Annotated in this window: 44 protein-coding genes and 1 pseudogene; 24 read left to right on the top strand and 21 right to left on the bottom strand. The window is 72.5% G+C overall.

Translation table 11 applies throughout. The features are described from left to right. Positions 1-283: 283 nt before the first annotated feature. Positions 284-1915 carry a phospho-sugar mutase gene (locus ABZY13_RS29720; RefSeq protein WP_356636166.1) on the top strand — a complete coding sequence of 544 codons (1632 nt, stop codon included), beginning with the start codon at positions 284-286 and terminating at the stop codon, positions 1913-1915. A gap of 269 nt (positions 1916-2184) precedes the next feature. On the opposite strand, the gene ABZY13_RS29715 is transcribed toward ABZY13_RS29720, so the two are convergent. Next, entirely contained in the window at positions 2185-2865 is a 681-nt protein-coding gene (locus ABZY13_RS29715) for a PH domain-containing protein (protein ID WP_356636164.1), read from the bottom strand. Positions 2866-2964: 99 nt separating this feature from the next. Here ABZY13_RS29715 and deoC point away from each other — a divergent pair, with 99 nt between their 5' ends. From deoC to ABZY13_RS29700, 3 genes are read left to right on the top strand one after another with little or no spacing between them, the layout of a single operon-like run. Further along, positions 2965-3924, top strand: coding sequence for a deoxyribose-phosphate aldolase (deoC, locus tag ABZY13_RS29710; RefSeq protein WP_356636162.1), 960 nt, complete (start codon positions 2965-2967; stop codon positions 3922-3924). A 5-nt stretch (positions 3925-3929) separates the two neighbouring features. Beyond that, complete coding sequence (locus ABZY13_RS29705; protein WP_356636160.1) at positions 3930-5393, top strand: aldehyde dehydrogenase family protein; 1464 nt, start codon at positions 3930-3932, stop codon at positions 5391-5393. Further along, on the top strand, positions 5386-6273 hold the full coding sequence (locus ABZY13_RS29700; RefSeq protein ID WP_356636158.1) for an aldehyde dehydrogenase family protein: 888 nt from the start codon (positions 5386-5388) through the stop codon (positions 6271-6273). Before ABZY13_RS29705 ends, ABZY13_RS29700 begins: the two co-directional genes overlap by 8 nt. 77 nt (positions 6274-6350) lie before the next feature. Here ABZY13_RS29700 and ABZY13_RS29695 read toward each other — a convergent pair whose 3' ends face one another. Next, positions 6351-6746, bottom strand: a complete 396-nt coding sequence (locus ABZY13_RS29695; RefSeq protein WP_356636156.1) for a hypothetical protein — start codon at positions 6744-6746, stop codon at positions 6351-6353. Between the two features lie 70 nt (positions 6747-6816). On the opposite strand from ABZY13_RS29695, the gene ABZY13_RS29690 reads away from it, so the two are divergent. Next, complete coding sequence (locus ABZY13_RS29690; protein ID WP_356636154.1) at positions 6817-7539, top strand: uridine kinase; 723 nt, start codon at positions 6817-6819, stop codon at positions 7537-7539. Positions 7540-7891: 352 nt separating this feature from the next. Here the strand turns inward: ABZY13_RS29690 and ABZY13_RS29685 are convergent, their stop codons facing one another. Further along, entirely contained in the window at positions 7892-8635 is a 744-nt protein-coding gene (locus ABZY13_RS29685) for a SigE family RNA polymerase sigma factor (RefSeq protein WP_356636152.1), read from the bottom strand. Positions 8636-8882: 247 nt separating this feature from the next. Between ABZY13_RS29685 and afsQ1 the strand changes: the two genes are divergently transcribed. From afsQ1 to ABZY13_RS29660, 5 genes are all read left to right on the top strand, one after another. Continuing rightward, positions 8883-9560, top strand: a complete 678-nt coding sequence (gene afsQ1 / locus ABZY13_RS29680; RefSeq protein ID WP_356636150.1) for a two-component system response regulator AfsQ1 — start codon at positions 8883-8885, stop codon at positions 9558-9560. Further along, positions 9557-11140, top strand: a complete 1584-nt coding sequence (locus ABZY13_RS29675; protein ID WP_356636148.1) for an ATP-binding protein — start codon at positions 9557-9559, stop codon at positions 11138-11140. Before afsQ1 ends, ABZY13_RS29675 begins: the two co-directional genes overlap by 4 nt. Next, positions 11137-11739: a hypothetical protein gene (locus ABZY13_RS29670; protein ID WP_356636146.1), complete on the top strand. Its 603-nt coding sequence runs from the start codon at positions 11137-11139 to the stop codon at positions 11737-11739. Before ABZY13_RS29675 ends, ABZY13_RS29670 begins: the two co-directional genes overlap by 4 nt. Before the next feature lie 112 nt (positions 11740-11851). Further along, positions 11852-12433, top strand: coding sequence for a VanZ family protein (locus tag ABZY13_RS29665; RefSeq protein WP_356636144.1), 582 nt, complete (start codon positions 11852-11854; stop codon positions 12431-12433). A gap of 69 nt (positions 12434-12502) precedes the next feature. Next, the gene (locus tag ABZY13_RS29660; protein WP_356636142.1) at positions 12503-12703 is read left to right on the top strand and encodes a PspC domain-containing protein; all 201 of its coding nucleotides are present in this window, start codon (positions 12503-12505) and stop codon (positions 12701-12703) included. A gap of 157 nt (positions 12704-12860) precedes the next feature. On the opposite strand, the gene ABZY13_RS29655 is transcribed toward ABZY13_RS29660, so the two are convergent. Then, positions 12861-13229, bottom strand: coding sequence for an ATP-binding protein (locus ABZY13_RS29655; protein ID WP_356636140.1), 369 nt, complete (start codon positions 13227-13229; stop codon positions 12861-12863). A gap of 176 nt (positions 13230-13405) precedes the next feature. Beyond that, on the bottom strand, positions 13406-14563 hold the full coding sequence (locus ABZY13_RS29650) for an adenosine deaminase (RefSeq protein ID WP_356636138.1): 1158 nt from the start codon (positions 14561-14563) through the stop codon (positions 13406-13408). A 113-nt stretch (positions 14564-14676) separates the two neighbouring features. Here ABZY13_RS29650 and ABZY13_RS29645 point away from each other — a divergent pair, with 113 nt between their 5' ends. Further along, a complete protein-coding gene (locus ABZY13_RS29645; RefSeq protein WP_356636136.1) occupies positions 14677-15438 on the top strand; it encodes an alpha/beta hydrolase in 762 nt (253 codons plus the stop codon). Between the two features lie 84 nt (positions 15439-15522). On the opposite strand, the gene ABZY13_RS29640 is transcribed toward ABZY13_RS29645, so the two are convergent. Further along, positions 15523-16476 carry a LysR substrate-binding domain-containing protein gene (locus ABZY13_RS29640; RefSeq protein ID WP_356636134.1) on the bottom strand — a complete coding sequence of 318 codons (954 nt, stop codon included), beginning with the start codon at positions 16474-16476 and terminating at the stop codon, positions 15523-15525. Between the two features lie 63 nt (positions 16477-16539). Between ABZY13_RS29640 and ABZY13_RS29635 the strand changes: the two genes are divergently transcribed. Further along, complete coding sequence (locus ABZY13_RS29635; RefSeq protein ID WP_356636132.1) at positions 16540-17886, top strand: MFS transporter; 1347 nt, start codon at positions 16540-16542, stop codon at positions 17884-17886. A 141-nt stretch (positions 17887-18027) separates the two neighbouring features. Beyond that, a complete protein-coding gene (locus tag ABZY13_RS29630) occupies positions 18028-19032 on the top strand; it encodes a sigma-70 family RNA polymerase sigma factor (protein ID WP_356636130.1) in 1005 nt (334 codons plus the stop codon). On the opposite strand, the gene ABZY13_RS29625 is transcribed toward ABZY13_RS29630, so the two are convergent. Beyond that, positions 18925-19269 carry an STAS domain-containing protein gene (locus tag ABZY13_RS29625; RefSeq protein ID WP_356636128.1) on the bottom strand — a complete coding sequence of 115 codons (345 nt, stop codon included), beginning with the start codon at positions 19267-19269 and terminating at the stop codon, positions 18925-18927. The genes ABZY13_RS29630 and ABZY13_RS29625 overlap by 108 nt on opposite strands. Positions 19270-19558: 289 nt before the next feature. Between ABZY13_RS29625 and ABZY13_RS29620 the strand changes: the two genes are divergently transcribed. Continuing rightward, a complete protein-coding gene (locus ABZY13_RS29620; RefSeq protein WP_356636126.1) occupies positions 19559-20479 on the top strand; it encodes an AEC family transporter in 921 nt (306 codons plus the stop codon). A gap of 11 nt (positions 20480-20490) precedes the next feature. On the opposite strand, the pseudogene ABZY13_RS29615 reads toward ABZY13_RS29620, so the two are convergent. The 13 genes and pseudogenes from ABZY13_RS29615 to ABZY13_RS29555 form a co-directional block, all read right to left on the bottom strand. Next, positions 20491-20574, bottom strand: a pseudogene (locus tag ABZY13_RS29615) (Uma2 family endonuclease); the annotation flags it as partial. Between the two features lie 111 nt (positions 20575-20685). Beyond that, positions 20686-21969, bottom strand: coding sequence for a thymidine phosphorylase (locus ABZY13_RS29610; RefSeq protein WP_356636124.1), 1284 nt, complete (start codon positions 21967-21969; stop codon positions 20686-20688). Positions 21970-22039: 70 nt separating this feature from the next. After that, positions 22040-22441 carry a cytidine deaminase gene (locus tag ABZY13_RS29605; RefSeq protein ID WP_356636122.1) on the bottom strand — a complete coding sequence of 134 codons (402 nt, stop codon included), beginning with the start codon at positions 22439-22441 and terminating at the stop codon, positions 22040-22042. After that, positions 22438-23715: an ABC transporter permease gene (locus tag ABZY13_RS29600; protein ID WP_356636120.1), complete on the bottom strand. Its 1278-nt coding sequence runs from the start codon at positions 23713-23715 to the stop codon at positions 22438-22440. The genes ABZY13_RS29605 and ABZY13_RS29600 overlap by 4 nt, the downstream gene beginning before the upstream one ends. Then, a complete protein-coding gene (locus tag ABZY13_RS29595; protein ID WP_356636118.1) occupies positions 23712-24836 on the bottom strand; it encodes an ABC transporter permease in 1125 nt (374 codons plus the stop codon). Before ABZY13_RS29595 ends, ABZY13_RS29600 begins: the two co-directional genes overlap by 4 nt. Continuing rightward, positions 24836-26440, bottom strand: coding sequence for an ABC transporter ATP-binding protein (locus tag ABZY13_RS29590; protein ID WP_356636170.1), 1605 nt, complete (start codon positions 26438-26440; stop codon positions 24836-24838). The genes ABZY13_RS29595 and ABZY13_RS29590 overlap by 1 nt, the downstream gene beginning before the upstream one ends. A gap of 161 nt (positions 26441-26601) precedes the next feature. Further along, a complete protein-coding gene (locus ABZY13_RS29585) occupies positions 26602-27651 on the bottom strand; it encodes a BMP family ABC transporter substrate-binding protein (RefSeq protein ID WP_356636116.1) in 1050 nt (349 codons plus the stop codon). A 307-nt stretch (positions 27652-27958) separates the two neighbouring features. After that, complete coding sequence (locus ABZY13_RS29580; RefSeq protein WP_356636114.1) at positions 27959-29005, bottom strand: BMP family ABC transporter substrate-binding protein; 1047 nt, start codon at positions 29003-29005, stop codon at positions 27959-27961. A gap of 318 nt (positions 29006-29323) precedes the next feature. Beyond that, positions 29324-30556, bottom strand: a complete 1233-nt coding sequence (locus tag ABZY13_RS29575; protein WP_356636168.1) for a M20 family metallopeptidase — start codon at positions 30554-30556, stop codon at positions 29324-29326. A 443-nt stretch (positions 30557-30999) separates the two neighbouring features. Further along, positions 31000-32064: a hypothetical protein gene (locus ABZY13_RS29570; protein WP_356636112.1), complete on the bottom strand. Its 1065-nt coding sequence runs from the start codon at positions 32062-32064 to the stop codon at positions 31000-31002. A 70-nt stretch (positions 32065-32134) separates the two neighbouring features. Continuing rightward, positions 32135-33073, bottom strand: a complete 939-nt coding sequence (locus tag ABZY13_RS29565) for an N-acetylneuraminate synthase family protein (RefSeq protein WP_356636111.1) — start codon at positions 33071-33073, stop codon at positions 32135-32137. A 14-nt stretch (positions 33074-33087) separates the two neighbouring features. Then, the gene (locus ABZY13_RS29560; protein WP_356636109.1) at positions 33088-34350 is read right to left on the bottom strand and encodes an N-acylneuraminate cytidylyltransferase; all 1263 of its coding nucleotides are present in this window, start codon (positions 34348-34350) and stop codon (positions 33088-33090) included. A gap of 41 nt (positions 34351-34391) precedes the next feature. After that, a complete protein-coding gene (locus tag ABZY13_RS29555) occupies positions 34392-35738 on the bottom strand; it encodes a DUF6716 putative glycosyltransferase (RefSeq protein WP_356636107.1) in 1347 nt (448 codons plus the stop codon). A gap of 197 nt (positions 35739-35935) precedes the next feature. Between ABZY13_RS29555 and ABZY13_RS29550 the strand changes: the two genes are divergently transcribed. The 10 genes from ABZY13_RS29550 (at position 35936) to ABZY13_RS29505 (ending at position 49500) form a co-directional block, all read left to right on the top strand. Next, entirely contained in the window at positions 35936-36922 is a 987-nt protein-coding gene (locus tag ABZY13_RS29550) for a glycosyltransferase family 2 protein (RefSeq protein WP_356636105.1), read from the top strand. Next, positions 36922-38253 carry an alpha-2,8-polysialyltransferase family protein gene (locus tag ABZY13_RS29545; protein ID WP_356636103.1) on the top strand — a complete coding sequence of 444 codons (1332 nt, stop codon included), beginning with the start codon at positions 36922-36924 and terminating at the stop codon, positions 38251-38253. The genes ABZY13_RS29550 and ABZY13_RS29545 overlap by 1 nt, the downstream gene beginning before the upstream one ends. Before the next feature lie 504 nt (positions 38254-38757). Continuing rightward, complete coding sequence (locus ABZY13_RS29540; protein WP_356636101.1) at positions 38758-40023, top strand: hypothetical protein; 1266 nt, start codon at positions 38758-38760, stop codon at positions 40021-40023. Then, positions 40020-42236: a polysaccharide pyruvyl transferase family protein gene (locus tag ABZY13_RS29535; RefSeq protein ID WP_356636099.1), complete on the top strand. Its 2217-nt coding sequence runs from the start codon at positions 40020-40022 to the stop codon at positions 42234-42236. Before ABZY13_RS29540 ends, ABZY13_RS29535 begins: the two co-directional genes overlap by 4 nt. Before the next feature lie 123 nt (positions 42237-42359). Continuing rightward, entirely contained in the window at positions 42360-43325 is a 966-nt protein-coding gene (locus tag ABZY13_RS29530; protein WP_356636097.1) for a glycosyltransferase family 2 protein, read from the top strand. Positions 43326-43328: 3 nt separating this feature from the next. Then, on the top strand, positions 43329-44681 hold the full coding sequence (locus tag ABZY13_RS29525) for a polysialyltransferase family glycosyltransferase (protein ID WP_356636095.1): 1353 nt from the start codon (positions 43329-43331) through the stop codon (positions 44679-44681). A gap of 85 nt (positions 44682-44766) precedes the next feature. After that, positions 44767-45849, top strand: coding sequence for an acyltransferase (locus ABZY13_RS29520; RefSeq protein WP_356636093.1), 1083 nt, complete (start codon positions 44767-44769; stop codon positions 45847-45849). Positions 45850-46108: 259 nt separating this feature from the next. Beyond that, positions 46109-47035 carry a class I SAM-dependent methyltransferase gene (locus tag ABZY13_RS29515; protein ID WP_356636091.1) on the top strand — a complete coding sequence of 309 codons (927 nt, stop codon included), beginning with the start codon at positions 46109-46111 and terminating at the stop codon, positions 47033-47035. Positions 47036-47187: 152 nt separating this feature from the next. Then, complete coding sequence (locus tag ABZY13_RS29510) at positions 47188-48366, top strand: acyltransferase (RefSeq protein WP_356636089.1); 1179 nt, start codon at positions 47188-47190, stop codon at positions 48364-48366. Between the two features lie 195 nt (positions 48367-48561). After that, positions 48562-49500, top strand: coding sequence for a class I SAM-dependent methyltransferase (locus ABZY13_RS29505; protein ID WP_356636087.1), 939 nt, complete (start codon positions 48562-48564; stop codon positions 49498-49500). A gap of 24 nt (positions 49501-49524) precedes the next feature. Here the strand turns inward: ABZY13_RS29505 and leuE are convergent, their stop codons facing one another. Then, positions 49525-50172, bottom strand: a complete 648-nt coding sequence (leuE, locus tag ABZY13_RS29500; protein WP_356636085.1) for a leucine efflux protein LeuE — start codon at positions 50170-50172, stop codon at positions 49525-49527. Positions 50173-50341 lie beyond the last annotated feature (169 nt).

The following is a 50341-nucleotide window of genomic DNA, read 5'->3' as shown; positions in this document are numbered from 1 at the left end:
CAGCGGTTGGCGCGTCAACACGGGTACCTCTTGCAACAGACCGATTCCGCGCCGTTCCGAGGACGGACACCCCCGGCCCGGCCCCGACGAGGCACTCGGCGACAGCGCCACCGCAACCGAGAACCCACCCCGACAGGCCGCCGCAGGCAGGAACCCGCAACCGGGAACCCACCCCGACAGACCACCGCAGCCAGGAACCGCAACCGAGAACCCACCGCAGCCAGGAACCGCAACCCACCCACCACCCACAACCCCCCACCCACCCGAGAGGCTGGACCAAGACGTGCAAGAAGACCTCACCGCACGGGCCCAGGCATGGCTGGCCGAGGACCCCGACCCGGAGACCCGCGAGGAACTGACCCGTCTCATCGAGACGGACGACGAACCGGAGCTGGCGTCCCGCTTCAGCGGCACCCTCCAGTTCGGCACGGCCGGCCTGCGCGGCGAACTGGGCGCGGGCCCGATGCGCATGAACCGCGCCGTGGTGATCCGCGCGGCGGCGGGCCTGGCGTCGTACCTGAAGAAGCACGGCGCCGCCGACGGCCTGGTCGTGATCGGCTACGACGCCCGCCACAAGTCGGCGCAGTTCGCGAGGGACACGGCGTCGGTGATGACGGGCGCGGGCCTGCGGGCGGCGGTCCTGCCCCGCCCGCTCCCGACCCCGGTGCTGGCGTTCGCGATAAGGCACCTGGGCGCGGTTGCGGGCGTGGAGGTGACGGCGAGTCACAACCCGCCGAGGGACAACGGCTACAAGGTCTACCTGGGCGACGGCTCCCAGATCGTCCCCCCGGCGGACACGGAGATCGCGGCAGAGATCGAAGGAACGACAACCCTCACCACGGTCCCCCGCCCCGAGACGGGCTGGGAGACCCTGGACGACACGGTCCTCCAGGCCTACCTGGAGCGCACGGACGCGGTCCTGTCCCCCGGCTCCCCCCGCACCGCGCGCACGGTCTACACGGCGATGCACGGCGTCGGCAGGGACGTCCTCCTCGCGGCGTTCGCCCGCGCCGGCTTCCCGCCCCCCGACCTGGTGGCCGAGCAGGCGGACCCGGACCCGGACTTCCCGACGGTGGCGTTCCCCAACCCGGAGGAGCCGGGCGCGATGGACCTGGCGTTCGCCAGGGCGCGGGAGACGGACCCGGACCTGGTCATCGCCAACGACCCGGACGCGGACCGCTGCGCGGTCGCGGTGAGGGACGGCGGCGACTGGCGCATGCTGCGCGGCGACGAGGTGGGCGCGCTGCTGGCCGCCCACCTGGTGGCGCGGGGCGTGACGGGCACGTTCGCGGAGTCGATCGTCTCCTCCTCCCTCCTCGGCCGTATCGCGGAGAAGGCGCACCTCCGCCACGAGGAGACCCTGACCGGCTTCAAGTGGATCGCGAGGGTGGAGAACCTCCGCTACGGCTACGAGGAGGCCCTCGGCTACTGCGTGGACCCGGAGGGCGTCCGCGACAAGGACGGCATCACGGCGGCGCTCCTGATCACGGAACTGGCGTCGGTCCTCAAGTCGCAGAACCGCACGCTCCTGGACCTGCTGGACGACCTGGCGCTGGAGCACGGCCTGCACGCGACGGACCAGCTGTCGGTCCGGGTGGAGGACCTGTCGGTCATCGCCACGGCGATGCGCACCCTCCGCGAGCACCCGCCGACCCGGCTGGCGGGCCTGCCCGTCACCCTCGCCGAGGACCTGACGCGGGGGGCGGGGACACTGCCGCCCACGGACGGCCTGCGCTACACGCTGGACGGCGCGAGGGTGATCGTCCGCCCGAGCGGCACGGAGCCGAAGCTGAAGTGCTACCTGGAGGCAGTGGTCCCGGTCCCGTCGAGGGAGGCGCTCCCGGAGGCCCGGAAGAGGGCGACCCAGCTCCTGACGGCACTCAAGCAGGACCTGTCGGCGGCAGCGGGCCTCTGACGCCACCCGCGTCCCGCCCCGCAACAGCGGCCCTCACACCCGCACCCCGGCCCGAAGCAGCCGGCCACCCTCGCCCCATCCCCCTGGCGCCGGCCCCCACCCGGCGCCAGGCCCCTGCAGCACCCGAGGGCGCGGGGACCCGCGCACGGCGGAGCGACGCCGGGGCTCGGCACCCCCGGCGAGCCATCACGCCCTCCAGGGGCGCGAGGAACCGCGCACGGCCGAGCACCACCGGAACTCGACGACCCCGGCGCCCCAGCCGCCACCGGTCACCCCATCAACAGCACAACCGCCAGCATCACAGCCCCCACCCCCGCCGGCACCAGCACCTCATAGGCCCACCGCACCCTGACCTCGCCCTGCGCGGTCGCCGCCTTCTCCCGCGCCTCCAGCGTCTGACGAAGGTCATGGATGATCTGGTCGCTCTCCGACCGGACGGGCCCATCGGCCTCCGGCCCGACCGCTCCGACGCCCCCGCCGAACACGTCGAAGCCGCCCCGCCGCCGCCCCGCGTCGCCGGCCAGGCGCCGCTCCTCCCGCCGAGCCGCCCGCTTGCGCGCCCGCAGCGACACCGGAATGGCCCACAGCTGGTACTTCACGCCCGCCTTGTCGACGACCTCGTTGGAGTAACCGGACCGCACCGAGACCACCTCGCCCCACGGCAGCAGGATCACCCGGAAGGGATTGCGCACCTTCAGCCGGTCCTCCCCGGCGAACACCGCGGGCCGCAGGGTGAAGGCGACCACCAGCGGCACCCCGAGCAGCAGCACCGCGACCGACAGCAGCGGCGTCCGCCCCTCCCCCCGCACGATCGCGTCGACGCCCAGCCAGCCGCCGAGGCCGAGCAGCAGGGCGCCGCCGACGAGACCCATGGGCGACCGGTAGATCCGGTCCCGGGTCGTGGGGGCCGGGGGCCGCTGCGCTGGGGAATTGTGGTCGGGGCTCGTCATGCCCCCGATTCTGCCCGACGCCCCCGCCCGCGGAGCGGAGCGCCCCCGGTCCGAGGGCTGTACAGCCGCTACGCGCGTAGATATGCTCGTCTGGTGACCATGCCCACTCATACACCCTCCGCGCACCCCCTCGCGGACGTGGCGGCCAACGAGAGCACGCTGCGCCGCTTCCTCCACGGGCTGCCCGGCGTCGACGCGGTCGGCCTGGAGGCGCGCGCCGCCTCGCTCGGCACCCGTTCCATCAAGACCACCGCGAAGGCGTACGCCATCGACCTCGCCATCTCGATGGTCGACCTGACGACGCTGGAAGGCGCGGACACCCCGGGCAAGGTCCGGGCGCTCGGCGCCAAGGCGGTCCGCCCCGACCCGACGGACCGTACGACGCCCGCGACGGCGGCCGTCTGCGTCTACCCCGACATGGTGCCGTACGCGAAGGAGGCCGTCGCCGGCTCCGACGTCAAGGTCGCCTCCGTCGCCACCGCCTTCCCGGCCGGCCGCGCCCCGCTCGCCGTGAAGCTGGCGGACGTCCGCGAGGCCGTCGCCGCCGGCGCCGACGAGATCGACATGGTCATCGACCGCGGCGCCTTCCTCGCGGGCCGGTACCTGAAGGTGTACGACGAGATCGCCGCCGTGAAGGAGGCCTGCGGCGACTTCGCCCGCTTGAAGGTCATCTTCGAGACGGGCGAGCTGTCGACGTACGACAACATCCGCCGGGCGAGCTGGCTCGGCATGCTCGCCGGGGCGGACTTCATCAAGACGTCCACCGGCAAGGTCGCCGTCAACGCGACCCCGGCGAACACCCTGCTCATGCTGGAGGCGGTGCGCGACTTCCGCGCCCAGACCGGCGTCCAGGTCGGTGTGAAGCCGGCCGGCGGCATCCGGACCACCAAGGACGCGATCAAGTTCCTGGTCCTGGTCAACGAGACGGCGGGCGAGGACTGGCTGGACAACCACTGGTTCCGGTTCGGCGCGTCCAGCCTGCTCAACGACCTGCTGATGCAGCGCCAGAAGCTGGCCACCGGCCGCTACTCCGGCCCCGACTACGTGACGGTGGACTGATCACCATGGCATCCGCATTCGAGTACGCACCCGCCCCGGAGTCCCGCGCGGTCGTCGACATCGCGCCCTCGTACGGGCTGTTCATCGACGGCGAGTTCGTCGAGGCCGCCGACGGCAAGGTCTTCAAGACGGTCTCCCCGGCCACCGAGGAGGTGCTCTCCGAGGTCGCCCAGGCGGGCGCCGAGGACGTGGACCGCGCGGTGAAGGCCGCCCGCAAGGCGTTCGAGAAGTGGTCGGCGCTGCCCGGCTCCGAGCGCGCCAAGTACCTCTTCCGCATCGCCCGGATCATCCAGGAGCGCAGCCGCGAGCTGGCCGTCCTGGAGACCCTGGACAACGGCAAGCCGATCCGGGAGACCCGCGACACCGACCTGCCGCTGGTCGCCGCGCACTTCTTCTACTACGCGGGCTGGGCGGACAAGCTGGAGCACGCAGGGTTCGGCCGGGGGACGACGCATGGGCACAGCGGCGCGGCCCCGCGCCCCCTCGGCGTCGCCGGCCAGGTCATCCCCTGGAACTTCCCGCTGCTGATGCTGGCCTGGAAGATCGCCCCGGCCCTGGCGACCGGCAACACGGTCGTCCTCAAGCCCGCCGAGACGACCCCGCTGTCCGCCCTGTTCTTCGCGGACGTCTGCCGCCAGGCGGGCCTGCCCCGGGGCGTCGTCAACATCCTTCCCGGCTACGGCGACGCGGGCGCCGCGCTGGTCGCCCACCCGGACGTGAACAAGGTCGCCTTCACCGGCTCCACCGCGGTTGGCAAGGAGATCGCGCGGACGGTCGCGGGCACCCGCAAGAAGCTCACCCTGGAGCTGGGCGGCAAGGGCGCCAACATCGTCTTCGACGACGCCCCCATCGACCAGGCCGTCGAGGGCATCGTCAACGGCATCTTCTTCAACCAGGGCCAGGTCTGCTGCGCGGGCTCCCGCCTCCTGGTCCAGGAGTCGGTCCAGGACGAACTGCTGCACTCCCTCAAGCGCCGGCTGTCCACCCTGCGCCTGGGCGACCCGCTGGACAAGAACACGGACATCGGCGCGATCAACTCCGCCGAGCAGCTCTCGCGGATCACGTCACTGGTGGAGCGCGGCGAGGCGGAGGGCGCCGAGCGCTGGTCGCCCGCCTGCGAACTGCCGGAGAACGGCTACTGGTTCGCCCCGACGCTGTTCACGGGCGTCACCCAGGCGCACACGATCGCCCGTGACGAGATCTTCGGCCCGGTCCTGTCGGTCCTCACCTTCCGCACGCCGGACGAGGCCGTGGCCAAGGCCAACAACACCCCGTACGGCCTGTCGGCGGGCATCTGGACGGAGAAGGGCTCGCGCATCCTCGCGGTCGCGAACAAGCTCCGCGCCGGCGTCGTCTGGTCCAACACGTTCAACAAGTTCGACCCGACCTCGCCGTTCGGCGGCTACAAGGAGTCGGGCTTCGGCCGCGAGGGCGGCCGCCACGGCCTGGAGGCGTACCTCGATGTCTGACCGTTTGAGCGTCTTCAAGACCTACAAGCTGTACGTCGGCGGGAAGTTCCCGCGTTCCGAGAGCGGCCGGGTGTACGAGGTGACCGACGCAAAGGGCAAGTGGCTGGCGAACGCGCCCCTCTCCTCCCGCAAGGACGCCCGTGACGCGGTGGTCGCCGCCCGCAAGGCGTTCGGCGGCTGGTCCGGGGCGACGGCGTACAACCGCGGCCAGGTCCTCTACCGCGTCGCGGAGATGCTGGAGGGCCGCCGGGGGCAGTTCGTGCACGAGGTCGCCGACGCGGAGGGCCTGTCGAAGTCGAAGGCCGCCGAGCAGGTGGAGGCGGCCGTCGACCGCTGGGTCTGGTACGCGGGCTGGACCGACAAGATCGCCCAGGTGGTCGGCGGCGGCAACCCGGTCGCGGGTCCGTTCTTCAACCTCTCCTCGCCGGAGCCGACGGGCGTGGTCGCCGTCCTGGCCCCGCAGGAGTCGTCGTTCCTCGGCCTGGTCTCGGTGCTGGCCCCGGTGATCGCGACCGGCAACACGGCGGTCGTGGTGGCGAGCGAGCGGGCCCCGCTCCCGGCGCTGTCCCTCGGCGAGGTTCTCGCCACCTCCGACGTCCCCGGCGGGGTCGTCAACGTCCTGTCCGGGCGTACGGCGGAGATCGCGGCGCCGCTCGCCGCCCACCAGGACGTCAACGCCATCGACCTCGCGGGCGCCGACGAGACGCTGGCGAAGGAACTGGAGATCGCCGCGGCGGACAACCTCAAGCGCGTTCTGCGTCCACAGCCTGTGGACGACTGGGCGGCGACCCCGGGCACCGACCGCATGACGGCGTTCCTGGAGACCAAGACCGTCTGGCACCCGACGGGCTCCCTGGGCGCGTCCGGCTCCGCCTACTGACGGCCGGGTCCACCGGGCGCCGCACCCCGCGGGCCGCGCTTCCCCTCCGTCCGGGGGAGCCGCGGCCCGCGCCGCCGTCACCCCCGGCCCGGCGTCAGCAGCCGCGCCGCCTCCCCCACCACGGGAATCGCCCCCACCGACGGAGCCTGCGCCACCGGCCGGGTCACGTCCTGGGACGACACCGGCCGGAAGTCGGCGACCTGGGTGCCGACGCCGTTGTCCAGCGGGTCCACGCCCGTGCCGGCCAGCGGGTTGGGCTTGAGGCCGACCACCGGGGCGACTGCGTGGCCGAGCGGGCCGGTCTGGGGCTCCGGCCCGCTCTGGGCGTCGAGGTCGCCCAGGGGCGCGGGCTGGGCGTCGGGCGAGGCCGCCGAGGCCGTCGTCGCGCCCGCCCCCAGGGCCACGCCGACGGTCGCGAGGACGACCAGGGCGCGCTGGACGATCGGCTTCTTGGAGAACGGGGTTCGGGCCATCTCTGCCACCTTCTGCTGTGCTTGTCGTACTGCGCCGGGTAACCGGTCAGACACGAAGGGTAATTGAGGTGTGACTCCCGCATCAAAGCCGACCCGCAGGGTCGTTCGAGGGCCGTTCCATGCCGCACACTGGTGTCCCGTGAGTTCCCAACCACCGATGACCGCCCGCGTCGTGCTGCTGTGCGGTCCGTCCGGCTCCGGCAAGTCCCTCCTGTCGGCCCGCTCCGGCCTCCCGGTCCTGCGGCTCGACGACTTCTACAAGGAGGGCGACGACCCGACGCTGCCCCTGGTGGAGGGGAGCCCGGACATCGACTGGGACCACCCCGGTTCGTGGGACGCGGACGAGGCCGTCGCCGCGATCGAACGACTGTGCCGAACGGGTCGTACTCCCGTTCCCGTCTACGACCTCTCCCGCAGCGCCCGCACCGGCGAGGACACCGTCGACATCGGCCGCACCCCGCTGTTCATCGCGGAGGGCATCTTCGCCGCCGAGATCGTCGCCCGCTGCCGGGAACTGGGCGTGCTGGCCGACGCGCTGTGCCTGAGCCGGGGGCCGGTGCGCACCTTCCGCCGCCGCTTCGTGCGGGACCTGCGCGAGGGCCGCAAGTCGGTGCCGTTCCTGCTGCGCCGCGGCTGGCGCCTGATGCGGGCCGAGCGCTCGATCGTCGCCCACCAGACCGCGCTGGGCGCGTACGCCTGCGACCGGGACGAGGCGATGGGCCGGCTGGCCGCCGCCGCGGCGGGCCGCCGCGCGAGCGCGCGCACGCCCGTCCGGTCGCCGGTCCAGTCGTAGCCGGGCAGGCGCGCACGCGACCCGCCCAGGTTCGATCCGGGTGGGTGGTCCGCGCACGTGGGTTCCGCACACATGGTCCGCACACGAAAGCGGGACCGGAAGGACCCCCCGGCCCTCCAGCCCCGCTTCGCGGTGCTCCCCCCGTTTTCCCCCGTTACCCCCGTGTTCCCCCGTTGGGTATCGGGTCCCCCGTATCCCCCGTGGTCCCGTCCCCCGTGCTTCCCCCGTGATCCCCCCGGGACCCCTTGCGTCAGGCACCCCCGAAGAGGTTCCTGTCATGCAGACCCCCGGCCCCGGCCCGTGATACACCCCGGGCCGAAGAAATTTCCGGGAGTCCGCCCCCCACCGACCTTCAGGCGACCAGTTCGCCGAAGGCGTGCTGCTCGTCACGGCCGAAGCTGAGGACCTCGTCCTCGCGCAGCCGGCGGAGCGACCGCCAGATGCTGGACTTCACCGTGCCGACACTGATGTCGAGGATGTCCGCGATCTCCGGGTCGGTGCGGCCCTCGTAGTAGCGCAGGACCAGCATCGTGCGCTGGAGTTCGGGCAGCCGGGCCAGCGCCTGCCACAGGACCGCGCGCAGCTCGGTGCCGCGCATCGCGTCCGTGTCGCCGGCCGTCTCCGGCAGCTCCTCGGTCGGGTACTCGTTGAGCTTGCGCCGCCGCCAGGCGCTGATGTGCAGGTTCGTCATGGTGCGGCGGAGGTATCCGCCGACCGCGGCCTTGTCGCTGATCCGGTCCCAGGCCCGGTACGTCGAGAACAGCGCGCTCTGCAGCAGGTCCTCGGCCTCGAAGCGGTCGCCGGTGAGGTGGTAGGCGGTGGCGTACAGGGAGGCGCGGCGCTCCCGGACGTAGGCGGTGAACTCCGCCTCCGTCAGGGAGCGCCGCTCCCCCTGGTCCTCCCCGTACGCGGCTCCCCCGTGAGCCTCCCCCGCCAGACCGTCAACCACCGTCATGTAGACGGTGTGCTGACGCCCGGTGCCGCGAGCGCACCCCCGCCCGCTCACTGCACCGGACTTCTCCGATCCCCGCTGCGTGTGCACGTCGTGCAGACGCGTGACCACTGCGCTGGTGCTGTTGCCGTGCAGCGTGTTCATCTCGCGCCCCCCGTCGTGGACTTGCCGGTGTCCGGCCTGCTTGTCGTTCCTTGCCCGGGCCCTGCTTCCCGGCCCGTGCACAGAACTCTGCCGCCGCCACTTCATGGCCGTGTCCGCCGACTGTCACAGACCTGTCACAGCGGCCGGGCGCCGGGAAGAGCCGCCGGTTCGTCACGGAGGAGAGCGGTACGGCTACGCAGTCGCCCGAGTGTCGAAACGCGACCCCGCCATGGGCCAGAATGAGCCCGTGCCTTCCCTGTTGCTGATCGAGGACGACGACGCCATCCGCACGGCCCTGGAGCTCTCACTGACGCGCCAGGGACACCGCGTGGCGACCGCTGCCAGCGGAGAGGACGGTCTGCAGTTGCTGCGCGAGCAGCGGCCGGATCTGATCGTGCTGGATGTGATGCTGCCCGGCATCGACGGTTTCGAGGTGTGCCGCCGCATCCGGCGCACCGACCAGCTGCCGATCATCCTGCTGACCGCGCGCAGCGACGACATCGACGTCGTGGTCGGCCTGGAGTCCGGGGCGGACGACTACGTCGTCAAACCGGTGCAGGGCCGGGTGCTGGACGCCCGGATCCGGGCCGTGCTGCGGCGCGGCGAGCGGGAGGCGAACGACGCCGCGACCTTCGGCGGCCTGGTCATCGACCGGGCCGCGATGACGGTGACGAAGAACGGCGAGGACCTCCAGCTGACCCCGACCGAGCTGCGGCTGCTGCTGGAGCTGAGCCGGCGGCCCGGTCAGGCGCTGTCCCGGCAGCAGTTGCTGCGGCTGGTGTGGGAGCACGACTACCTCGGCGACTCGCGGCTGGTGGACGCCTGCGTACAGCGGCTGCGCGCCAAGGTCGAGGACGTTCCGTCGTCCCCGACACTGATCCGCACCGTGCGGGGCGTGGGCTACCGGCTGGATCCGCCTCAGTGACGAACGGGCAAGGGGGACTCCGCGGCTGGGCCGCGGCGCGCAAGGGGTTCTGGTCACGGCTGCGCTTCACCAGCCTGCGGCTGCGTCTGGTCGTCGTGTTCGGCCTGGTGGCGCTGACCGCCGCGGTCTCCGCGTCGGGGATCGCGTACTGGCTCAACCGCGAGGCCGTGCTGACACGCACCCAGGACGCGGTGCTGCGCGACTTCGAGCAGGAGATGCAGAACCGCGCCGGCACGCTGCCCGAGCATCCGGGGCAGGACGAACTCCAGCGCACGGCGAGCCAGATGGCCGACAGCGGCGGGCGCTTCAGCGTGCTGCTCGTGGCCAGGGACGCCGACGGCAGGACGGTGTACGGCAGTTCGGGCGGGCTCGGCGGCTTCGCGCTGACGGACGTGCCCGAGTCGCTGCGCAGGGCGGTGAACAGGGAGCAGTCGCTCACCAAGGGCAACTCCTCGCCGTACCACCTGTACTGGCAGCGCAAGGTCGACGACGGGACCCCCTATCTGGTGGCGGGGACGCGGGTGATCGGAGGCGGGCCGACCGGTTACATGCTCAAGTCGCTGGAGCCGGAGGCCAAGGACCTCAACTCGCTGGCCTGGTCGCTGGGGATCGCCACCGCGCTCGCGCTGATCGGCTCGGCGCTGCTCGCGCAGGCCGCCGCGACGACCGTGCTCAAGCCCGTGCACCGGCTGGGGATAGCGGCGCGGCGGCTCGGGGAGGGACGGCTGGACACCCGGCTGAGGGTGTCGGGCACCGACGAACTGGCCGATCTGTCACGGACGTTCAACCGTGCCGCGGAGGCGCTGGAGAAGCGGGTGGCGGACATGGCCGCGCGCGAGGACGCCTCGCGCCGGTTCGTCGCGGACATGAGCCACGAACTGCGCACGCCGCTCACCGCCATCACCGCCGTCACCGAGGTGCTGGAGGAGGAACTGGACTCCGAGGCGGGCGGCATCGACCCGATGATCGAGCCCGCGGTACGGCTGGTGGTGAGCGAGACCCGGCGGCTGAACGACCTGGTCGAGAACCTGATGGAGGTCACCCGCTTCGACGCGGGCACCGCCCGGCTGGTGCTGGACGACGTCGACGTGGTCGACCAGATCACCGCCTGCATCGACGCGCGCGCCTGGCTGGACGCCGTGGACCTCGACGCCGAGCGCGGCATCCACGCCCGGCTGGACCCGCGCCGGCTCGACGTGATCATGGCCAACCTGATCGGCAACGCGCTCAAGCACGGCGGTTCCCCGGTGCGGGTGTCGGTGCGGGAGGAGGGGCAGGAGGTCGTCATCGCGGTGCGCGACCACGGTCCGGGCATCCCGGAGGACGTCCTGCCGCACGTGTTCGACCGGTTCTACAAGGCGAGCGCCTCCCGGCCGCGCTCCGAGGGCAGCGGGCTCGGCCTGTCCATCGCCCTGGAGAACGCGCACATCCACGGCGGCGCCATCACGGCCGCCAATTCCCCCGAGGGCGGGGCGGTGTTCACGCTGCGGCTGCCGCAGGACGGCTCGGACCTCGCGCGGGCGGACTCCGACGGCGCCGCGGACGAGGGGGAGAACGGCGAGCGGGGGGACGCCCGATGAACGTACGCCGTCTGCTCGCGCTGCCGCTGCTGGCCGGGGTGCTGGCCGGCTGCGGGATCCGGCCGACCGAGGTGCCGACGGACTTCGGGCCGGCGCCCTCGCGGGTGCACTGCTCCCTCACCGGGGCGGACGTCGCCACCCAGTCGTCGCGCGGGATGCCGGTGCAGGTGTTCCTGCTGTGCGGCGCGTCGCTGGTGACCGTCGACCGGGTGCTGCGCGTGCCCGAGGGCGAGGAGGACTCCGAGCGGCGGGTGCTGGTGGCGCAGGGGCTGCTGGACGAGCTGGCGAGGACGCCCTCGGCCGCCGAGAAGCAGGCCGGGTACTCCACAGTGGTGCCCGGCGGCACGACGGTGACCGGGCCGCGCCCCCGGGACCCCGAGGACACCCTGCGGCTGAGCACCGCGCCGGGCGACCTCACCCCGTACGCCCTCGCGCAGGTCGTCTGCACCTTCTCCGACTCGGCCGCGGCCGAGGGCGACGGCTCGGTCATCCTGGGCGGTCCGGGCGACGCCCGGCCGAACCGCTACGAGTGCACGGACGCCGTCCGCTCCCGGCCGGGCAGCGCGGCGCCGCCGTCGTCGGAGGCCCGGGCCGGCTGAGGGGCCGCCGGGGCGGGCGTGACGGTCTGCCGGGGCGGGTGTGGCGCAGGACTCAGGAAGGCAGCGGGCCCGGTCCGGAACCGATCGTGCCGGGCGCCGCGTCTTGGGGGGCGTGCAGCGTGAAGGCTCCGTGGGCGGCAACACCGCGATCCGCATACGGGCGACGGGGGGTGTCCTCCTCGTCGCGCACCTCGCGTTCGTCGCCTGGCTCACGCTGCGTCCGCTGGATGTGCCGTGGGTCGTGCCCGCCAACCTCCGGCCCTTCGCCGGCATCCGAGCGGATCTGGCGCTGGGCTGGCCCGAGGCGGCCCGGCGCATCGGCGCGGGGCTCGCGCTGCTGGCGCCGCTCGGTGTGCTGCTCCCGCTGGCGGGCGGCAAGGTGGCCGTCTCGCCGCTCGGGTCGCTGGCCCGCACGGTCGCCGCGGGAGCGCTGCTCTCGTTGGGCATCGAACTGCTCCAGACGGATGTGCCCGGGCAGGTCCTGGACGTCGACTCGCTGCTGCTGAACACGGCGGGCGTGGCGCTCGCCCATCTCGCGCTGGTGCCGGCCGCGCGACGCCGGCTGCGTCGCCGGGCGGAGGCGCGACGGCCCGCGGAGCCCGAGCGGCAGGACACGGCTCAGGGTCGCACCCCGACGATTCCCAGGGTCGGGATCGCCCCTTGGAGTGATGCTTTGCCCCCTTCGTCTCCGTAACGTGGACGGTGACGAGGCAGCCACCCGGGCGCCTCGGACGGACGCCGTACAGGCACGAAGGAGCCGCACATGTCCCGCCTTGCCCGCCCCACGAACGGCCGGATGATCGGCGGAGTGTGCGCAGCGCTGGCAGGGCGCTTCGGCACCTCCGCGACCACGATGCGGGTGATCTTCCTGCTCTCCTGCCTGCTGCCGGGTCCGCAGGTACTGCTGTACATAGCCCTGTGGATCCTGCTGCCCTCGGAGGGGAAGACGCGCACGGCCTGGTGACCGTCGCACGGGGGATGCGCGGACCGTCGCCGCGGCGGATGCGCGCATCGTCCCGCGAGGCACGCGCGGGCCGTCGTGCCGCGCACGCGCCGATGGGGCGCACCCCTCGTGCCGGCGAGGGGTGCGCCCCATCGGTGTGAGGTGCGGGGTGCGGGCGTCAGAGGGTCATGCCGTTCACCGGCAGGCCCTGCGTGGGCAGACCCTGCACCGGCAGCCCGTTCGTGGGCAGGCCGCCGAGGAGACCGCCGGGCGCGCCGGCGGCCCCGCCGGCGAGCAGCCGCTCGGCGGCCGGCTCGGCGGCGTTCAGCCCGGTGGTGACCGCTCCCTCACCCTTGGCCAGCGCCCGGTCGGCGCCCTGCACCGGCTGGCTCAGGTTCTCGGTCGGCAGCTGGGACACGGCGCCGAGGGCCGGGCCGACGGGGACCGCGGGCAGGGCGGGAGTGGCGTGGGCGGCACCGGCACCGGCGGCGGCGAAGGCGGCGCCGAGAGCGGCGACGCCGAGGGTCTTGGCAGCAGACTGCTTCATGATGAATTGCGTCCTTGACTGACTCGAACGGTATGACGGGGAAAGCGGGACAGCGGGGATGGCGGGGACAATTCCATGAACGTAAACACGCGGACGCCCCTGCCGCAAACACCGAAATGCGGACGCCCTGTGAACACGCACCCCGCTCCCCGTTCCCGGTCAACCGGCGGTCACCGCTACGAGGACACAGAACCCCTGGTGGAGGCGGTCTGCTGGAACAGCCATTCGGATTTCAGCTCGGCATAACCGGGCTTGATGACATCGTTGATCATGGCCAGTCGTTCATCGAAAGGAATGAATGCTGACTTCATAGCATTGACGGAGAACCATTGCATGTCGTCGAGCGTGTAACCGAATGCCTCGACAAGGTGCTCGAATTCCCGGCTCATGCTGGTGCCGGACATCAGCCGGTTGTCGGTGTTGACCGTGGCCCGGAAGTGCAGCCGGCGCAGCAGCCCGATCGGGTGCTCGGCGTAGGAGCCGGCGGCGCCCGTCTGGAGGTTGGAGCTGGGGCACAGCTCCAGCGGGATGCGCTTGTCGCGGACGTAGCTCGCGAGCCGGCCGAGCCGCACGGTGCCGTCCTCGGCGACCTCGATGTCGTCGATGATGCGCACCCCGTGCCCGAGCCGGTCGGCGCCGCACCACTGGAGGGCCTGCCAGATGGACGGCAGCCCGAAGGCCTCGCCGGCGTGGATGGTGAAGTGGTTGTTCTCCCGCTTGAGGTACTCGAAGGCGTCGAGGTGCCGGGTGGGCGGGTAGCCGGCCTCGGCGCCCGCGATGTCGAAGCCGACGACACCGAGGTCCCGGTGGCGGTTGGCGAGTTCGGCGATCTCCAGGGCGCGGGCCGCGTGCCGCATGGCGGTCAGCAGCGCGCCGACGCGGATGCGGTGCCCGGCTTCACGGGCGTTGCGCTCGCCCTGCCGGAAGCCCTCGTTGACGGCTTCGACGACCTCCTCCAGGGTCAGCCCGCCCTCGAGGTGCTGCTCGGGGGCGTAGCGCACCTCGGCGTAGACGACGCCGTCCGCGGCGAGGTCCTCGGCGCACTCGGCGGCGACCCGGACGAGCGCCTCGCGGGTCTGCATGACGCCGACGGTGTGCGAGAAGGTTTCCAGGTACCGCTCCAGGGAGCCGGAGTCGGCGGCCTCGCGGAACCAGACGCCGAGCTTCTCCGGGTCGGTCTCGGGGAGGCGGGGGTAGCCCGCGGCGCGGGCGAGGTCGACGACCGTGGCGGGGCGCAGCCCGCCGTCGAGATGGTCGTGCAGCAGAACCTTGGGCGCCCGGCGGATCTGGTCCGGGCTCGGGGTGTTCCCCGTCCGCTCAGTCTGGCTCGTCATTTCCGCACTCTAACTCCTACGCGCGTAGATCGCCCGCTGTACGAAACGGCCGATACGTAACGGTGACCGTGCGGAAGGGTGGCGTACACCGGTGCTTCTGACACTGTTCTGTCATGGCACAGCAAGCGACGCCGGTCCGCACGGCCCGGCTGGGGAGGGCGCTCGGCCCGGAGCCGACGGCGGTCAGCGGGGTGGTGCTGCTGCTCCCGGCCGGCGACGAGGTCTCCGCCCGCAGGCCCTCCCCGCTGCTCGGGACGTCGCATGTACGGCAGTTGGGCCGCCGGTTGGTACGCGCGGCACGCGACGAGGGACTCGCGGCGCACCTCGTCCACTACCGCTACCGCGGCTGGAACGGCAGCGAGGCGCATCTGGCGCACGACGCCCGCTGGGCCGCCGACGAGGCGGTACGGCGCTACGGCGACGTGCCCGTGTGCCTCGCCGGCTACGACATGGGCGGCCGGGCGGCACTGCGCGCGGGCGGCCACGACGCCGTCAACTCCGTCCTGGCGCTCGCCCCTTGGCTGCCGGAGGACGACATGGCGGCGCCGCCCGAGCCGGTGAAGCAGCTCGCCGGGCGGCAGGTGCTGATCGTGCACGGCACCAACGACGAGCGCACGGACCCGGAGCTGTCGTTCCGGCTGGCGGCCCGCGCGAAGAAGGCGAACCGGAACGTGTGCCGGTTCGAAGTGCACTCGGACCGGCACGGGTTGCACCAGCACCGGGACGAAGTGCTGGCGCTGGCGGAGGACTTCGTGATGGGCGCGCTGTTCGGGCGGGCGTTCTCCCGGCCCGTGGAGGACGCGCTGGCCGCGCCGCCGCCGCTGGGGCTGCGGATGCCGCTCGCTTCCGGGTTCGGGAAGTCGCTGCGCCGGTAGCCCGTCCGCGGTGGGCCCATCCGGCGGCAGCCCGTCCGCGGTGGGCCCGCCCGGCGGCACCCCGTCCGCGGTGGCCCGTCCGCCTCACGTCGCCAGCAGGGCGCCCTTCCTGGACAGCAGGAACCGTTTGAAGGCGGCCACCGGCGGCGTGTCCGGGTGGCCCGCCAGCCAGGCCACGCCGATCTCCCGGGCCGCCCTGGGGGCCGTGACCGTCAGCTCCACCACCCCCGGCCGGGGTACCGCCGGCGGCGGCAGCAGGGCCACGCCCAGGCCCGCGGCCACCAGGCCCCGCAGGGTCTCCGCCTCCTCGCCCTCGAAGGCGACCCGCGGCTTGAATCCGGCCTCCTTGCACAGGTCGTCGGTGATGCGGCGCAGCCCGTAGCCGGGCTCCAGGGTCACGAAGGCCTCGTCGGCGGCCTCGGCCAGGCGCACCCGGCGGCGGCCGGCCAGCCGGTGGTCGGCCGGCACGACCAGGCGCAGCTTCTGCTCGTCGAGGCGGCGGGCGACGAGGTCGGGCGCGTCCGGGACGGGCGAGGTCAGACAGAGGTCGAGGTCGCCCGCGCGCAGCCGCTCCAGCATCGCCTCGCCGTAGTTCTGGACCAGGCTGAAGCGGACCCGCGGATGGTCGGCGCGGAAGGCGTGGATCAGACCGGGCACGGTCTCGGCGCCCATGGTGTGCAGGAACCCGAAGGCGACCTTGCCGGTGGCCGGGTCGGCGTCGGCGCGCACCTCCTCGGCGGCCCGTTCGATCTCGGCGAGGGCGCGTTCGACGGAGGCGAGGAACGTGCGCCCGGCGGTGGTGAGGGCGACGGTCCGGCCGCGGCGGGCGAACAGGTCGACGCCGAGGTCCTGTTCGAGGCGGACCATCGCACGGGACAGCGTCGACTGCGGGACGTTCATCTCCTGCGCGGCGCGGGTGACGTGCTCGGTGCGGGCGACGCCGGCGAAGTGGGCCAGACGCGGGGCGAGCAGCCGGACGATGTCTTCTGTGTCACTGGACGGTGACAGGCTCGCCCGTGACCTCTGCTGATGCACCATGGGAATGATTATGCCGATTCCGTGCATTGGACGGATCAGGCGTGACGTCCGTAGCTTCGAGGCATGTCTCCCGCCAGTACCGGGGCGTCCACCGTGGTGGGCGCCTTTTCCCTCCGTTCCCCTGCCGACGCCACCCGTCCCACGGCGGATCCCTGCCGTGCCACGGCCGCTCCCGCGGGTCCCGCGGCCGGCTCCCCCGCGTCCCGCGCCGATTCCCGGATGGCCCCGGGCGGCCCCGGTTACCGCCGGATGAGCCTCGCCCTCTTCCTCGCGGGCGTGGCCACCTTCGCCCTGCTGTACTCCACCCAGGCGCTGCTGCCGCTGATCTCCGCCGACCTGGCCGTGACGGCGGGCGCGGCGAGCTGGACGGTGGCGGCGGCGACCGGAGGGCTGGCGCTGTTCGTGCTCCCGATGAGCGCGCTCTCGGAACGGTTCGGCCGGCGCACGGTCATGACCTGGTCCCTGGCGGTCGCGGTGGCCGTGGCACTGGTGGTGCCGTTCGCGCCGTCGCTGACGGCGCTGGTGGCCCTGCGGGCGGTGCAGGGGGCGGCGCTGGCGGGGCTGCCCGCGTCGGCGACGGCGTACCTGGCGGAGGAGGTCCGGCCGAAGGTGCTGGTCACCGCGATCGGCCTGTTCGTCGCGGGCAACAGCGTGGGCGGGATGAGCGGCCGGGTCGTCACCGGCTGGGTGGCGCAGGAGTTCGGCTGGCGGGTCGCCCTCGGGGTGCTGGGCGTGATCGCCGTGGGCTGCGCGGTCGCGTTCCGGCTGCTGCTGCCGGCCCCCCGGCACTTCGTGCGCGGCTCGCTGCGGCCCCGGGTGGTGATCGGCACGGTCCGCGACCACCTGGCCAACCCGCTGCTGCGCCGGCTGTTCGCGATCGGCGCGCTGTTCATGACCGTCTTCGGCGGCGTGTACACGGTGATCGGCTACCGGCTGACGCAGGAGCCGTTCGGGCTGCCGCAGGGCGTGGCCGGCTCGGTCTTCCTGGTCTACCTGGTCGGCACGGTGTCCGCGTCGACGGCCGGGCGGCTGGTGGGCCGGCTGGGCCGCCGGGGCTCGCTGTACCTGGCCGGGGGCACGACGACGGTGGGGCTGCTGCTGTCGCTGGGCGACTCGTTGGCGTCGGTGCTGCTGGGGCTGGTGCTCATCACGGCGGGGTTCTTCGCGGGGCACGCGGTGGCCTCCTCGGCGGTCGGCGGAACGGCGTCGCACGGGCGCGCGCAGGCCTCCGCGCTCTACCAGTCGGCGTACTACGTCGGGTCCAGCGCGGGCAGCACGGTCGGCGCGATGGCGTTCCACGCGGGCGGCTGGGCCGGGACGGTGGGCGTCGGGCTGCTGGCGGTCGCCGGGGTCGTGGGCATCACGGTCCTGGGGTCGCGGGCGGCGCGACGGGCGGCGCGCCCGGCCTGACTCACCCGTGGGCATCATCACCGGCAGGTCAGTGACCTGCCGGTTCTCCCACTCCGGGGGCCATTGTCAGTGGGCTGCGGTAGCTTCCGAAGTGCTGACGCAACGGCGCATCACAGGAATGGCCACAGGGGTGGGTGGACGATGAGCAACACCGCGACCACGACGGAACTCGACGAGGCACTGGAGAAGTACCGGGTCGAGCTGACCGGGTACTGCTACCGCATGCTCGGTTCCGCCTTCGAGGCGGAGGACGCGGTCCAGGACACCCTGGTCCGCGCCTGGCGCAGCTACGACAAGTTCGAGGGCCGCTCCAGTCTGCGCTCGTGGCTGTACCGGATCGCGACGAACGTCTGCCTGGACCTGCTGAACGCGGGCAACAAGCGCGCCCGGCCGATGGATCTGACCGAGTCGACCCCGCTCGCGCAGGCGGCCCTGTCGCCGCGCCCGGACCACACCTGGCTGGAGCCGATGCCCGACACCCGCGTCCTGCCGTCCGTCGCCGACCCCGCGGAGGCGGCGGTCGCCAAGGAGTCGGTACGGCTCGCGTTCATGGCGGCGCTCCAGCAGCTGCCGCCCAAGCAGCGGGCGGTGCTGATCCTGCGGGAGGTGCTGGCGTGGAAGGCGAACGAGGTGGCCGAACTGCTCGGCACCTCGGTCGCCTCCGTCAACAGCGCCCTGCAGCGGGCCCGGGCGACGCTCGCGGAGCAGAAGGACAAGGGCGCCGACGCGGTGGTCTCGGGCTCGCTCGACGAGGAGCACCAGAAGCTGCTGGAGCGCTATGTCGCCGCCTTCGAGGGCTACGACATGACGGCGCTGACGGCGCTGCTGCACGAGGACGCCATCATGACGATGCCGCCGTTCGACCTGTGGCTGACCGGCCCGGCGGACATCACCGGCTTCATGACGACGATGGGCGCCTCCTGCGCCGGTTCCCGGCTGGTGCCCGTGCAGGTCAACGGCCTGCCCGGGTTCGCGCACTACAAGCCGGACCCGGAGTCGGACGGCTTCGTCCCGTGGGCGATCCAGGCGCTGGAGATCTCAGACGGCCGGATCACCGGGTTCCACAACTTCCTCGACACGCAGCGCTGGTTCCCGCTGTTCGGCCTGCCCCTCCGTCTCGAAGCTGAGGCCGACCAGGTCGAGTAGCGCGCGCAGCGCCGGGTCGGGGCCGCGCAGCCGGATCCGCCCGCCGGCCTGCCGTGCGGTCAGCTGGAGCCGCGCCAGCAGGTCCACGGCGGCCAGGCCCGGCGGCCCGAGCCCGCCGACGTCGCAGACCACGACCGGCGCCCCGGTGGCGCCGAGCAGGGACCGCACCTCGTCGCAGAGCCCCGTCACCTCGTCCCGGGTGACGGGGCCGGCGAGCACGATCTCGGCAGGGGTCATGGCGTCCACGGTGCGGTAGACCGTGCCGGACGGCGGAACTCATCGGCGTCGGGCGGCCCAGGAAGCCAGAGCGGTCACGAGGATCAGGGGGCCAGAGGGCTAGAGGATCAGAGGACCAGAGGACCAGAAGGCCAGAGGATCAGGGGGCCAGGGGGGGGCCGGGGGGGCCGGGGGGGCCGTCGAGGATCACATTGACCCGCGGCCCTCCCGGCCCGGAGGGTGGGTGCATGCCCCACCGATCTTGGCCGCCCGCACCGTCCGACGCCGCCCGAGCCGACGCGGAGACGCCGTGCAGGGGGTGCTGAGCGGGTACGCGGTGATCGCCGTCGTGATCGCCGTGGGCTACGCCATCGGGCGGCGCGGCCACCTCGGGGAGCAGGGCAGCGAGGTCCTGACCCGGCTGGCGTTCCATGTGGCGTCGCCGTGCCTGCTCTTCACGACGCTGGCGGGCGCCGACCTGTCGGTGGTCTTCTCGAGCCGGCTGCTGGTCACCGCGCTGAGCATGGCGGCGGTGGCGTCCGTCTTCGTCGCCGTGGGCGTCGTACGGCACTGGGGCGTGGGCCGCACCACGATCGGCGCCCTGTGCGCCGGTTACGTCAACTCCGGCAACCTCGGCATCCCGATAGCCGTGTACGTCCTGGGCGACGCCTCGCTCGTCGCCCCGGTGCTGCTGTTCCAGCTCGTCGGGATCACCCCGATCGCCCTCACCGTCCTCGACCTGACGTCGGACGGCCCGCGACGCCCGCTGTGGCAGCGGCTGCTGACCCCGCTGCGCAACCCGATAGCGGTGGGCTCGCTCACCGGCGTGGCGGCGTCCGCGACGGGCCTGGAGATGCCGGGCCCCCTGATGGACCCGCTGACCCTGATCGGCAACATGTCGGTCCCCGCGGTGCTGCTGGCCTTCGGCATCACCCTGCGCGGCAGCAGCCTCCCGCTGCGCGGCGCGGAACGGGCCCCGGTCCTGCTCGCCGTGGCCCTCAAGTCCTTCGCCCAGCCCCTGGTGGCCTGGGCCCTGGCATCGGCGGTCTTCGGCCTGCGCGGCGCGGCCCTGCTCGACGTGGTGGTGACGTCGGCCCTCCCGGCGGCGCAGAACCTGTTCACGTACGCGAGCAGCTACCGCGTCGGCGAGGTCCTGGCCCGCGAGGCGATCCTGCTGTCGACGGTGCTGGCGGTGCCGGTGCTGGTCGTGGTGGCGGCGGTGCTGGGGTGAGGTCGGCCGACGGGGAATTCGCCGGTGTCGATGACGAGGTCGAAGGGGGCCGGGAGGACGAGGGGTTCGCCGAACGCGACGGTGCTCAGGGGGCGGGACGTCGCGGGAGCAGGTGACACGGTTCGGTGCGTCGCCGGTTCCCGGCATGCCGAACGGGACCGACGGAGGTCCGCCGGTCCCGTTCACCCGTACGAGGAAACCGCAGGTCAGGCGATACGTTCCAGCACCACCGGGGACGGCGTCCACGCCGTCCCCTCGGGCGCCACGTCGTAGGAGCCCTCGACCGCCTCCAGGGCGTACGCGAACCGCTCGGGCGTGTCCGTGTGCAGGGTCAGCAGGGGCTGGCCCGCGCGGACCGTGTCGCCGGGCTTGGCGTGCAGTTCGACGCCCGCGGCGGCCTGCACCGGGTCCTCCTTGCGGGCGCGGCCGGCGCCGAGGCGCCAGGCGGCGATGCCGATGCCGTAGGCGTCCAGGCGGGTGAGGACGCCGGAGGCGCCGGCCGTGACGACGTGCTGCTCGCGCGACGTCGGCAGCGGGGCGTCCGGGTCGCCGCCCTGGGCCGCGATCATCCGGCGCCACACGTCCATCGCGGAGCCGTCGGCCAGGGCCTTCGCCGGGTCGGCGTCCTTGATCCCGGCCGCGTCGAGCATCTCGCGGGCGAGCGCGAGGGTCAGTTCCACGACGTCGGCGGGGCCGCCGCCCGCGAGGACCTCCACCGACTCGCGGACCTCCAGGGCGTTGCCCGCGGTGAGGCCGAGCGGGGTCGACATGTCGGTCAGGAGCGCGACCGTCCTGACGCCGTGGTCCGTGCCCAGGCCGACCATGGTGGAGGCCAGCTCACGGGCGTCCTCGATGGTCTTCATGAACGCGCCGGTGCCGACCTTCACGTCCAGGACCAGGGAGCCCGTACCCTCCGCGATCTTCTTGGACATGATGGAGGAGGCGATCAGGGGGATGGCCTCGACCGTGCCGGTGACGTCGCGCAGGGCGTAGAGCTTCTTGTCGGCGGGGGCGAGGCCGTCGCCCGCCGCGCAGATCACGGCGCCGACGCCGTCGAGGACGCTCAGCATCTCCTCGTTGGAGAGCAGGGCCCGCCACCCGGGGATGGACTCCAGCTTGTCCAGCGTGCCGCCGGTGTGGCCGAGGCCCCGGCCCGAGAGCTGGGGGACGGCCGCGCCGCAGGCGGCGACGAGGGGGGCGAGCGGCAGGGTGATCTTGTCGCCGACGCCTCCGGTGGAGTGCTTGTCGGCGGTCGGGCGGGACAGCGCCGAGAAGTCCATGCGCTCGCCCGAGGCGATCATCGCGGCCGTCCAGCGGGCGATCTCCCGCCGGTTCATGCCGTTGAGCAGGATCGCCATGGCGAGCGACGACATCTGCTCGTCGGCGACCTCGCCGCGGGTGTACGCGTCGATCACCCAGTCGATCTGCTCGTCGCCGAGTTCGCCGCGGTCCCGCTTGGTGCGGATGACGGAGATGGCGTCCATGGCCATGACTTTCCTTCCGACGTTCTGGAGAAAGTGCGCGGCCCCTCCGAGGCGGTTCGGAGGGGCCGCACGGGAGTTACCCGGCGAGATGGTCCGGGCCGAAGGCCTGGGGCAGCATCCGCGAGAGCGGCAGGATTCCCGCCGGGGTCTCCAGCAGCAGGTCCGGTCCGCCGAACTCGTACAGCAGCTGCCGGCACCGGCCGCACGGGACGAGGATCTCGCCGCGGCCGTCCACGCAGGTGAAGTGCGTCAGCCGGCCGCCCCCGGTGCGCTGCAGCTCGGAGACCAGCCCGCACTCGGCGCACAGCCCGAGGCCGTAGGAGGCGTTCTCGACGTTGCAGCCGGAGACGGTGCGGCCGTCGTCGACCAGGGCCGCGACCCCGACCGGGTATCCGGAGTACGGCGCGTAGGCGTGGGACATCGCCTCGCGCGCCAGCGCGCGCAGCGCCTCCCAGTCGACGCCGGCCGCCGCCGTCACTTGCCCTGCCCCTTCCGGTACGGCAGTCCGTCCGCCTTGGGCATCCGCAGCCGCTGCGCCGACAGGGCCAGCACGACCAGCGTGATGACGTACGGCGTGGCGGAGACGACCTGGTTGGGGACCTCGTTGGTGCCGGCGTACCAGGCGAAGACCAGGGCGCCGACGACCAGGGTGATCACCGCGTGGACGAACTTCTTGCGCACCGCCAGCCAGATGGCGCCGATGACCAGCAGGAGCGCGCCGAGCAGCAGCAGGGCGTGGACGTTCTCGGAGCCGCCGCGCAGGTTGAGGCTGTCGGTGTAGCCGAACAGGCCGGCGCCCAGGGCGAGGCCGCCCGGCATCCAGTTGCCGAAGATCATCGCCGCGAGGCCGATGAAGCCGCGGCCGCTGACCTGGCCCTCCAGATAGAACGGGTTGGCCACGATGGACAGGAAGACGCCGCCGAGGCCGGCCAGACCACCGGAGATGATCACGGCCAGGTACTTGTACTTGTAGACGTTGACGCCGAGCGACTCGGCCGCGACCGGGTTCTCGCCGCAGGAGCGCAGCCGCAGACCGAACGCGGTGCGCCACAGGATCCACCAGGAGGCGGGGACCAGCGCGACGGCGATCAGGGTCAGCCAGGACACGTTGGTGACCAGGCCGCCGAGCAGGCCGGCGATGTCCGAGACGAAGAACCAGCCCTTGGCGTTGAGGTCCCGCAGCCCGTCGGAGAGCCCGGGCACGGTGAAGTGGCCGAGGGACTCCACCGCCGGGGACTGCTTGGCGGAGCCGCCCTGGTGGCCCTCGAAGGCGAGGGGCGCGAGGTAGCGGGTGGCGCCGAGGGCGAGGATGTTGATCGCCACGCCGGAGACGATGTGGTTGACGTTGAAGGTGACGGTGACGAAGGCGTGCAGCAGGCCGCCGATCGCGCCGCCGAGGATGCCGACGAGGACGCCGGTCCACGGGCCCCACTGGAATCCGGCCCAGGCGCCGAACCAGGTGCCGAGGATCATCATGCCCTCGAGGCCGATGTTGACGACGCCCGCCCGCTCGGCCCACAGGCCGCCGAGGCCGGCGAGGCCGATGGGCACCGCGAGCTGGAGGGCCGTGGACATCTGGCTGACGTTGGTGATGCCGTCCGCGCCGGTGATGATGCGCACCAGCGAGGTCAGCGCCAGGGCGCCGGCGATCACCAGGAGCAGCACCGGCAGCGACATCCGGCGGCCGGTCGGGGCCGCGGGCTGCAGCGTGGGCTGGTTGACGTCGAGCGCCGAGGTCTGCGAGGCGGTCATCGGCCAGCCACCTCCTTCTTGGTGTTGTCGGTGGCGCCGAGGACGTTCCCGGCGGCCAGCTCGGCGCCCACCCGGCGCTGCTGGCGGCGCAGGCCCCACTCGCGGACGGCCTCGTAGGAGACGACCACGGACAGGACGATCAGGCCCTGCATGATGACCGCGATCTCCTTGTCGTAGTCGTGGAAGTCCAGCTCGGGCGAGGCCTTGTCGAGCCAGGCCCACAGCAGGGCGGCGAAGGCGATGCCGGTGGGGTTGTTCCGGCCGAGCAGGGCGATGCCGATGCCGAGGAAGCCGATGCCGGTGGGGAAGTTGAGGTTGTAGGTGTGGCTGGCGCCGAGCAGGATCGGCAGGCCCGCGAGTCCGGCGACGCCGCCGGAGATCAGCATGGCGGTGAGCACCATGCGCTTGGGGTCGACGCCGCTGGCGGTGGCGGCGGTCTCGGAGGCGCCGGAGGCGCGCAGGTCGAAGCCGAAGCGGGTGCGGTTGAGGACGACCCAGTAGCCGACGCCGAGCAGGGCGGCGAGGACGACCAGGCCGTAGATCTCGCCGGCCGCGCCCATGTCGATGCCGGGCACCCAGCCGGACTCGTGCATCTCGCCGGTGGTGTTGTTGTTGCCGACCTTGACGCCGAAGACGTCCGGCAGCCACAGGTAGGCGATCACCGAGGTGGCGATGGCGTTGAGCATGATCGTGGCGACGACCTCGCTGACGCCGCGGGTGATCTTCAGGACGCCCGCGACGCCGGACCAGAAGGCGCCGGTGAGGACGGCGGTCAGCAGCAGCAGGGGGATCTGCACGACCGCGGGCAGGTCCATGCGGGCGCCGACGATCGCGGCCATCATGGCGGCGAGCTGGTACTGGCCGTCGACGCCGATGTTGAACAGGTTCATCCGGAAGCCGATGGCCACCGCGAGCGCCGCGATGTAGTACATCGACGCCTGGTTGACGATGCGCACCTGGACGTCGGAGAAGCCGGCCTGCTCGAACATGATCGTGAACGGCTCGACCGGGTTCTTGCCCGAGGCGAGCAGCACGATCGCGCTGAGCAGGAAGGCCACGGCGAGCGCGATGACCGGCCCGGCCAGGGCGAGGAGTACGCGCTCCTTGTCGAACTTCTTCATCAGCGGGCCTCGTCTTCCGCGTCCGCGCCGCCGGACGGCGGTTCTTCGTGTTCGAGGTGGCCGGTGGCGGCGCCGGTCATGGCGGTGCCCAGCTCCTCGGGGGTGATGGACGCCGGGTCGGCGTCGGCGACCAGCCTGCCGTTGTAGATCACGCGCAGCGTGTCGGACAGGCCGATCAGCTCGTCCAGGTCGGCGGAGATCAGCAGCACGGCCAGGCCCTCGCGGCGGGCCTCCCGGATGTGGTCCCAGATGGCCGCCTGGGCGCCGACGTCCACACCGCGGGTGGGGTGGGCGGCGATCAGGAAGCGCGGCTTGTGGCTCATCTCCCGGCCGACGATCAGCTTCTGCTGGTTGCCGCCGGAGAGCGAGGCGGCGGTGACGTCGATCCCGGGGGTGCGGACGTCGTACGTCTCGACGATCCGGCGGGTGTCCTCCTGGGCGGCCTTCGGGTCCAGCCAGATGCCCTTGGCGTTGGGCTTCTCGGTGACATGGCCGAGGATGCGGTTCTCCCAGAGGGGGGCCTCCAGCAGCAGGCCGTGGCGGTGGCGGTCCTCGGGGATGTAGCCGATGCCCTGCTCACGGCGCTTGCGGGTGGCCCAGGCGGTGATCTCCTCGCCGGCCAGCCGGATGGTGCCGGAGTCGGCGTGGCGCAGGCCGATGAGGGCGTCGACCAGCTCGGTCTGGCCGTTGCCCTCGACGCCGGCGATGCCCAGGACCTCGCCCGCGTGGATGGTGAAGCTGATGTCGTCCAGCAGGGCCTTGCCGCCGGGGGCCGCCAGGCGCAGCTTGTCGACGGTGATGACGGGGCGGTCGGTGACCGTCGACTCCGCCGTCTCCGGCGTCGGCAGCTCGCTGCCCACCATCATCTCGGCCAGCCTGCGCGGCGTCGTCTCGGCGGGGACGGCCGTGCCGACGGTCGTGCCGCGCCGGATGACGGTGATGTCGTCGGCGACGGAGAGGACCTCGCCCAGCTTGTGGGAGATGAAGATGACCGACAGGCCCTCGGACTTCAGCTCGCGCAGGTTGTCGAAGAGCGCGTCGACCTCCTGCGGCACCAGGACGGCCGTCGGCTCGTCGAGGATCAGGATGCGGGCGCCGCGGTAGAGGACCTTGAGGATCTCCACGCGCTGGCGGGCGGCGACGCCGAGCTCCTCGACCAGCAGGTCGGGGCGGACGTCGAGGCCGTAGCGGTCGGAGATCTCCTCGATCCTCCGGCGGGCCTTGGCGCCGATGCCGTACAGCTTCTCGCTGCCGAGCACCACGTTCTCGAGCACCGTGAGGTTGTCGGCGAGCATGAAGTGCTGGTGGACCATGCCGATGCCGCGGGCGATGGCGTCGGCCGGGGAGGAGAAGGCGACCTGCTCGCCGTCGACGGCGATGGTGCCCTCGTCCGGCTTCTGCATGCCGTAGAGGATCTTCATCAGCGTCGACTTGCCGGCGCCGTTCTCGCCGACGAGGGCGTGGACGGTGCCCTTGCGGACGCTGAGGTGGATGTCGTGGTTGGCCACGACGCCCGGGAAACGCTTGGTGATCCCGGCGAGTTCGACGGCGGTCTGCTGACCGTTGACCGCCGCTCCGGCCGGAGGGCTGCTGGACGCGTTGATGGCGCACTCTCCTGGGGACGGGGGTCGTCTACGCGCGTAGCGCCCCTACGGCATTCAAAGGGGCCGGCGCACCCCCGACGACGGGGTACGGGGAGCGGCCTCCCCGTACCCCGCCCGGCGACGCAACCCCGCGGTTACACGCTGCTCGAGGTACTGCTCGGTCAGCTGCTCCTGACCTTGATCTCGCCGCTGGTGATCTTCTCCTTGGCCGTCTCGATGGCTTCCTGGAGCTCGGCATCGTCCGCGAACTCGGGGTGGGAGTCCGAGAGGCCGACCTCGCCCGACTTCAGATCGCCCCTGACGATACCGGTCTCGGGCTTGCCGTCCTCGACCGACTTCGCCAGGTTGTAGACCGCCTTGGCGACGTCCTTCATCGCCGAGGTGAGGATGGAGTCCTTGTACTTGGCGAGGGCTTCCTGCCGGTACTGGTCGGAGTCGACGCCGATCGCCCACACCTTGTTGGCGGCGGCCGCCTCGATCACGCCCTGACCGGACAGACCGGCCGCCGCGTACACGACGTCGGCCTTCTTCTCGATCTGGCCCTCGGCGGCGGTCCTGCCCTTGTCCGGGCTGGAGAAGCCGCCCTCCTCCGCCGTCTGGGTGAGGTACTGCGAGAGCACCTTCACCTTCGGGTCGGTGTCCTTGACGCCCTGCTCGAAGCCCGCCTGGAACTTGTGGATCAGCGGGATGTCCACGCCGCCCACGAAGCCCACGACGTTCGTCTCGGTGCTCTTGGCGGCGGCGACGCCGGCCAGGTACGAGGCCTGCTCCTCGGAGAAGACCAGGTCCGCGACGTTGTCCGCCTCGACCGTGGAGTCGTCCACGATGCCGAAGGTGGTGTCCGGGAACTCGGCCGCGGCCTCCTTGACGGCCGGCGCGTAGGCGTAGCCGACGCCGATCACCGGGTTGTGGCCCTGGCGGGCCAGCGACATCAGGCGCTGCGCCTTGTCGGCGTCCGTCTCGCCCTCGGTGGGCTCGACGTCGGCGGTCTCGTAGCCGAACTCCTTCTTCGCCCGCTCCAGGCCCGCGTACGCGGCGTCGTTGAAGGACTGGTCGCCCTTGCCGCCGACGTCGTACGCGATGGCGAGGCCCTTGTCGCCCTTCGACTCCGAGGACGTCCCCTCGGTGGAGGTGCCGCCGCAGGCGGAGAGGGTGAGGGCGAGGGATGCGGTCGCTGCGCCTGCGACCGCGAGGCGGGAAACCCGGCGCATGTGTGGTGCTCCTGTCGTACGGGATCGCCAAGCGCGGGACGGATTGCGCCGACGCTGGCTTCGCCGCAGATTAACGCGCGTAGACCTCCCCGGAAAACCCTTCTGTCCACCTTGTTATGCGCCCGTGGCCAACGCCACTCCGAGCCGTGGCCGGGGGGTTGCCGGGTGCGAACGAGAGGTGGCGGTGGGTGATTTCCGAGGGGTTCCCTTTGCGTGCCCGCCCGCCAAGCGGAACGGGCGGGCGCCGGTGTGGCGCCCGCCCGTTCCGGCGGTTGTGCACAGGACCCGAGGGGTCCTTGGCGAGGGACTACTCCGTCTTCACCGTGATGGAGCCGTCGATGATGCCTTCCTTCGCCTTGTTCACGGCGTCCTGGAGGCCTTCGATCTCGGCGAACTTCGGGTTGCTCTCGGCGAGGCCGACGCCGTTCACCTTCAGGTCGAAGGTCTGGGTGCCGGTCAGCGGCTTGTCGTCCTGGACGGACTTGGCCAGGGCGTACACCGCGCCGCCGACGTCCTTGAGGGCGGAGGTGAGGATGTAGTCCTTGTACGCCGCGAGGGCTTCCTGCTGGTACTGGTCGGAGTCGACGCCGATCGCCCAGACCTTGGCCTTGGCGGCGGCCTCGATGACGCCCTGACCGGACAGGCCGGCCGCCTGGTAGACGACGTCGGCCTTCTTCTCGATCTGGCCCTCGGCGGCGGCCTTGCCCTTGTCGGGGCTGGAGAAGCCGCCCTCCTCCGCGGTCTGGGTCAGGTACTGAGAGACGACCTTGACCTTGCCGCCGCTGGTGTCCTGGACGCCCTGCTGGTAACCGGCCTCGAACTTGTGGATCAGCGGAATGTCCACGCCGCCCACGAAGCCGACGGTGTTGGTCTTGGTGGCCTTGGCGGCGGCGACGCCGGCCAGGTACGAGGCCTGCTCCTCGGCGAAGACCAGGGAGGCGACGTTCTCGCCCTCGACCACGGAGTCGACGATGCCGAAGGTGGTGTCCGGGTAGTCCTTGGCCACGGCCTCCATCGCGGGGCCGTAGGCGAAGCCGACGCCGATGACCGGGTTGTAGCCCTGCTTGGCGAGGGAGGCCAGACGCTGTTCCTTGTCGGCGTCGGTCTCGCCCTCGGTGGGCTCGATGTCGGCGGTCTTGTAGCCGAACTCGTCCGCGGCCTTCTTCAGGCCGGCGTAGGCGGCGTCGTTGAAGGACTGGTCGCCCTTGCCGCCGATGTCGTACGCGATGGCGAGGCCGAGGTCTTCCTTGCCCTCGCCGCCGCCCTCACTGCTGGTGCCGCCACAGGCGGTCGCCGCCAGCGCCAGCGACGCGACCCCCACCGCGACGCGGGTCAGTTTGGATATCCGACGCATCTGAAGTTTCCCCATTCTCAGCAGCCCCGCAGTGGGTGCTCGGTTCGGCGCACATTAACGCGCGTAGACACTCCTGGGAACGGGGTTCTGCGTGGCCGTTATCCATTCGTGCCGATGGCCGGTTACGGGCTCGTGAACCACCGTCTCGAAAGGTGTGCATGGGACACGCATCCCCTGCGTCCCTCACTCTGCGTACATCTGCGAACCACGCTCCCCCGGCTGCTCGCGCGGCGCAACCGGGCCGTGGCGGAAGGGGTACCCGGCCCGGCGCGTCCCTACCGCCCCGCTCCTTTCGCGACCGCCCCGCTCTCGTCGCGCCTATCGCGCGTCCAGCAGCGCGGCGGCCGTGAACAGCTCCACACCGACCCGGATGGCGGACTCGTCCACGTCGAAGTCACCCTGGTGCAGGTCGCGCGGGGTCAGCTCGCCGGGCGCGCGGACGCCGAGGCGGGCCATCGCGCCGGGCACCTGCTGGAGGTACCAGGAGAAGTCCTCGCCGCCGAGGCTCTGCTCGGTGCCCTCGACCGACTCGGGGCCGCGGCGGGCGGTCATGGCCTCGCGCAGCAGTTCGGTGGTGCGGGACTCGTTGACGACGGGCGGGACGCCGCGGACGTAGGTGATCTCCGACTTGGCGCGGTGCAGGCCGGCCACCTCGTCGACCGCCGCGTGGACGACGTCGGGGGCCTGGCGCCAGGCGTCGATGTCCAGGCAGCGGACCGTGCCGGACAGCTCGGCGTGCTGCGGGATGACGTTGGGGGCGTGCCCGGACTCGATGCGGCCCCAGGTCAGCGCCAGTCCGCTGCGGGTGTCGACGCGGCGGGCGATCAGCGCGGGCACGTCGGTGACCACGCGGGCGACGGCGGTGACGAGGTCGGTGGTGAGGTGGGGGCGGGCGGTGTGGCCGCCGGGGCCGTCCAGGGCGATCTCGACGCGGTCGCAGGCCGAGGTGATGGGGCCCTCGCGCAGGCCGACGCGGCCGGCGTCGACGCGGGGGTCGCAGTGCACGGCGACGATGCGGCCCACGCCGCGCAGGGCGCCGTCCTCGATGGCGGCGACGGCGCCGCCGGGCAGGACCTCCTCGGCGGGCTGGAAGATCAGCCGGACCGGGCGGGGCAGCAGCCCCCGCCGGTGCAGGTCGGCGAGGACGAGGCCGGTGCCGAGGACGACGGTGGTGTGGACGTCGTGGCCGCAGGCGTGCGCGCGGTCGGGCACGGTGGAGCGGTACGGGCAGTCCGTCTTGGCGTCCGGAATGGGCAGGGCGTCGATGTCGGCGCGCAGGGCGAGCATGCCGGGGCCGTCGGTCCATTCGGCGTCCGCCTCGAGACCGACGTCACAGATCAGTCCGGTGCCGCCGGCCAGCACGCGCGGCTTGAGGCCCGCCTTCTCCAGGCGGCCCTTGATCGCGGCGGTGGTGCGGAACTCCTGGTTGCCGAGTTCGGGGTGCATGTGCAGGTCGCGGCGGAAGGCGACCAGCTCCGCGTACAGCGCGTCGGGCAGCTCGCCCGGCAGCACGGTTTCCACGACTCGGTCGGCGTCGGACTCCAGTGACATCAGTTGCTTCACCCTCTGAAGGGTAGGACGCCCGGCCGGCCAACTGTCCCGAGATCAACGAACTTCAGCCCGTCGGGCGAAGAAAACCTGGCCGGCGGACGCGTAGGCGTCGGTCGGAGTGGGTAAAATCGGGCGGCTTCCGCGCGGAGCCGCGGTCGGGATCGACCCACTCCTCCACGCATACCACGCCCCACCCCTCCCACGCGCATCCGTTCGGCCGACGGATGCGTCACACACGGCTCGGCTCACCGGTGGCGTGCGGGCGTCGCGTGTGCCGTGTCACGTCGCGCACGACACGGCACGTGTCCGGCACGCGGGTCGCAGGACGCGCGTCACAGCGCCCGGGTCGCACCGAGCGCAGGGCCGTGCGTCACGCCCTGCGGCCGGCCGTGCGTCACGCCCCGCGTCCCGCCGCCGCGGCCGTCGTCCCGGGAGCCCCCGCGTCAGACCGCCCGCACCGCCGAGAGCCGGTGCACGTCGCGCGCCGTGTCCGTCACCCCGTTCAGGAACCCCTGCGCCCGGGGCGACGCCGTGTGGGTGAGCCACTGGGGGTCGATGTCGCAGACGGCGACCCGCACGTCCGTGCCGGCCAGCGCCAGCGGCAGGGTGTGGACCACCGTGGAGGGAAAGCTCAGAATCGTCCGTCCGACCGGGCCGCGGCGGGCGATCAGCTCCAGCGGGAGGTCGGGGCGGACGACCTCCAGGCCGGTCTCCAGCGCCAGCCGGTGCAGCTTCTCGGTGCTCTCCCGGCGATGCGCGAAGTAGCGGCGCGCGCCGTGCGTCCTGGCGAGGGCGCCCACCGCCTCGATGTAGCGGTCCACGTCCACCACCCCCGTCTCCACCAGCGACGTGCCGACCATGTCGGCGCCCCTGGTGATCCGCGGCGGCCCGAAGCGGGCGCGGGTCCAGGAGAAGTCGTTCGCGGTGACCGTCACCCCGTCCGGCGCCTCCTCGATGGGCATGGAGGAGAAGATGCCGACCCGGCGGGCGGCGCCCGGGGTCAGCCGGCGCCGGGCCGCGGAGGACACCGGCGCGAACAGCAGGTCGCGCGGGCCCTGCCGGCGCCCCTTGCGGTGCCAGCGCACGAGTCGCTCGCCGCGGGCCAGCTGGGTGACGAACTCCATGGTGGCCGTGCCGTCGTCCACGACGACCAGCTCGCGGGCGCGCGTGATGGTCAGCAGCAGTTGCACGTAGCGGGAGAACGGATCGCCCATGACGATCCGTTCCGCCCGCCGCAGCAGCCCCACGAGGCCCCCGATCGTCCGGAAGGGAGCCGACGCGCCGCCGCGCGCCTCCTCCCAGCGGACGTCGCAGCCCTCCCGCCGCGCCAGCTCCGCCATCCGGCGCAGCTGCCCGCGGGTCATCGGGTCGACGGGCGAGAGGACCACCAGCGTGAGCCCCGCACCGGGCGCGTGGACATGCGCCCACTCCAGCACGTTCAGCAGCTGTACCGGACTCTCGACGAAGGCGAGAGACGTGGGGCCGGCATTCCCGGCGCGGGGGCTCATCGGCGTACGACCGTCCCGTGGTAGGGCGTTGTGGGGTTGTGGTGGTGCGTCAGACCCGGATCGGACCGGATCAGACCTGGACGGGCTCGCCCGCGGCCGCGGCGATCTCGGCCTCGGCGACGACGCCCTGGACGCGGCGCAGCTTCTTCATCGGGCCCAGCTCGGACTCGTAGACCTTCTTGACGCCGTCGCCGAGGGAGGACTCGATGATGCGGATGTCGCGGACGAGGCGCGCGAGGCCCTGCGGCTCCACGGAGGCGGCCTGGTCGGAGCCCCACATCGCGCGGTCGAGGGTGATGTGGCGCTCGACGAAGGTGGCGCCGAGGGCGACGGCGGCGAGCGTGGTCTGCAGGCCGGTCTCGTGGCCGGAGTAGCCGATCGGGACGTTCGGGTACTCCTTCTCCAGCGTGTTGATCACGCGGAGGTTCAGCTCCTCGGCCTTGGCCGGGTAGGTGGAGGTGGCGTGGCAGAGCAGGATGTTGTCGCTGCCGAGGACCTCGACCGCGTGGCGGATCTGCTTCGGCGTCGACATGCCGGTGGAGAGGATGACCGAACGGCCGGTGGCGCGCAGCGCCTTCAGCAGCTCGTCGTCGGTGAGGGAGGCGGAGGCCACCTTGTGGGCGGGGACGTCGAACTTCTCCAGGAAGGCAACGGCCTCGGTGTCCCACGGCGAGGCGAACCAGTCGATCCCCTTCTCCTTGCAGTACGCGTCGATCTGGCGGTACTCGTCCTCGCCGAACTCCACGCGGTGGCGGTAGTCGATGTAGGTCATCCGGCCCCAGGGGGTGTCGCGCTCGATGTCCCACTGGTCGCGCGGGGTGCAGATCTCGGGCGTGCGCTTCTGGAACTTGACCGCGTCGCAGCCGGCCTCGGCGGCGACGTCGATGAGCTTGAAGGCGTTCTCCAGCTCGCCGTTGTGGTTGATGCCGATCTCGCCGCAGATGTAGACGGGCTTGCCGGGGCCGACCTCGCGGGTACCGAAGGTGCGCAGGCGGGAGTTGGTGCTCATGGCAGGAACTTTCCTTAACTGGTGAGGGGGTCGAGAGAGTCGAGAGAGGGTCCGAGGATCCAGCCGGCGATCTCTCGGATCGCGCCGTCGCCACCGGGGAGGGTGGTGACCGCGCGTGCGGCGCCGCGTACGACGTCGTGGGCGCTGGCGACCGCGACCGGCCAGCCGACGAGCGCGAAGCACGGCAGGTCGTTGACGTCGTTGCCGGCGTAGAGCACGCGCTCCGGCGCGATGCCCTGTTCCTCGCACCACTGCTTCAGCGCGAGGTCCTTGCGGTCGACGCCGTGCAGGACCGGGATCTTGAGCTTCCGGGCCCGGGCGGCGACCACCGGGTTCTGTTCCGTGGACAGGATGAGCAGCTTCAGGCCGCTGCGCCGGAGGGCAGCGATGCCGAGGCCGTCCCCGCGGTGCACGGAGACGAACTCCCGTCCGTCGGCGTCGATCGACACCCGGTCGTCCGTCTGGGTGCCGTCGAAGTCGAGTACGACCGCGTCGATGTCGTCGGCGGTCGGCAGGGCGCCGGGGCGGTCCGCGTCGAACAGCGGCGCGAGGGCCCGGGCGCGGGCGAGGTCGTGCGGGTCGTCGATCTCCAGCACCCGGGCGGGGTCGGTGCGGACGAGTTCGGTACGGCCGAAGAAGCGGTGCTGGTGGGTGCGGAAGCCGGCCGCGTCCATCGCGTAGGCGGCGCCGGTCTCCAGCAGGTCCTGGGGGCGGTCCTGGCGGCGGGGGCGGAACGACTTGTCGTGGTTGATGCCGTAGCCGCCGGAGTGTCCGGCCGCCTCGCCCTCGGCGGCCTCGCCGTCGGCGTCGCGCCAGATGAAGCCGTGGAAGGGGGCGACGGTGACGGCCGTGTCGGCGCCGTTCTCGGCGACCGCGGCGGCGACGCCGTCGACGTCCTCGCGGACCAGGAACGGGCTGGTGCACTGGACGAGCAGGACCACGTCGACCGGGGAGCCGTGCAGCGCCTCGTGGGCGTCCATGGCGTGCAGCACGGCGGCCTCGGAGGTGGCGGTGTCCCCGGCGATGGCGGCGGGGCGCAGCACGACCTCGGCGCCGGCCGCGCGGGCGGCGGCGGCGATCGCCTGGTCGTCGGTGGAGACGACGACGTCGGTGACCAGCCGGGAGGCCAGGCACTCGCGGACCGCGCGGGCGACCAGCGGCACGCCGCCGACGGGCGCGAGGTTCTTCGCGGGCACGCCCTTGGAGCCGCCGCGCGCGGGGATCACCGCGAGCACGCGGCGCACCGTCGCGCCGTGGCCCGCTTCCGGGTGGGACATGGTCTGGACTCCTTGACGTGCGTGTTCGGGGAGTGTGCGGCTCACAGCTCCCCCATCCGCCGGATGACGGGCGCGACCCGCTGGACGCCGTGCCGGTAGGCGCCGCGTGCGGCGCGGCGCACTATCTGCCGGACGGGGCCGGGCTCCCTGTCGTGGGCGGGGGCGCCCGGCAGCGGGGTGCCGTCGGGGCCGAGGTGGTGGCGGGCGAGGATGCCGGGCAGATAGCCGGGGGCGGTCGCCGGGGTGTAGTACGGCGTCAGCGGCGGCAGTCCGCCTGGCTGGCCGAGCAGCTTGGCGATCCGCTCGCGGGCGGCGTCGAAGGCCGTCTCGTAGGTACCGTCGGCGGCGACGCCCTGCCGGGCGACCCAGTCGGCGTCGGGCACGGGGCGGTGGCCCTCGTCGAGCCGGTCCCAGGAGGCGAGGCAGCCGGAGCCGACGAAGTGGTGGTTGCCGAGCACCTCGCGCACGCCGAGGTCGGTGAGGACGACGGTGGGGATGCTGCGGTGCAGGGACTCGAGGGCGGCGGTGGAGCTGACGGTGACCAGCAGGTCGGTGCGGTCCAGGACCTCGCCCATGTTGCCGTACACCAGGTGGAAGTTGGACGGCAGGTCGTGACGCTGCGCCAGCTTCTGGTACGGCAGTTCCTCGATGTGGGTGGTGTGCTCGCCGGGCTTGGACCGGAGCTTGAGCAGCACCTCGCGCTCGGGGTGCAGACGCGCGTGCTGCACCAGGCGGTTGAGCAGGTAGGTCCGGTCCCTGCGGGTGTCCGGGACGGAGGGCTGGGCGGCGAAGACGACCGTGTAGGGGTCGTGCTCGCCGGTGTACTTCGCGCCGCCCAGGAACGGCAGTGCCACCTCGGTGACCGCGGAGGAGTCGGCGCCCACTCCGTCGTACACCGCGCGGAAGCGTTCGGCGTCCTGGCGGGAGTTGGCGAGGACCAGGTCGGCGCCGTGGCGCAGCAGCAGTCCGTCGGCGAGCTTCTCGTAGACCACGCCGACGTAACCGGTGACGACGACGGGCCGGTGCGGCCGGTCCTCCCACACCCGCTTCAGGCCGTGCAGCATCGCCTGCACGCCGCCCCCGACGAGGGAGAGCACCAGCACGTCGTAATCCTCCTGCGCCATGGTGCGCAGGAATTCGACGGCGGTGACCTCCTTCAGGGAATCGGCGCGCACGCCCACCTCGGCCAGCTGCCGGGGCGTCGGCGTGGCCCGGCCGCGCAGCAGAAAGCCGTCCAGCACGGGGGCGACTTGCGTCGCGCCGTCCGCTGCGGCTTCCATGGTCGGGCCCGGAACGATGCGTTCCGCGGTCAGCGCACCCCATTTCCACCGGGTGTCCGAATCCGCGAGTACGGCGATCCGCGTGGGCTTCGTTGTACTTGATGGCACACCCAAGACGCTAGTCCCGATTCCTAGTTACAGCCCAACCCCGTCTCAACGAAAAGTTAACAGAAGCCCACCGAGAGCCGAACCGGCTCGCGCGAGCCCAGGAAGTACACGGGATGCACCGTACCGACACACCCAGTTCACCCTCCGTACCCCGAATGGAAAGTTCCGCATCCGGGCCCCCTTCTAGGCTTTCGCAGGTGCCAAAGCTTTCCGTGATCGTGCCGTTCTACAACGTCCAGCAATACGCCCCGGACACCCTGAGAAGCCTGCGCGCGAATGCCCGGCCGGACTTCGAGTTCGTGCTGGTCGACGACCGCTCGAAGGACGAGACGCCGGCCATTCTCGAACGCGGGGCCGAGGAACTCTCCGACGTCGCACAGGTGCGCTATATCCGGCGAGAGGAAAACGGAGGACTCGCCACCGCCCGCAACACGGGCCTGGACGCGGCCCGGGGCGAATACCTGACCTTCCTCGACGGCGACGACTGGCTCGCGCCGGGCTATCTCGAACAGCTGGTGACCGCGCTGGAGGAACTGGGCTGCGACTTCGTGCGCACGGACCATGTGCGGGCCACCGCGCGGGCGCGCAGCGTGCACCGCGCCCCGGTCGGCCTGCGCGGCGAGGTGCTCAGCCCCCGTGAGGCGATCCTGCCCTTCGACCGGACCACGTCCGTGGACTACCCCTACGCCTGGGCGGGCGCCTATCACCGCCGGCTGCTGGACAAGGGGCTGCTGCACTTCACCGACGGACTGCGCACGGCCGAGGACCGGCCGTGGATCTGGAAGCTGCACCGCGAGGCCGAGTCGTTCGCCGTGCTGAGCCTGCTCGGCGTGTTCTACCGCCGCGGCGTGGCCGGCTCCCTCACCCAGATCGGCGACGTGCGCCAGCTGGACTTCATCCGCGCCTTCGACCAGGTCGTCGACGAGACGGCCGCCGACCCGGAGGCGGAGCGGCTGCTGCCGAAGGCGGTGCGCACCTACTGTGCGATCATCGCGCACCACCTGTCGGAGATCGACAAGTTCGAGCCGGCCGTGGCCAAGCAGCTGCGCATCATGAGCGCGGCGGCCATGAAGCGGATGCCGCAGGACGCGCTCGGCGAGGTGCTCGACACGATGGACCTGCGGCGCGCCGCCAAGCTGCGGCGGCTGCGACGAAGGATCACCCCGGCGAAGGCGGCTGCCTGATGTCCCGTACGACCCAGATCTTCTGCGTCTCGACGCTGTTCGGCGCCGCCACCCTGGCCGCCGCGATCGACTCCGAGCGCTTCCCGGACGCGGACCGCCGGATCCTGCTGGTGTGCAACAACGCCGCGAACCCGGAGACCACCCCGTCGGTGGACGTGATGCCGGGCTTCGCCACCCTGCGCGACCGCTTCGACGACGTCGTCTCCTTCAACGAGGCGATCCGCCCCTTCCATCCGGGCGCCTGGTCGCCGCGCTCGGACGACCTCCCGCTGTTCGAGCGCTATCTGCGGCTGCTGTGGAACCTGGGCGACGGCCGGGTGGAGCTGGTGCTGGAGTCCATCCAGGTCAACCCTGCCCTGGCCGTGGCGCAGGTCTTCACCGGCGCGCCCGTCGACGTCTACGCCGACGGGCTGATGAGCTACGGCCCCACCCGCAACAAGCTCGACCCGCTGATCGGCACCCGGGTGCGGCGGCTGCTCCACCTGGACCTGGTGCCGGGACTGACCCCGCTGCTGCTCACCGAGTTCGGCGTGCCGGCCGAGGTGGTGCCGACCGACGCCTTCCTGAAGGTGATGAGCGCGCTGACCGGCACCGCGGAAAACCTGCCCGCGCTGCCCGCCGACGCGGCCCTGCTGCTGGGCCAGTACCTGTCCGCGCTGGGCATCCTCTCCCCCGAGGAGGAGGAGGAGCTGCACGTCAGGATGTTGAGGGGCGCCGCCGCGCGCGGCCACCGCGCGGTCGTCTTCAAGCCGCACCCGACCGCGCCGCCCCGCTACAGCCGCGCCCTGGAGACCGAGGCGGACCGGCTCGGCGTGGAACTGACGGTTCTGGACACCCCGGTGCTCGCCGAGGTGCTGTTCGAGAAGGCGCAGCCGGCGCTCGTGGCCGGCTGCTTCTCCACCGCCCTGTTCACGGCGTCCGCGCTCTACGGCCTCCCGGTCGCCCGCATCGGCACCGAGCGCCTCCTGGACCGGCTCACGCCCTACCAGAACAGCAACCGCGTCCCGGTCACCCTGGCCGACGCGCTGCTGCCCGACCTGGAGCGGCCCGAGGGCGAGGAGCCGCTCGACGGCGAACTGCTCGGCGCGCTGCTGCCCGCGGTCGGCTACACGATGCAGCCGCAGGTCCAGCCGGCCCTGCGCCCGGCGGCGGAGGCGTTCCTGTCCGAGCACCTCGGCCCGCGCACCCGGCGCTACTTCAAGAAGCGCCGGCTCACCGCGCTCGGCCTGCCCGGCGGCATCCCGGAGCGGCTGTCGTTCCTGCCGCACAACTCGACGGCCCGCCGGGTGGCACGGCGGGTGAAGGCGCTGAAGAAGGCGGTACGGCGCTGACGGAGCCGTCCGGCACGGGGCGCCGTGCGGCGGGGCGCCGTGCCGGACGGCCGAGTCGCCGGACGGCCGGGCCGGATGGCCGGGCCGGACGGCCGACAGGCCACCCGGCACCGTCCCGAAGGACCGCGCCGGACGATCGGCCGGACAACTGCGCCGGACGGTCGTAACCGGCCCTGCGCCCGAGTGCCTCGCCCCAGCGACCTCCCGGTGAGGGGATGCGAGGGCTCGTCCGTGGGGCGTGCCCGGGCAGGGTCGGCGGTGAGGGGGCCGTGGGGGCGCGCCGGTGGAGCGTGCACGGAGCCGGCCGGCAGGCGGGCGCGAGGGCTCCGCGGTGAGCCGCGGGCGGCGGGGCGCCGTCCCGCGTCGTCGTCACCGCCCTCACCTTCATCACCCGAACTGACTACCTATTCGCGGGTGACTGTTCACCCACTGTCCACCCGGAAGCCACTCGCGAACCCTCGTCCTGGGGCACATTCGGCCTCCGATCGGAGGACGGTGGAACGCATGACGAACCCCCTGGCGGGATTGTTCAAGGCTCGGCAGAAAGAGGCCGCCAGGCTGGACCTGTTCGCCCGGAGCGTGCGCGTGTGCGGCGAGTACCTCACCGCGCGGGGCGACCGGCCCACATCCCGGCAGACCCGGCTCACCCAGGCCATCGGCGCCTTCGCCACCTCTCTCGACTCCCCCTCGGCCGACCCCTTCGACGCCCTGCTGCAGGTCGGCGAGCGCGCGCTGGAGGCCGGCGGGGACGGCTCGCTGGACCTCGCGCTGAACGTCGCCGAGACGTCCACCCGGATACGGGAGCGCTCCAAGGGCGCGTGGCGGCTGCGGGGGCTGGCCCTCGACGGGCTCGGCCGCGGGGACGAGGCCATGGAGTGCTACGAGCGCTATCTCACCCTGCTCCAGGGCGGCAGCCCCGCCGAGGAGGTCGCCCGCCGGATGGACACGCTGCGGCGCCGCCGGGCGTGCCTGGAGGAGGCCGTCGCGCTCTTCCCCGGCGCCGCCGCGGCGCTGCGCGAGCTGATCGCCGGGCCCGCGTCCACCACGGCGGCCGTCGAGGCGGAGTTCGCCGCCTACGTGCGCGCGCGGGTGGCCGAGCACGGCCCGGGCGACCCGGGGGTGCGGCGGCTGCTGGAGCTGTACGGCTCCTACCGGCGGCTCGTCGAGCGGGCCGGGATGCCCGACCCCCTGCTCGGCGGCGGCACCCCGATCGGCGTCACCGGTCTGCGCGGGCTGCTGGCGGGGCGGTCGGTGGTCGTGGTCTCGGGGGCGCAGGAGATCGCCGCGAGCACCCTGGGCGCCGACATCGACGGCTACGACGTGGTGGTGCGCTGCGACTCCTTCCGCCTGCGTCCGGAGGGCACCGGCGAGCGCACGGACGTGCACGCCGTCACGCTGCGGGGCGACGCCCCGTGGGAGGGGCCGGGCTGGTCCCAGCAGGCCGGGGTCCGGCTGGTGTTCGGCGACCCCGCCGCCGCGTGGCGCCGGGCCGCCCGGCAGCGGCTGGTGCCCGGAGCGCAGCACCACGTCGGCGACGCCTCCCTGCGCCGGCCCCTGACCGATCCGGCGCTGCTGGGCGAGACCGGCTGGGAGCCGGCGACCAGCACCGCCTTCACCGTCCTGCGGCTCCTGGACTTCCTGGATGTCACCCCCCGCCTGGACCTCATCGGCTTCGACCGGCCCGGCCGGCTGCGGCCGAAGGAGGCCGAGTGGGTACGGGAACGCGCGCAGCACGTCGACGACAGCAAGATGAGGATCGCCCTGCGATGACCCACTCCTTGGCGGACGACCGGAGCACCGTCACCGGCAGGCGCCGGATCGCCTTCGCCGTCCACACCGACCGGGACGGCCTGTCCGCCCTCCCCACCCTGCTGCGCAGCCTGGCGCTGACCAACCCGAACGTGTGCGAGGACTTCGTCGTCCTGCACCCGGGGCTGCCCGACGCCGAGTTCGACGCGCTGCGCCGGCTGCACCCGCGCGTGGTCGCGCGCCGGGCGGACGGCCGCGCGGACGTCTTCCGGCTGGAGGGCTACGACACCGTCGTCGCCCTCGGCCCCGACATGGTCGTGCTCGGGGACATCGGCGGTCTGCTGCGCCTGCGGCACGGGGTGGGCGCCGTACGGCAGGTGCTGTGGGACGGCGAGGGCGGGGAGCGGCGCGCGGTGCTGCCGGACGGCCTCCTGGTCGTCCAGCGCGCCGACGTGGACGACGCGACGGCGGACCGCATAGCCGCCGGCGCCGGTCTCGAGGAGGCGCTCGGGGACGTGCTGACCCCGCTCGACGCCCGGTACGACTTCCTGACCCGCCGGCTCCACGACGACACGCCGGTGCCCGGAAACGTCGCGGTGCTGCGGTTCACCGGCCCGTTCGACGAGCCCGGCTACGGCCCGGCCACGGAGGCCCGCCGGCGTTTCGAGCTGAGCGACGAGGAGTTCCGGGCCGCCTACTGCGCCCTGCGCGGCGGCAAGCACCCCGATCTGCTGGCGCACTGCGCGCCGCCCCTGCTCGCGGCGCGCCCCTCCCTGGACCTCGCCCGCACGGTCGCCGACGTCTACCGGCGGCAGGGCCGCTACGACGAGGCCGTCGACGTCCTCGCCCCGGTCGTCGGGGACCGGCTGGACGCGCCGCGCTGCCAGGAGACGCTCGGCCTGTGTCTGATGGCGCTGTCGCGCTACGACGAGGCCGAGGCGCGGCTGCTCCTGGCGGCGGCCTCCCCCGACGTCGCCCCGCGTGCCTTCGCCCAGCTCGCGCGGCTGGCCTGGCTGTGCGGCCGGGAGGAGGACGCGCACGCCTACGCCCGCGAGGGCCTGGACGCCGACCCCACCGACGGCGGCTGCCACAGCTGGTACGTCCGCACCCGCGCCGAGGGCCGTACGGCGCCGAAGGCGGCTCCGCCCGGGGAGCAGCTCGCGCACGTGGCGCTGTTCGCCGAGGGCCAGGAGAACGCGGGCGACAAGGTGCTGCCCGAGGCAGTGCGCATGTGCTTCGACGCCGACACCGGCCCGCGGCGCTGGTACCAGCAGCCGGTGCACCGGCTGGTCGACGAGGCGGCGCTGGAGCAGCTCAACGCCCGGCGGGGCGTGATCGTGGGCGGCGGCGGCCTGTTCCTGCCGGACACCTCCCCGAACGGCAACAGCCACTGGCAGTGGAACATCCCGGACGACGTCCTGACCCGGATCACCACGCCGCTGGCGGTGTTCGCGGTCGGCTACAACGTGTTCGACGGGCAGACCTACCGCCGAGCCCGGTTCGCCGAGAGCCTGCGGGTGCTCGTCGAGCGGTCGGCGTTCTTCGGACTGCGCAACCACGGCTCGATCGAGCGGGTTCGCGAGCTGCTCCCCGAGGAGCTGCGGGACCGGGTGCGCTACCAGCCCTGCCCCACCACGGTCGCCCGCCACCTCGACCCCGGCCGGTTCGAGGGCCTGGAGCGGGACGACAGCGTCCTGGTCAACTGCGCCTACGACCGCGCGGGCCTGCGGTTCGGCCACGACTACGGCCACTTCCTGGCCCAGATGGCGACCGCGCTGCGGCAGTTGCGGGCGCGGGCCGACGTCCGGTACGCGGCCCACATGCCCGCGGACGAGAAGTTCGTGCACGACCTGCGCCGGGAGCACGGCCTGAGCCTGCCCGTGGAGCAGCTCTACGACATGTCGAACAACGGGATCCGCGCCCTGTACGGCCGGTCGCGGCTGGTGATGGGCATGCGCGGGCACGCCGGGATGATCCCCTTCGGCTGCGGCACGCCGATCCTCAGCCTCGTCTCCCACCCGAAGCTCGCCTACTTCCTGTCCGACATCGGGCGCGAGGAGTGGGGACTGTCGGTGCACGACCGGGAGCTGGGCCCGCGGCTGGCGGAGCGCGCCGCCGCGATCCTCGACGACCACGAGGCCGCCGTGGCGGACGTGCACAGCGCGCAGAAGTACCTGTGGGACATCACCCGCGCGAACATCGACGAGCTCCAGCAGACGTTCGGACGAGTGTGATCCATCGGCAATTCACCTGCGCTTTGAACGGAATTCACCTCTCCGCGCCCAGGGTGACACTGTCCCCTCCGTGAGCGTCGTTAACCTGTTCCAATCTCCAACCTTCTAGCGTGAGAGGCCCACGTGCCCAAACTGTCCGTCGTCGTCCCCATGCACAATGTGGGAGCGTTCGCCGAGAGCACACTGCGAAGTCTCGCCAACAACGCGGACCCCGACTTCGAGTTCCTGCTCGTCGACGACTGCTCCACGGACTCCACGCCATGGGCGATCGACCGGTGGGCGGAAGAGCACCCGAACGCGCGGGTGATACGGCACGAGAAGAACATGGGCATAGCCCAGGCCCGCAACAGCGGCATCGACGCCGCCGAGGGCGACTTCATCACCTTCCTGGACGGCGACGACTGGTACGCCCCGGGCCACCTGGCCCAACTGGTGGCCGCGATCGAGGAGTTGGGCTGCGACTTCGCCCGCACCGATCACGTCCAGGCCACCGGCACCGACCGGGTGATACGGCGTCCTCCGGCGCCCGTGCGCAACACGGTGATGGATCCGCGCGACTGCATCGCGCCGGCCGACATGGAGACCATGGTCGACTACCCGTTCGTCTGGGCCGGGATCTACCGCCGGCGCCTCTTCGACGACGGCGGCATGCGTTTCGCGACCGAACTGCGCACGGCCGAGGACCGGTTGTGGATCTGGCGCCTGCACCTGAAGGCGAAGACGTTCGCCTCCGTCGGCCTGCACGGAGTGTTCTACCGGCGGGGCGTGGCCACCTCGCTCACCCAGATCAAGGACTCCCGGCAGCTGGACTTCATCCCGGCGTACGACGCGCTGCTGCAGGACGTGCTGAAGGACCCGGAGTCCGACCGGTTCCTCCTCAAGGCCGTCCGGACGTACTGCGCCATGATCGCCTTCCACATCGGCAAGGCGGGCGAGTACGAGGCCTCGGCGGCCCAGCGGCTGCGGCACGAGGCGCGGGCCGCCCTCCACCGCATGCCCGAGCAGGCGCTGGAGGAGACCCTCAGAACCATCGACAGCACTCGGAGCAGGTTGCTCAGCCGCCTGCGTGACGGGCGGAAGGCTGCCTGATCCATGCCCCACAAGACCCAGATCTTCCAGGTCTCGACCCTCTACGGAGCGGCCACCCTCGCCGCGGCCCTCGACGCGGGCCTGTTCGGGCCGCGCGACGGCGCCCGGCGCGTCCTGCTGGTCTCCAACAACGCCGCCATACCGGAGACCGCCCTGCGCCTGGACGAGATGCACGGCTACGGGCCCATATCCGGCCGCTTCGACTCGGTGGTCAGCTGGAACGAGGCGATCAGCCCCTACCACCCCAGCGCCTGGGGCCCGCGGGGCAACGACACCCCGCTGTGGCAGAAGACGTTCCGGCTGCGCTGGGGCATCGACGAGCGGGACCTGATCGAGCTGGCCGTCGAGTCGATCCAGGTGAACCCGGCCCGCGCGCTGGCGGCGATCTTCTCCGAGGCCGCCATCGACGTCTACGCCGACGGTCTGATGAGCTACGGCCCGACCCGGGAGAAGCTGCCGCTGACCATCGCGCGCCGCATCCGCCGGCTGCTCCACCTCGACCTGATCCCCGGGCTGCGGCCCCTGCTGCTCTCCGAGTACGGCGTCGAGCCCAAGGTCGTCCCGGACGACGCGTTCCGCGGCGTGCTCGACGAGGTCTCCCGCGACGCGGCGGACGACCCGCGCCTCGCGCCGGTGCTCGAGGAGAGGCCGACGGCCGTCCTCCTCGGCCAGTACCTCGCGGCGATCAACATCCTGAGCGCGAAGGAGGAGGAGGACCTCCACGTCCGCATGCTCACCGGGGCCGCGCGCGCCGGCCACCGCTCCGTCGTGTTCAAGCCCCACCCGACGGCGCCCGCGAGCTATTCGGCGGCCCTGAGCAAGGCGGCGGCCGACGCCGGCGTCCGGCTCACCGTCCTGGACGCGCCGCTGCTCGCCGAGACGCTGTACCACCACTGCCGCCCCGAACTCGTCGTCGGCTGCTTCTCCACGGCGATGGTGACCGCCTCCGCCTACTACCGGGTGCCCGTCGCCCGGGTCGGCACCGCACTGGTGATGGGCCGTCTCAAGCCCTACCCGAACAGCAACCGGGTGCCGCTGGCCATCGTCGACCACCTGGTGCCCGACCTGGAGCGGGGGGAGAGCCCGGCTCTCGTCGGCACCGCGCCCGGCACGCTGTCGCCGCTGGTGCGGGCGATCGGCTTCTGCATGCAGCCCAAGACGTACGCCAGGCTGCGGGACTCGACGGCCGCCTGGCTGCGGAGCAACCTGGCGAACAGCCCCGGCTACTACTTCCCCGAGCTGCGGCTCGCCGAACTGGGCCTGCCCGGCACCCGCCCGCGGGCGCGGGCGCGGATCCGGGTCACGCGGGCCAAGCGGGTGGTGCGCCGGGCGGTACGGCGCGGGACCAAGAAGTGAACCGCCGCCGACCGTCGGGTTTCCGGCCATGACGAATCAACCCCCTTTTCAACTCCCGTACACCGAACACCATGAGAGTGACGCGGTGCCGAACGACATAGCCGTCAGCCTGCCGCAGCAGGGCAGCTCCCCCTCCGGACAGAGCCCCGCACCGCGGGAGCACCGCCCCGACATCGACCTGATGCGGCTGATCTGTTCCGCGACGATGATGCTGGGGCACACGGGCGCCCAGTTCATCGTCGCCACGGGCAACGATCCGGACAACGGCTCGGGGTCGTACTGGGTGGGACATCTGGCCGAGGCGGTCAACCCGTTCGCCGTCCCCATGTACTTCGCCATCGCCGGCTGGGCGGTGCTGGTCGGCGCCCCGCCGCGGGACAGCGCCCGGATGTGGCAGCGGATCGTGCGCAACGTCGTCCCGCTCTTCGTGTGGACGGCGATCTACCTGGTCTGGTCCTGGCTGCGGAACCGCAACGACGAGCCCGTCACCGAGCTGGCGGTCGACTCGCTGTTCGCCTCGGTGCAGCCCGCCTACCACCTGTGGTTCCTGTACGCCTACATCCCCGTGATCATGCTGCTGGCCTTCGTGGTGCTGATCAAGGCGGGGAAGCGGCCCTGGAGTCTCGGCGCCGCGCTGTTCGCCGTCGCGGTTCTGCCCAGCGTGCTGACCACCGTCGGCGAGGTGACGGACCGGGAGATGCCCGACTTCGCCTGGGGATTCGGCACGTACTCGGTGGTCTACGCGGTCGGCGGCGCGCTGCTGTTCGCCCTGCCGGCCGGGACCCTGCGCCGGCGCTGGCCGCTGGTCGCGCTGCTGCCGCTCACCATGGCCGGGGTGCTCTGGTACCACACGCAGATCCACTACGTGGCGCCCAACGCCCACCTGTTCGTGGGGACCATGACCATCTGCGTGCTGCTGCTGGTCAGCAGGGTCCGGGTCCCCGAGAGGCTGCGGCCGCTGCTGCGGAAGCTGGCCGGAGCGGCGCTCGGCGCGTACATGGTGCACGTGCTGTTCCTCGAGGAGATCGCCGCCCGGGCGATCTCCGCCGACCTGAGCGCGCCGGTGGCCGGGCTGCTGCTGATCGGACTGCTGGCGCTGGTCATCACCCTGTCGTACGCCACCAGCCTGCTGTGGGGCAGGCTCAACCTGCGGCGGCTGCTCGGCTGACCGGCTCCGGCGCCCCGCACCGCGCACGCGCCCCGCGCAGGCCCTGTCCCCGTCCCGGGCGGGGCCTGCGTGCGTCCGGCGCCCTCCGCCCTCCCGGAACAACAGGACGATTCCGTTCCGTCACACCGAGTTCGCCATTTGTTCGCTCTTCCCTCTACCTTGCGCCCCTTCCCCTCGGGGTAGGCGCCCCTAGCCTGTCCCCATCCCGCGAGCCGCATCACTCTCACTCGACTTCCGATGGATTGAGGTCTCCGGTTACATGAATCGCCGTCCCCTGCTCACCAGTTCGGCTTCCCGGCGTCTGTTGCGCCCGGTCGCCGACATCATCGACCAGCGCATCGAGCGGCGGATCCGCTCGGCGGCCAAGGCGGACAACGCGGAGAGGGAACGACTCCGCGAAGCCGTCGACCTGGTGAAACGCCATCAGCTCACGCTCGACCTCCTGCTCGACAACCGCGGCCGCGGTCTCTCCCGGATCGTGAGCGCCGGCCCGCTGGAGCGCCTGCAGAAGGAAGTGGCGGAACTGGCCGGCGACCGCGAGGCCGCCGTCCGCAACGTCGCCACCGCCTACCGGCTGCTGATCGCTCTGGAGTCGCTCGGCGTCGGCCGGATCGCCGGCGGCACCATGAACATCTGCGGCAAGCTCGGGACGATACCCCTGCTCGACCCGCCGAACGACGAGATACTCGAGATCGGCACGCTCTACGGCATGTTCTCCGCCGGCCTGATCCGGATGCTGGAGCGCGACGGCCGCAGCCCGAGCGTGACGATCGTCGACCCGTTCGCCGGCGTGCAGCTGCAGCCCGGCACGCCCCAGCGCCCCGACCCGTCCGGCGCCCCCGTCGACGAGCACGCCGTGCGCACCAACCTCTCCCTGGCCGGCCCGGCGGGCGTGGCCGCCCGCATCAAGCAGGGCTTCTCCGAGGACCCCGAGACCCGCGCGGCCGTCTCGGACCGCCAGTACGGCGTGATCATCGTCGACGGCGACCACTCCGCCGAGGGCGTGGCCAAGGACCTGGAGTGGGCCGAGCAGATCGCCGCCCCGGGCGCGATCGTGGTCCTCGACGACTTCGGCGACCCGAAGTGGCCCGGCATCAAGGAGGCGCTGGACAAGCACCTCGCGGGCGACACCCGCTTCACCTACCTCGGCAAGGCGTCGCTGTCCGCGTTCCTGCGCGCCGCCTGAGCCGTCCGTCCCCGAATTCGGGGGACGGCGTGAACCTCCTGTGGCGGGTGGTGTCACAGCGCTTCGAAGGACCCTCGTGGGGTTATGACGGTGGGGGCGTCCTCATACCGGGGGCGTCCGGCCAGTAACCGGATCCTGCGAGGTGTTCGAGTGTGATCGAGACGGCCGTCAGCCCCGCCCGGCCCCAGTCCGCCGCCCCTGCGCCCGCCGGGGCGCGGGACGCCGCCGCCCCTCCCCGCGCGAGAGCCGGCGGCGGCAGGCTGCGCCCCCTGGACGGGCTGCGGCTGCTGGCGGCGCTGATGGTGGCCGTCTACCACTACGCCGGACGGGGCGGCGAGGTCACCCGTGCGTGGGGTTCCTCGCCGAAGGATCTGTTCCCGTCGCTGCACGTGTGGGCCGCCTACGGCTGTCTCGGCGTGCAGGTGTTCTTCGTGATCAGCGGGTTCGTCATCTGCATGAGCGGCTGGCGCCGTCCGCTGAGGTCGTTCTTCGCCTCCCGGGCGGCACGGCTGATGCCCGCCTACTGGGTGGCCGTCCTGCTGGTGACGGCCGTGTTCGCGCTGCCCGGCGTGGTGTACGAGGCGGTGTCGCCGAGCGAGGCGCTGCTGAACCTGACGCTGCTTCAGCAGCCGCTGGGAGGCGACCGGGTGCTCGGCGTGTGCTGGACGCTGTGGGTGGAGATCCGCTTCTACGCCCTGTTCGCGCTGTTCGTCGTGGCGCCGGGCGCGAACCGGCGGCGGGTGGTGCTGTTCTGCGCGGTGTGGACGCTCGCCGCGGCGATCGCGACGGCGGCCGAGGAGCCGCTGCTCGACCTCGTCGTGATGCCGGAGCACGCCCCGCTGTTCATCGGCGGCATCGGCATGTACCTGCTGCACCGCGACCGGCGGGACGCCCTGGCCTGGGGGATCGTGGCGGTGAGCTGGCTGACCGGGCAGCACCAGGCGGTGCAGAGCCTGTGGCACGGCCGCGGCGCGGAGCACTTCTCCTACCGTTCGGCGTCCGTGATCGCCCTCGTCGTCACGCTGGGCTTCCTCGCGGTCCTCGCGGTCGCCCTCGGCCGGCTGCGCCGGGCCGACTGGCGGTGGCTGACGACGGCGGGCGCGCTGACGTACCCGTTCTACCTGGTCCACGAGCATCTGGGCTGGGTGGTCATCGACGCCCTCCACCAGGGCCTCGGCGTGCCGCCCGCCCTGACGCTGGCCGCCACCGTCGCGGTGATGCTGATCCTCGCGTGGCTGTTCAACCGGTTCGTGGAGCGGCGGGCGACACCGTGGCTGCGCCGGTCGCTGGCCGCCCCGGCCGGGAAGCCGCGGGTCAGGACGGGGCCCTGACCGCGAGGCCCCCGGCGCAGACGGGCGTCTTCGGGCGGCAGTTCGGCGTTCGTCCACTTGTCGTCATCATCGGGAGTGAACCCTGCGGGGAATCCGCCCGGTGCGCACCCGTGTGCCCGTTCGGGGCGCTTCCATCGGGCAGGCTGAGGGGCGACCGTGACCGAAATCCCCCCATCGAGAAGGTGCTCCCCTTCCATGACCACTGCACACGAGGCGCCGCCGCGGCCCCGCCGGCTGGACGACGTCCGGGGCTGGTTCCCGGTACTCGACCAGGTCCTGTTCGACTGGTTCCTGAACCGGCAGGAGGCCGCCGGAGTCCGCGGCGACCTGCTGGAGATCGGCGTCTTCATGGGCCGCAGCGCGATCTTCACGGGCCGTCATCTGCGCCCGGGCGAGCGTTACACGGTGTGCGACCTGTTCGAGGGCGACGCCCCGGACGACGCCAACCGGGCGGAGTCGACGAAGTCGTACAGCGCCCTCACCCGTGCGGTCTTCGAGGCCAATTACCTCTCCTTCCACGACGAGCTGCCCCGCATCCTCCAGGGCCCCAGCTCCCTGGTGCCCGGCGCGGTGGCCCCCGGCTCCTGCCGCTTCGCGCACATCGACGGCTCCCACCTGTACGAGCACGTCCACGCCGACATCGGCGCCGCCCGGGACGTGCTCCAGCCCGACGGCATCGTCGTCCTGGACGACTTCCGCTCGGAGCACACGCCCGGCGTCTCGGTCGCGGTGTGGGAGGCCGTGCTGACCCGGGGGCTGCGTCCCGTCTGCCTCAGCACGCAGAAGCTGTACGGCACCTGGGGAGACCCCGGCCCCGTGCAGGAGGAACTGCTCGCCATGGCGCGCGGGCGGGACGACTGCCACCTGAGCGTGCAGCAGGCGGCCGGTCACCGCCTGATCCGGCTCAAGTCCAAGAAGGAGATGAGGGCGCCGGACTTCCCGCTGTCCCGGTACGCCGACGACCCGGAGTCGATCCCCGAGCAGGCGGCGTTCCCCGGCCGCCCGGTCTCCGCCCCGGCCGCCGTCCGCCCGGCGGCTCGCCGCCGGAGCCTGGCCCGCCGGGTCGCCGTCGACCTGCTGCCCCCGATCGTCACCCGGACCATCGCCCGTACCAGGCGCCCGGCGTCCCGCTGAGCCGCGCCCCGCCCGCCGCGGGCGCTACGCGCCGGCCAGCGTCAGCTTCGCCGCGAAGCCCAGGAACAGGACGCCCGCCGCCGACGTCGCCCCCGCCGACAGGCGCTGGCGGCGGCGGAAGGCGGCGGCCAGCCGGGTGCCGCCGAATATCAGCGCGCTGAGGTAGAGGCCGCTCGCCAGCTGCGCGAACGTCCCGAGCACCACGAAGGACAGCGCGGGGTGGGCGTAGTGCGGGTCGACGAACTGCACGAAGAAGGCGACGAAGAACAGGATCGCCTTCGGGTTGAGCAGGCTGATCACCAGCGCCCGCCGGAACGGCCGCTCGTCGGCGGCGCCGGTCTCGGCGGGCGTCGCCCCGGCGTCGCCGCGCGCCCGCCACATCGCCACCGCCGCCCGCAGCAGGCCTATCGCCAGCCAGGTCAGATAGCCGGCGCCCGCGAACTTCACGATGCCGAACAGCACGGCGTTCGCCTGGAGCAGCGAGGCCACGCCCGCCGCCGACAGCGTCATCAGCACGGCGTCCCCGCACCACACGCCCGCCGCGCCCGCGTAGCCCGCGCGCACCCCGCGCCGGGCGGCCACGGAGAGCACGTAGAGGGAGTTGGGACCGGGCAGCAGGACGATCAGGACGAGGCCCGCCAGATAGGTGGGGAGGTCGATCACACCGAACATGGAAGGGAGTGTCGCACGAGGGTCCGACACTCCCCTTCCCGCCCGTGGTCAAAAGGCGTCGGAGGGGACGTAGGTGCCCCAGACCTCGCGGAGCGCGTTGCAGACCTCGCCGACGGTGGCCCGTGCGCGCAGGGCGTCCTTCATCGGGTAGAGGACGTTGTCCTCGCCC

It is taken from the genome of Streptomyces sp. NPDC006610, from assembly GCF_040611575.1.
Lineage (GTDB): Bacteria > Actinomycetota > Actinomycetes > Streptomycetales > Streptomycetaceae > Streptomyces.
The sequence above is the reverse complement of the archived record's forward strand: the minus strand, read 5'-3'. Positions and strand labels throughout refer to the sequence as shown.

Excerpts from the sequence above, each read along its gene's own strand:
- ABZY13_RS29715 (WP_356636164.1), bottom strand. The coding sequence starts at position 2,865 with ATGACGAGCCCCGACCACAATTCCCCAGCGCAGCGGCCCCCGGCCCCC.
- deoC (WP_356636162.1), top strand. The coding sequence starts at position 2,965 with ATGCCCACTCATACACCCTCCGCGCACCCCCTCGCGGACGTGGCGGCC.
- ABZY13_RS29705 (WP_356636160.1), top strand. The coding sequence starts at position 3,930 with ATGGCATCCGCATTCGAGTACGCACCCGCCCCGGAGTCCCGCGCGGTC.
- ABZY13_RS29700 (WP_356636158.1), top strand. The coding sequence starts at position 5,386 with ATGTCTGACCGTTTGAGCGTCTTCAAGACCTACAAGCTGTACGTCGGC.
- ABZY13_RS29695 (WP_356636156.1), bottom strand. The coding sequence starts at position 6,746 with ATGGCCCGAACCCCGTTCTCCAAGAAGCCGATCGTCCAGCGCGCCCTG.
- ABZY13_RS29685 (WP_356636152.1), bottom strand. The coding sequence starts at position 8,635 with ATGAACACGCTGCACGGCAACAGCACCAGCGCAGTGGTCACGCGTCTG.
- ABZY13_RS29670 (WP_356636146.1), top strand. The coding sequence starts at position 11,137 with ATGAACGTACGCCGTCTGCTCGCGCTGCCGCTGCTGGCCGGGGTGCTG.
- ABZY13_RS29660 (WP_356636142.1), top strand. The coding sequence starts at position 12,503 with ATGTCCCGCCTTGCCCGCCCCACGAACGGCCGGATGATCGGCGGAGTG.
- ABZY13_RS29655 (WP_356636140.1), bottom strand. The coding sequence starts at position 13,229 with ATGAAGCAGTCTGCTGCCAAGACCCTCGGCGTCGCCGCTCTCGGCGCC.
- ABZY13_RS29650 (WP_356636138.1), bottom strand. The coding sequence starts at position 14,563 with ATGACGAGCCAGACTGAGCGGACGGGGAACACCCCGAGCCCGGACCAG.
- ABZY13_RS29645 (WP_356636136.1), top strand. The coding sequence starts at position 14,677 with ATGGCACAGCAAGCGACGCCGGTCCGCACGGCCCGGCTGGGGAGGGCG.
- ABZY13_RS29640 (WP_356636134.1), bottom strand. The coding sequence starts at position 16,476 with ATGGTGCATCAGCAGAGGTCACGGGCGAGCCTGTCACCGTCCAGTGAC.
- ABZY13_RS29635 (WP_356636132.1), top strand. The coding sequence starts at position 16,540 with ATGTCTCCCGCCAGTACCGGGGCGTCCACCGTGGTGGGCGCCTTTTCC.
- ABZY13_RS29630 (WP_356636130.1), top strand. The coding sequence starts at position 18,028 with ATGAGCAACACCGCGACCACGACGGAACTCGACGAGGCACTGGAGAAG.
- ABZY13_RS29625 (WP_356636128.1), bottom strand. The coding sequence starts at position 19,269 with ATGACCCCTGCCGAGATCGTGCTCGCCGGCCCCGTCACCCGGGACGAG.
- ABZY13_RS29610 (WP_356636124.1), bottom strand. The coding sequence starts at position 21,969 with ATGGCCATGGACGCCATCTCCGTCATCCGCACCAAGCGGGACCGCGGC.
- ABZY13_RS29600 (WP_356636120.1), bottom strand. The coding sequence starts at position 23,715 with ATGACCGCCTCGCAGACCTCGGCGCTCGACGTCAACCAGCCCACGCTG.
- ABZY13_RS29595 (WP_356636118.1), bottom strand. The coding sequence starts at position 24,836 with ATGAAGAAGTTCGACAAGGAGCGCGTACTCCTCGCCCTGGCCGGGCCG.
- ABZY13_RS29585 (WP_356636116.1), bottom strand. The coding sequence starts at position 27,651 with ATGCGCCGGGTTTCCCGCCTCGCGGTCGCAGGCGCAGCGACCGCATCC.
- ABZY13_RS29580 (WP_356636114.1), bottom strand. The coding sequence starts at position 29,005 with ATGCGTCGGATATCCAAACTGACCCGCGTCGCGGTGGGGGTCGCGTCG.
- ABZY13_RS29575 (WP_356636168.1), bottom strand. The coding sequence starts at position 30,556 with ATGTCACTGGAGTCCGACGCCGACCGAGTCGTGGAAACCGTGCTGCCG.
- ABZY13_RS29570 (WP_356636112.1), bottom strand. The coding sequence starts at position 32,064 with ATGAGCCCCCGCGCCGGGAATGCCGGCCCCACGTCTCTCGCCTTCGTC.
- ABZY13_RS29565 (WP_356636111.1), bottom strand. The coding sequence starts at position 33,073 with ATGAGCACCAACTCCCGCCTGCGCACCTTCGGTACCCGCGAGGTCGGC.
- ABZY13_RS29560 (WP_356636109.1), bottom strand. The coding sequence starts at position 34,350 with ATGTCCCACCCGGAAGCGGGCCACGGCGCGACGGTGCGCCGCGTGCTC.
- ABZY13_RS29545 (WP_356636103.1), top strand. The coding sequence starts at position 36,922 with ATGTCCCGTACGACCCAGATCTTCTGCGTCTCGACGCTGTTCGGCGCC.
- ABZY13_RS29540 (WP_356636101.1), top strand. The coding sequence starts at position 38,758 with ATGACGAACCCCCTGGCGGGATTGTTCAAGGCTCGGCAGAAAGAGGCC.
- ABZY13_RS29535 (WP_356636099.1), top strand. The coding sequence starts at position 40,020 with ATGACCCACTCCTTGGCGGACGACCGGAGCACCGTCACCGGCAGGCGC.
- ABZY13_RS29525 (WP_356636095.1), top strand. The coding sequence starts at position 43,329 with ATGCCCCACAAGACCCAGATCTTCCAGGTCTCGACCCTCTACGGAGCG.
- ABZY13_RS29515 (WP_356636091.1), top strand. The coding sequence starts at position 46,109 with ATGAATCGCCGTCCCCTGCTCACCAGTTCGGCTTCCCGGCGTCTGTTG.
- ABZY13_RS29505 (WP_356636087.1), top strand. The coding sequence starts at position 48,562 with ATGACCACTGCACACGAGGCGCCGCCGCGGCCCCGCCGGCTGGACGAC.
- leuE (WP_356636085.1), bottom strand. The coding sequence starts at position 50,172 with ATGTTCGGTGTGATCGACCTCCCCACCTATCTGGCGGGCCTCGTCCTG.